General features: G+C 62.9%; 50 protein-coding genes, 1 tRNA gene and 1 pseudogene. 41 read left to right on the top strand and 11 right to left on the bottom strand.

Going from position 1 to position 57,671, the window contains the following annotated elements; all coding sequences use genetic code 11:
• Positions 1-123: 123 nt before the first annotated feature.
• Together XALGPE39_RS12405 and XALGPE39_RS12400 are read right to left on the bottom strand one after the other, a co-directional pair.
• Positions 124-1,818, bottom strand: a complete 1,695-nt coding sequence (locus XALGPE39_RS12405) for a proline--tRNA ligase (protein WP_045728439.1) — start codon at positions 1,816-1,818, stop codon at positions 124-126.
• Between the two features lie 99 nt (positions 1,819-1,917).
• Entirely contained in the window at positions 1,918-2,310 is a 393-nt protein-coding gene (locus XALGPE39_RS12400; RefSeq protein WP_045729193.1) for a DUF4124 domain-containing protein, read from the bottom strand.
• Positions 2,311-2,389: 79 nt separating this feature from the next.
• Here XALGPE39_RS12400 and XALGPE39_RS12395 point away from each other — a divergent pair, with 79 nt between their 5' ends.
• The 3 genes from XALGPE39_RS12395 to rimI are packed head-to-tail and all read left to right on the top strand — an operon-like array spanning position 2,390 to position 4,124.
• Positions 2,390-3,166, top strand: a complete 777-nt coding sequence (locus tag XALGPE39_RS12395) for a phosphatidylcholine/phosphatidylserine synthase (protein WP_045728438.1) — start codon at positions 2,390-2,392, stop codon at positions 3,164-3,166.
• 5 nt (positions 3,167-3,171) lie between these two features.
• Positions 3,172-3,639, top strand: coding sequence for an alanine acetyltransferase (locus XALGPE39_RS12390; RefSeq protein ID WP_200893924.1), 468 nt, complete (start codon positions 3,172-3,174; stop codon positions 3,637-3,639).
• Positions 3,636-4,124, top strand: a complete 489-nt coding sequence (rimI, locus tag XALGPE39_RS12385) for a ribosomal protein S18-alanine N-acetyltransferase (protein WP_045728436.1) — start codon at positions 3,636-3,638, stop codon at positions 4,122-4,124. The genes XALGPE39_RS12390 and rimI overlap by 4 nt, the downstream gene beginning before the upstream one ends.
• Positions 4,125-4,258: 134 nt before the next feature.
• On the opposite strand, the gene XALGPE39_RS15990 is transcribed toward rimI, so the two are convergent.
• The 5 genes from XALGPE39_RS15990 to XALGPE39_RS12365 form a co-directional block, all read right to left on the bottom strand.
• Entirely contained in the window at positions 4,259-4,396 is a 138-nt protein-coding gene (locus XALGPE39_RS15990) for a hypothetical protein (RefSeq protein ID WP_161795343.1), read from the bottom strand.
• A gap of 226 nt (positions 4,397-4,622) precedes the next feature.
• Positions 4,623-5,060, bottom strand: coding sequence for an isoprenylcysteine carboxylmethyltransferase family protein (locus XALGPE39_RS12380; RefSeq protein ID WP_235429808.1), 438 nt, complete (start codon positions 5,058-5,060; stop codon positions 4,623-4,625).
• Positions 5,061-5,077: 17 nt separating this feature from the next.
• Entirely contained in the window at positions 5,078-7,990 is a 2,913-nt protein-coding gene (locus XALGPE39_RS12375; RefSeq protein WP_045728435.1) for a valine--tRNA ligase, read from the bottom strand.
• Positions 7,991-8,096: 106 nt separating this feature from the next.
• On the bottom strand, positions 8,097-8,522 hold the full coding sequence (locus XALGPE39_RS12370; RefSeq protein WP_045729191.1) for a DNA polymerase III subunit chi: 426 nt from the start codon (positions 8,520-8,522) through the stop codon (positions 8,097-8,099).
• 151 nt (positions 8,523-8,673) lie between these two features.
• Complete coding sequence (locus tag XALGPE39_RS12365) at positions 8,674-10,167, bottom strand: leucyl aminopeptidase (protein WP_045728434.1); 1,494 nt, start codon at positions 10,165-10,167, stop codon at positions 8,674-8,676.
• Positions 10,168-10,274: 107 nt separating this feature from the next.
• Between XALGPE39_RS12365 and lptF the strand changes: the two genes are divergently transcribed.
• Positions 10,275-11,360 carry an LPS export ABC transporter permease LptF gene (lptF, locus tag XALGPE39_RS12360; protein ID WP_045728433.1) on the top strand — a complete coding sequence of 362 codons (1,086 nt, stop codon included), beginning with the start codon at positions 10,275-10,277 and terminating at the stop codon, positions 11,358-11,360.
• Positions 11,357-12,463 (top strand): LPS export ABC transporter permease LptG, encoded by a 1,107-nt coding sequence (gene lptG / locus XALGPE39_RS12355; protein WP_045728432.1) that lies wholly within the window; start codon positions 11,357-11,359, stop codon positions 12,461-12,463. Before lptF ends, lptG begins: the two co-directional genes overlap by 4 nt.
• Before the next feature lie 101 nt (positions 12,464-12,564).
• Here the strand turns inward: lptG and XALGPE39_RS12350 are convergent, their stop codons facing one another.
• Positions 12,565-13,041 (bottom strand): RDD family protein, encoded by a 477-nt coding sequence (locus XALGPE39_RS12350; RefSeq protein ID WP_045728431.1) that lies wholly within the window; start codon positions 13,039-13,041, stop codon positions 12,565-12,567.
• A 175-nt stretch (positions 13,042-13,216) separates the two neighbouring features.
• Here XALGPE39_RS12350 and xerD point away from each other — a divergent pair, with 175 nt between their 5' ends.
• The 18 genes from xerD to XALGPE39_RS12260 all read left to right on the top strand — a co-directional run bounded on the left by xerD (position 13,217) and on the right by XALGPE39_RS12260 (position 39,816).
• On the top strand, positions 13,217-14,191 hold the full coding sequence (gene xerD, locus XALGPE39_RS12345; protein ID WP_045728430.1) for a site-specific tyrosine recombinase XerD: 975 nt from the start codon (positions 13,217-13,219) through the stop codon (positions 14,189-14,191).
• Between the two features lie 101 nt (positions 14,192-14,292).
• On the top strand, positions 14,293-15,090 hold the full coding sequence (locus tag XALGPE39_RS12340) for a DsbC family protein (protein WP_045728429.1): 798 nt from the start codon (positions 14,293-14,295) through the stop codon (positions 15,088-15,090).
• A 197-nt stretch (positions 15,091-15,287) separates the two neighbouring features.
• The gene (gene purL / locus XALGPE39_RS12335; RefSeq protein ID WP_045728428.1) at positions 15,288-19,232 is read left to right on the top strand and encodes a phosphoribosylformylglycinamidine synthase; all 3,945 of its coding nucleotides are present in this window, start codon (positions 15,288-15,290) and stop codon (positions 19,230-19,232) included.
• 722 nt (positions 19,233-19,954) lie between these two features.
• On the top strand, positions 19,955-24,598 hold the full coding sequence (locus XALGPE39_RS15295; protein WP_082061904.1) for an ESPR-type extended signal peptide-containing protein: 4,644 nt from the start codon (positions 19,955-19,957) through the stop codon (positions 24,596-24,598).
• 157 nt (positions 24,599-24,755) lie between these two features.
• A complete protein-coding gene (locus XALGPE39_RS12325) occupies positions 24,756-26,645 on the top strand; it encodes a S8 family peptidase (RefSeq protein ID WP_045729189.1) in 1,890 nt (629 codons plus the stop codon).
• A 269-nt stretch (positions 26,646-26,914) separates the two neighbouring features.
• Positions 26,915-28,645 (top strand): type II secretion system ATPase GspE, encoded by a 1,731-nt coding sequence (gspE, locus tag XALGPE39_RS12320; RefSeq protein WP_045728427.1) that lies wholly within the window; start codon positions 26,915-26,917, stop codon positions 28,643-28,645.
• Positions 28,646-28,778: 133 nt separating this feature from the next.
• Positions 28,779-29,993 (top strand): type II secretion system F family protein, encoded by a 1,215-nt coding sequence (locus XALGPE39_RS12315; RefSeq protein ID WP_045728426.1) that lies wholly within the window; start codon positions 28,779-28,781, stop codon positions 29,991-29,993.
• Positions 29,994-30,293: 300 nt separating this feature from the next.
• Positions 30,294-30,728 carry a type II secretion system major pseudopilin GspG gene (gspG, locus tag XALGPE39_RS12310; protein ID WP_045728425.1) on the top strand — a complete coding sequence of 145 codons (435 nt, stop codon included), beginning with the start codon at positions 30,294-30,296 and terminating at the stop codon, positions 30,726-30,728.
• A gap of 78 nt (positions 30,729-30,806) precedes the next feature.
• The gene (locus tag XALGPE39_RS12305) at positions 30,807-31,256 is read left to right on the top strand and encodes a GspH/FimT family pseudopilin (protein WP_082061965.1); all 450 of its coding nucleotides are present in this window, start codon (positions 30,807-30,809) and stop codon (positions 31,254-31,256) included.
• Positions 31,253-31,669, top strand: coding sequence for a prepilin-type N-terminal cleavage/methylation domain-containing protein (locus XALGPE39_RS12300; protein WP_045728423.1), 417 nt, complete (start codon positions 31,253-31,255; stop codon positions 31,667-31,669). The genes XALGPE39_RS12305 and XALGPE39_RS12300 overlap by 4 nt, the downstream gene beginning before the upstream one ends.
• Positions 31,669-32,316 (top strand): type II secretion system protein J, encoded by a 648-nt coding sequence (locus XALGPE39_RS12295; RefSeq protein ID WP_161795355.1) that lies wholly within the window; start codon positions 31,669-31,671, stop codon positions 32,314-32,316. Before XALGPE39_RS12300 ends, XALGPE39_RS12295 begins: the two co-directional genes overlap by 1 nt.
• Before the next feature lie 8 nt (positions 32,317-32,324).
• Positions 32,325-33,170, top strand: a complete 846-nt coding sequence (locus XALGPE39_RS12290; RefSeq protein ID WP_045729188.1) for a type II secretion system protein GspK — start codon at positions 32,325-32,327, stop codon at positions 33,168-33,170.
• Positions 33,167-34,294, top strand: a complete 1,128-nt coding sequence (locus tag XALGPE39_RS12285; RefSeq protein WP_045728421.1) for a PilN domain-containing protein — start codon at positions 33,167-33,169, stop codon at positions 34,292-34,294. The genes XALGPE39_RS12290 and XALGPE39_RS12285 overlap by 4 nt, the downstream gene beginning before the upstream one ends.
• The gene (gene gspM / locus XALGPE39_RS12280; RefSeq protein ID WP_082061964.1) at positions 34,275-35,072 is read left to right on the top strand and encodes a type II secretion system protein GspM; all 798 of its coding nucleotides are present in this window, start codon (positions 34,275-34,277) and stop codon (positions 35,070-35,072) included. The genes XALGPE39_RS12285 and gspM overlap by 20 nt, the downstream gene beginning before the upstream one ends.
• The gene (gene xpsN / locus XALGPE39_RS12275; RefSeq protein WP_045728420.1) at positions 35,062-35,808 is read left to right on the top strand and encodes a type II secretion system protein XpsN; all 747 of its coding nucleotides are present in this window, start codon (positions 35,062-35,064) and stop codon (positions 35,806-35,808) included. The genes gspM and xpsN overlap by 11 nt, the downstream gene beginning before the upstream one ends.
• Positions 35,809-35,819: 11 nt before the next feature.
• Entirely contained in the window at positions 35,820-38,129 is a 2,310-nt protein-coding gene (gspD, locus tag XALGPE39_RS12270; RefSeq protein WP_045728419.1) for a type II secretion system secretin GspD, read from the top strand.
• 6 nt (positions 38,130-38,135) lie between these two features.
• On the top strand, positions 38,136-38,969 hold the full coding sequence (locus tag XALGPE39_RS12265) for a glycosyltransferase (RefSeq protein WP_045728418.1): 834 nt from the start codon (positions 38,136-38,138) through the stop codon (positions 38,967-38,969).
• Position 38,970: 1 nt separating this feature from the next.
• Positions 38,971-39,816 (top strand): glycosyltransferase family 2 protein, encoded by an 846-nt coding sequence (locus XALGPE39_RS12260; RefSeq protein WP_045728417.1) that lies wholly within the window; start codon positions 38,971-38,973, stop codon positions 39,814-39,816.
• Positions 39,817-40,038: 222 nt separating this feature from the next.
• Here the strand turns inward: XALGPE39_RS12260 and XALGPE39_RS12255 are convergent, their stop codons facing one another.
• Positions 40,039-41,325: an AGE family epimerase/isomerase gene (locus tag XALGPE39_RS12255; RefSeq protein ID WP_045728416.1), complete on the bottom strand. Its 1,287-nt coding sequence runs from the start codon at positions 41,323-41,325 to the stop codon at positions 40,039-40,041.
• Between the two features lie 87 nt (positions 41,326-41,412).
• Entirely contained in the window at positions 41,413-42,741 is a 1,329-nt protein-coding gene (locus XALGPE39_RS12250) for a sugar MFS transporter (RefSeq protein ID WP_045728415.1), read from the bottom strand.
• 450 nt (positions 42,742-43,191) lie between these two features.
• Here XALGPE39_RS12250 and XALGPE39_RS15790 point away from each other — a divergent pair, with 450 nt between their 5' ends.
• The 18 genes from XALGPE39_RS15790 (at position 43,192) to XALGPE39_RS12165 (ending at position 56,243) form a co-directional block, all read left to right on the top strand.
• Positions 43,192-43,554, top strand: a complete 363-nt coding sequence (locus XALGPE39_RS15790) for a hypothetical protein (RefSeq protein ID WP_235429807.1) — start codon at positions 43,192-43,194, stop codon at positions 43,552-43,554.
• Positions 43,555-43,795: 241 nt separating this feature from the next.
• A tRNA-Ile gene (locus XALGPE39_RS12235) sits at positions 43,796-43,872 on the top strand.
• Between the two features lie 74 nt (positions 43,873-43,946).
• On the top strand, positions 43,947-45,041 hold the full coding sequence (locus tag XALGPE39_RS12230) for a site-specific integrase (protein WP_012917118.1): 1,095 nt from the start codon (positions 43,947-43,949) through the stop codon (positions 45,039-45,041).
• A gap of 238 nt (positions 45,042-45,279) precedes the next feature.
• Entirely contained in the window at positions 45,280-45,519 is a 240-nt protein-coding gene (locus XALGPE39_RS12225) for a hypothetical protein (RefSeq protein WP_012917117.1), read from the top strand.
• The gene (locus XALGPE39_RS12220; RefSeq protein ID WP_033474930.1) at positions 45,516-46,367 is read left to right on the top strand and encodes a helix-turn-helix domain-containing protein; all 852 of its coding nucleotides are present in this window, start codon (positions 45,516-45,518) and stop codon (positions 46,365-46,367) included. Before XALGPE39_RS12225 ends, XALGPE39_RS12220 begins: the two co-directional genes overlap by 4 nt.
• Positions 46,368-46,628: 261 nt before the next feature.
• Positions 46,629-46,784 carry a hypothetical protein gene (locus tag XALGPE39_RS16090; protein WP_017173577.1) on the top strand — a complete coding sequence of 52 codons (156 nt, stop codon included), beginning with the start codon at positions 46,629-46,631 and terminating at the stop codon, positions 46,782-46,784.
• A 215-nt stretch (positions 46,785-46,999) separates the two neighbouring features.
• Positions 47,000-47,719 (top strand): P-type DNA transfer protein VirB5, encoded by a 720-nt coding sequence (gene virB5, locus XALGPE39_RS12215; RefSeq protein ID WP_025998375.1) that lies wholly within the window; start codon positions 47,000-47,002, stop codon positions 47,717-47,719.
• 13 nt (positions 47,720-47,732) lie between these two features.
• On the top strand, positions 47,733-48,212 hold the full coding sequence (locus tag XALGPE39_RS12210) for a hypothetical protein (protein WP_017173575.1): 480 nt from the start codon (positions 47,733-47,735) through the stop codon (positions 48,210-48,212).
• The gene (locus XALGPE39_RS12205) at positions 48,209-48,469 is read left to right on the top strand and encodes an EexN family lipoprotein (RefSeq protein WP_017173574.1); all 261 of its coding nucleotides are present in this window, start codon (positions 48,209-48,211) and stop codon (positions 48,467-48,469) included. The genes XALGPE39_RS12210 and XALGPE39_RS12205 overlap by 4 nt, the downstream gene beginning before the upstream one ends.
• 1 nt (position 48,470) lies before the next feature.
• Entirely contained in the window at positions 48,471-49,556 is a 1,086-nt protein-coding gene (locus XALGPE39_RS12200) for a type IV secretion system protein (protein ID WP_017173573.1), read from the top strand.
• Between the two features lie 6 nt (positions 49,557-49,562).
• Positions 49,563-49,865, top strand: a complete 303-nt coding sequence (locus XALGPE39_RS12195; protein WP_017173572.1) for a hypothetical protein — start codon at positions 49,563-49,565, stop codon at positions 49,863-49,865.
• On the top strand, positions 49,862-50,020 hold the full coding sequence (locus XALGPE39_RS16085; RefSeq protein ID WP_017173571.1) for a hypothetical protein: 159 nt from the start codon (positions 49,862-49,864) through the stop codon (positions 50,018-50,020). Before XALGPE39_RS12195 ends, XALGPE39_RS16085 begins: the two co-directional genes overlap by 4 nt.
• A gap of 649 nt (positions 50,021-50,669) precedes the next feature.
• Positions 50,670-51,296, top strand: a complete 627-nt coding sequence (gene mobC / locus XALGPE39_RS12190; RefSeq protein WP_017173570.1) for a plasmid mobilization relaxosome protein MobC — start codon at positions 50,670-50,672, stop codon at positions 51,294-51,296.
• Between the two features lie 112 nt (positions 51,297-51,408).
• A complete protein-coding gene (locus XALGPE39_RS12185; protein WP_017173569.1) occupies positions 51,409-53,073 on the top strand; it encodes an Eco57I restriction-modification methylase domain-containing protein in 1,665 nt (554 codons plus the stop codon).
• Positions 53,074-53,814, top strand: a complete 741-nt coding sequence (locus tag XALGPE39_RS12180) for a type-2 restriction endonuclease (protein WP_017173568.1) — start codon at positions 53,074-53,076, stop codon at positions 53,812-53,814. It begins immediately after the preceding gene.
• Positions 53,815-53,842: 28 nt separating this feature from the next.
• A complete protein-coding gene (locus XALGPE39_RS12175) occupies positions 53,843-54,640 on the top strand; it encodes an abortive infection family protein (protein WP_045728413.1) in 798 nt (265 codons plus the stop codon).
• Between the two features lie 391 nt (positions 54,641-55,031).
• The gene (locus tag XALGPE39_RS16650) at positions 55,032-55,229 is read left to right on the top strand and encodes an Arm DNA-binding domain-containing protein (RefSeq protein ID WP_343123022.1); all 198 of its coding nucleotides are present in this window, start codon (positions 55,032-55,034) and stop codon (positions 55,227-55,229) included.
• 9 nt (positions 55,230-55,238) lie between these two features.
• Positions 55,239-56,243 (top strand): site-specific integrase, encoded by a 1,005-nt coding sequence (locus tag XALGPE39_RS12165; RefSeq protein WP_343123021.1) that lies wholly within the window; start codon positions 55,239-55,241, stop codon positions 56,241-56,243.
• Between the two features lie 26 nt (positions 56,244-56,269).
• On the opposite strand, the pseudogene XALGPE39_RS12160 reads toward XALGPE39_RS12165, so the two are convergent.
• Positions 56,270-57,416, bottom strand: a pseudogene (locus XALGPE39_RS12160) (IS3 family transposase).
• Between the last annotated feature and the right edge of the window lie 255 nt (positions 57,417-57,671).

The raw sequence follows: 57,671 nt of genomic DNA, 5'->3' as shown, positions 1-57,671 counted from the left end.
CTTATCGGTGAGTCCGGCTTGGCTGCGATACAGTGGTTTGATCGTGGTGATGTGAAGGCTGGGGAAGGAAAAAAGGCCGGGATATATTCCCGGCCCCTTTGGTTCATCCCAGCAGGTTTTGGTTCATCCCCGCAGCTTTGCCAGCAAGGCGGTATGGTCCAGGTTTTCCGGCTCTCCGCCGCTGCGTGCGCGATATTCGAAGGTGCCAGCGGCCAATCCGCGTTCTGAGACCACGACCCGGTGCGGAATCCCGATCAGTTCGATATCAGCGAACATCGTTCCGGCGCGCAGGCCACGGTCGTCCAGTATCGCCTCCAGTCCGGCTTGCTGCAGCTCGGCTAACAGAGCGTTGCCGGCGGCATCGATGGCGGGATCTTGTTTGGGGTTGATCACGCAGATCGCCACTGCCCACGGCGCCATTGGCTGCGGCCAGCGGATTCCCGCCGCGTCGTGGTTCTGCTCGATGGCTGCGGCGACGATGCGGGAAATGCCGATGCCATAACAGCCCATCGCCATTGCCACGGTTTTGCCGTTCTCGTCCAGCACGGTGGCGTCCAGTGCCTGTGCATACTGCCTGCCGAGCTGGAAGACGTGGCCCACCTCGATGCCGCGTGCCAAGCGGATTTCGCCACCATCTTGGGCGCGTTCGCCTTCCACCACGTTGCGCACGTCGGCAACGGTGTCCGGTTCCGGCAGGTCGCGGCCCCAGTTCACCCCCGTCAGGTGGAAGCCGACGGCGTTGGCACCGACCACGAAATCGGCCATGGCCGCCACGTCGCGGTCAGCGACCACACGGATCGGCTGCTGCGGATGCACAGGGCCGAGGAAGCCCGGCTCGCTGCCCAGGTGCGCGCGAATCTCGGCCTCGTTGGCCATGCGATAGCCTGCCAGGCCGGGGACCTTGCCCAGTTTGATCTCGTTGATCGCATGGTCGCCGCGCACCAGCGCCAGCACGAATACATCGCCGGCCATCACCGCCACCGATTTGACCGTGCGCTGCAATGGAATGCCGAGCAACTGCGCGACCTCTTCGCAGGTTTTTTGCGTGGGCGTGGCGACCTTATGCAGTGTCTCGCTGGCGGCCGCGCGTGGCGGCGGCGTGGCGGCGATGGCGGCCTCCACATTGGCCGCGTAGTCCGAGCCGGTGGAGAACGCCAGCGAATCCTCGCCAGAATCGGCCAGGACGTGGAATTCCTGCGAGGCGTCGCCGCCGATGTCGCCGGAATCGGCCTGCACCGCGCGGAATTGCAAACCCAGGCGGGTAAAAATGCGGTGGTAGGCCGCTTTCATGTTCTCGTATTCGCGCGCCAGATCTTCCTCGCTCAAGTGGAACGAATAGGCGTCCTTCATCAGGAATTCGCGCGCGCGCATGACTCCGAAGCGTGGCCGGATCTCATCGCGGAATTTGCTCTGGATCTGGTAGAAGTTGACCGGTAGCTGTTTGTAGCTGTTCAGTTCATGACGGGCGAAATCGGCTGCGGCTTCCTCAGCGGTAGGGCTATAGCAATAATCCTGTTCCTTGCGATCGCGTATCCGCAGCATCAGGTCGCCGAATTTTTTCCAGCGTCCGGTCGCGTCCCACAGCTCGCGCGGCTGGATGGTCGGGAACACCACCTCCAGGGCGCCGGCGCGGTTCATTTCCTCGCGCACCACCATCTCCACCTTGCGCAACACACGCAGGCCCAGTGGCGACCACGTGTACAGGCCGGAGGCGAGCTTGCGGATCATGCCGGCACGTAGCATCAGCCTGTGGCTGACCAGTTCGGCGTCGGCGGGGGTTTCCTTGGTGGTATGCAGGTGAAACTGGGAAAGGCGCATCGAGGGGGCTTCGCTAGCGGCGGGCGCCCATTTTGCCAGTCATTGCGCGCGCTGCGGGTGGGGCGAGCGGCCCACGCCGCGCTGCCGTGGCGGGCGGCTTTACTTGGCCGCTGGGGTCGGCGTGCAGTAGGCCTTGATCGCAGCCTCGGCCAAAGCCTTCTGCGTGGCCCGCTGGGATTCGTCCAGTACCCCGTCCGGCTTGCCATCGCCCTTGCTATCGGTGGTGATCTTGCCGGGTTTGTTGAGGATGTCCAGGTTCTTGCGCGCGATCAGGCAGTTAGGGTTCTCGGCTGGGCTGGCGGCCTGGGGATCGACCGAGGTATCGCCGTGGGCGTCGATCCGTCGCTCTTGGTACTTGACGCCAGGAGGTGGCGTCTCCGCATAGTGGGTGACGCCTTGCGCGTCCTTCCACTGATATAACGTGGTGGCGCCGAGCATGCCACTGGCGGCGAGCAGGGGCAGGCAGCAAAAAAACCGGGACAGGGCGCGCATTGTGGTCTCCAGGGCGCGGCGGCGAAGTGCCGATTGCAGCATTCGCCGACTCGCCTGGCAAGTCGATTAAACTGCACGAATGAATCACCCCCGACAGCCTCCTCGTTCGCGCGCCATTTATTTGTTGCCGAACCTGTTCACCACCGCCGGCCTGTTTTCCGGTTTTTACGCCATTATTGCCGCGGCCAATGGCGACTTCGTGCCTGCCAGCGTGGCGGTATTCGTGGCCGCGGTGATGGACGGCCTGGACGGGCGGGTGGCGCGGTTGACCGGCACCAGCAGTGAATTCGGCGTGCAGTACGATTCGTTGGCCGATCTGGTCAGCTTCGGTATGGCCCCGGCGCTGGTGATGTACCACTGGTCGCTGTCGGCGCTGAAGTTCGACGGCGGCATGATGGGGCGACTCGGCTGGTCGGCGGCGTTCTTGTATGCCGCTTGCGCGGCATTGCGATTGGCTCGTTTCAATACCCAGGCCGGTACCGTAGATAAGCGCTGGTTCGTGGGTCTGGCCAGTCCGGCTGCGGCGGGGTTGATGATGGCGTTCGTGTGGTCTTTCGCAGACGGTGCGTTGGGCTGGGATGGCGGTCAACTGCGCTACGTGGCGTTGGGGCTGACCGTGATTGGTGCCCTGCTGATGGTCAGCCGCATCCGCTTCTGGAGTTTCAAGGGCGTTGGCGAGAAGAGCCGGCGTACCGATCGGGTGCCGTTTCTGATGCTGGTATTGGCACCGGTACTGATTGCGGTGTTGGTGATCGACTTGGCGCGCGCGTTGCTGGCAATCGCTGTGCTGTATGCGCTGTCTGGGCCTTGTATGTGGTTGTGGCGGCGTTGCCGTAAGGTGCCGGACGCCGTATGAGCGCGCTGTCCGGGCCCGCGCTGTTGTGGTCGGTCGAGCAGGTTGGCTGGCTGCAGGCACTGGGGCATACGCTGTATGTCGGCGCTGATGCCGCGCCCGTCGCGGAGCTATCGCCGTTGGACGAGCCGTCTGCATCGGCGCTGTCTTCTGTGGCGACGCAAGTGCTTTCGCAGTCTCCAGCAGACTCTCTGGTGCCCGCTGTATCCCAGGAGCGTCGCCGTGCGCCCAGCTCCGATGCACTGTCCGAACCGGCCCGTGTAGTGCCGAGCGCTGGTGTCGCCCGTGTCGGCGGGCGACGCATGCCCGACCGTCTGCAGATCGCACTCTTGCGCGCTTCCGGCCTCAATCCCAACGATTCGGCCACTCAGGCCTTGATGGCGACTTGGCCGCTGGATCAACTGCGTGGCAATCCTGCGGCCAAGCGCGCGCTGTGGCCGCAGTTGCGCGTTCTACGCAAGCGGGCACCGCGATGAGCGCGATGGGTTGGCCGTCGTCGTCTGCGGCCAACCTGCGGACGTTGCGCGAGGCCGATCTGGATGCTGTGATGGAGATCGAGCGTCGAGCTTATCCCTTCCCCTGGACCCGTGGCATCTTCCGCGATTGTTTGCAGGCCGGCTATCCGGGCTGGGTCCTGACAGACCAGGGCGATATCGTCGGCTATGGGGTCATCAGTGTCGCCGCTGCCGAGGCGCACATTCTCAACGTCTGCGTGGCACCGGAGCGGCAGTCGCGTGGCTATGGCCGCTTGTTGCTGCGCGCGTTGATCAAATATGGTGCTGACTTGGGCGCGCGCCGCGTGTTCCTCGAAGTGCGTCCGTCGAACTTGAACGCGATTGCGCTGTACCACAGCGAAGGTTTCAATGAGATCGGTCGACGCCCACGCTACTACCCCGCCGCGCAGGGGCGCGAGGATGCTGTGGTGATGGCGATCGAGTTGTTCTTTGAAGGTATGTCCTAATTAAGGGCGAGTAATAGAACGATTGCATCGCCGCCGGATGGGTGCGGGCATTGCGTGGAGTTTTTGTTCAACACCTTGGCATGGCGGTTGCTGCGTGTTGCTCGCATGTGCCTGCCGACGTTTTTTCGTTCCCTCTAAGGCAGCACTTTCAAGCCGGCTGTCGCGAGGATTTTTGCATTTACGTCAATGGCTTCTTTGGCCGGATTACATTTGCACTTCGCTTCGATTGCGAAGGTGTGATGAATTGAAAAAGCCGCGATGGTGCTGTGCATTCGCATGCCTACAGTGGCGTGATTTGCGCAGCGTTCGGCACGTGGGCGCACGGTTGCGTAGTAGTATTGTTGTCTTGTCGCAGTGGCGAGCTGAAATGATTTTTGCAGGTAAGTTGCGCGATGCGAAGCGCATGTCCGGTGTCGGGTCACTGATGACGGCGTCGAACTTTTTTTGACATGTCGCATGTGCTTGCTGCGGTGCTGCGTTACCCGTTCTATTCTGACACTACAACCAGCGGCGCACGCGTTTGCAATACTGCGTATAGGCATCGCCGAAGCGCGCCTGCAATGCGCGCTCTTCTGGCCGGATCTGGAAGTGGGTGACATAGCCCATGTAGGCGGGGACGGCCAGCAGTGCCAGAGCGTGGCGCATGAGTAGCGCCAATCCAAGCAGAATCAGCGCATGGCCGAGGTACATGGGATTACGCGACCACCGGTGCAAGCCTGATTGCACCAAGTGCGTAGCACGTTGCGGGTGCAGCGGATTGATCGTGGTGCCGACACGCTGGAACGCACGCTTGGGAGCGACATTGAAGCTCACCCCCGTCATGATAATCACGATGCCGATAATGCCGGCATCCAAGCGTGAGACATACCCTGCGTCGATCCGAGATAATCCCCAGGCGATGACAGCGCATAGCGCCATCACCAGTGGAGGCGGCAACCGGGTCTCCAGCCAGTTCACAGCCGGGCGCGCTGCTCGCGCAGACCGTCGAGCTGCACGCTCCAATCGATCAAGCGTTGACGCTCCTGCTCGATCACCGTGGCTGGCACTTTGTCGGTGAACTTGCCCAGCTTGGTTTCGCTCTTCTCCTTTTCGGCGGCGACCCGGGCGATTTCCTTGTCCAGGCGTAGGCGTTCGGCCTCTAGGTCGACCAGGCCTTCCAGCGGAACCAGTAGTTTCAGTTCGCCGACGATCGCCGCGGCACAAGCCGGCACTGGTGCGCCATCTTCCAGCCACTGGATCGTGTTGAGTTTGAGCAAAAAGCGCAGTTGCGCGGCAAAACGCTGCACCCGCGCGCGGTCTTGCGGTAGGCCCGCCAGTAGGCGCAGCGGCACTTGCCGCGATGGCGCTACTTGCAGTTCGCTGCGCACCCGGCGCAGCGCCGAGACCATCGCCTGCAGCCATTCGATATCTGCCGCAGCGCCCGCGTAGGCGGACACGTTCATCGTGGCCGCGTCCGGATATGGCTGCAGCGAGATGGTCGCTGCGGTTATGCCCAGGCGTGGCGCCACTTGCAACCAGAGTTCTTCGGTGACGAAGGGGGTCAGTGGATGCAGCAGCCGCAGCAGCGTTTCCAACACATGCAGCAGGGTATGCCGGGTGCTCTCGGCGGCGGATACGTCCTCGCCAGCCAGCGCGGGTTTTGCCAGTTCCAGGAACCAGTCGCAGAACGCGTTCCAGGCGAATTCGTACAGACATTGCGCCAGCAGGTCGAAGCGATAGGCAGCGAAATGCGTCTGTGCTTCGGCTGTCACTGCCTGCAAGCGCAGCAGAATCCACTTCTCGGCATCGGTGATGGGGGCGTGCTTGTCCAGGCTCCGATGCAAGGCGGTGTCCGCAGCGTTCGCCATCTCAGCGCGAGGCAATGCGTTTGTCGCTGTCGCGTCCTCGGCATCTTCGGGCTGCGTATTCATCAGCACGAAGCGGCTGGCATTCCACAGTTTGTTGCAGAAGTTTTTGTAGCCCTCTGCGCGGCCCAGGTCGAATTTGATGTCGCGGCCGTGGCTGGCCAGCGCGGCAATGGTGAAGCGCAGCGCATCGGCACCGTGGGCGATGATGCCGGTGGGGAATTCCTTGCGCGTGGCTTTCTCGATTTTCTCGGCCATGCGCGGCTGCATCAGCCCGGTGGTGCGCTTGGCGACCAGCTCGTCGATGTGGATGCCGTCGATAATGTCCAGCGGATCGAGCACATTGCCCTTGGACTTGGACATTTTCTGTCCATCCTTGTCGCGGATCAGGCCGGTGATGTAGACGTCGCGGAATGGCACGCGGCCGGTAAAGCTGTCGGTGGCCATAATCATGCGTGCCACCCAGAAGAAAATGATGTCGAAGCCGGTGACCAGCACGCTGGATGGCAGGTAGCGGTCGAAGCCGCGCTCGGCCATCGCCTGCGGATTTGGCCAGCCCATGGTCGCGAATGGCCATAGCTGCGAAGAGAACCAGGTTTCCAGTACGTCGTGATCCTGGCGCAGCGTGGGCGCCTGGCCGCCATGCTTGGCGGCGGCCTGCGCTCGCGCCTCGTCTTCGTTGCGTGCGACGTAGCAGTTGCCGGCATCGTCGAACCAGGCGGGAATGCGGTGGCCCCACCACAGTTGGCGGCTGATGCACCAATCCTGGATATTCTCCATCCAGTGGCGATAGGTATTGATCCAGTTCGGTGGTACGAATTGGATCTGCCCGGATTCGACCAATTCCAGGCCGCGCTTGGCCAGTGCGTCCATGCGCACGAACCACTGGTCGGTGAGATAAGGCTCGATCACCTGCCCGGTGCGGTCGCCGCGCGGCACTTGCAGTTTGTGCGGTTTGGTTTCGACCAGAAGCGTTTGTTCTTCCAGATCGGCCAGCACTGCCTTGCGGGCGTCGTAGCGGTCCAGGCTGCGGTATTTGTCCGGGACGCTGTCGTTGAGCGTGGCGGTGGTGGTGAAAATGTTGATCATCGGCAATCCATGCCGTACGCCGACTTGGTAATCGTTGAAGTCGTGCGCCGGCGTCACCTTGACCACGCCGGTGCCGAACGCACGGTCCACGTAGGCATCGCCGATCACCGGCACGCGGCGGCCAGTCAGCGGCAGCGTCACCGTCTTGCCGATCAGGTGCGCGTAACGCTCGTCTTCCGGATGCACCATCACGGCGGTGTCGCCGAGCAGGGTTTCCGGGCGGGTGGTGGCCACGACCAAGTAATCGCGGGTTTCACGCAGGATTTCGTTGCCGTCGGCGTCGCGCTCGATGTGTTCGTAGCTGGCGCCGTCCTCCAGTGCGTAGGCGATTGACCATAGAAAGCCCTCTTCCTCGACGCTTTCCACTTCCAGGTCGGAGATCGCGGTCTTCAGCACCGGGTCCCAGTTGACCAGACGTTGGCCGCGGTAGATCAGCCCCTGTTCGTGCCAGCGCACGAATGCCTCGATCACCGCCGCCGAGGGCTGCGGATCCATGGTGAAGGTGCTGCGCGACCAGTCGGCCGAGGTGCCCAGCCGGCGCATCTGTCGCTCGATGGTGTTGCCGGAGTGCTGCTTCCACTCCCACACCTTGGCGATGAAACCGTCGCGGCCCAGCGAATCGCGGGTTTCGCCGTTGCCTTCCAGCGTGAGATTGCGCGAGACCACCATTTCCGTGGCGATGCCGGCATGGTCGCTGCCGACTTGCCACAGCGTGTCGAAGCCACGCATGCGGTGGTAGCGCACCAACGCGTCCATCAGCGTTTGCTGAAACGCGTGCCCCATATGCAGCGTGCCCGTCACGTTCGGTGGTGGCAGCAGCACCGTGTACGGCGCGCCGCGCCCGGACGGTGCGAAATAGCCGGCCGCTTCCCACTGGGTATACAGGCGCGATTCGAAGGACGTGGGGTCGTAGCTGGAGGCGAGGGTGGTCATGGCAAACCGAGGTGGAGTATTCGAAGTGAAGGGGGAGTCGCGCGAAGCAGCGGGCACAGGCGGGGGGGAACCGTTTCAGCATTTCCAGCCGCCATGCCGGGCGCGGTCACATGTCGTACTTGTTGACTGCGTAACCCTGTGCTTTGTACTGCTTCCAGCGCTCGCGCAGCGGTTCGCGCGCCGATGGGTCGGCCGGCACGACTTCCAGCACGCGTTCGCAGGTGCCTAGATAGGGGGCGTCGCGCAGGTTGATGACCAGGGGTCGCGATGCGGCGTCCACCTCGGGAGGCGCGATCAGTACCTGCGCTTCTTCTTCGTCCGCGTCGGCACCGGCGATCTGGTGCGGGATGTAGGCCTCCTCGTCGAAGGCCCACAGCAGTTCGTCCAGTTCCTCGGCCTGGGCCAGGTCGCGTGCCAGCACCAGCGTCCACAGATTGGCGTCGTTGGCCTTGCGCGCCAGCTCGCACACCAGCCGCAGCGGCGCGTTGAGGAACCGTGGCTTGGCGATCAGGTAGAAGTCGGCGCGCATCAGATGGAGCCGGTGCCCGAAACCCGCAACCCGGAACCCGGCAGGCGGATCCGGGGGCGCTGAGGGGTCTTCCCGCAATCCGGGAAAAATGCGTTGACGGGGAGCCTGGGCTGGAAGAACGGCATGACGACGCCTTGCCTTACCGAGTCCGGGGTCACGGATTCCGCGCGCCGGCGCCGCCGGTCCGGTCCAGCAGCCACTGCGTCAACAGCCCGACCGGACGACCGGTGGCCATGCCGCGCTTGCCTTCGTCGCTGGCGACACCGGCGATGTCCAGATGCGCCCAACGCTGGCCTTCAGTGAACCGCGACAGGAAGCAGCCGGCGGTGATCGCGCCGGCCCAGCGGCCACCGATGTTGTAGACGTCGGCGAAGCTGGAGTCGAGCAGGCTTTGGTATTCGTCCCACAGCGGCAGGCGCCAGGCGCGGTCGAAGACGTGTTCGCCGGCGGCCAGCAGTTCCTCGGCCAGATCGTCGTGCTTGCTCATCAGGCCGGCGGTCTGGTGGCCCAGGGCGGTCATGCAGGCGCCGGTCAGCGTGGCGACGTCGATCAGCGCTTCGGGGTTGAAGCGCTCGGCGTAGGTCAACGCGTCGCACAGGATCAGGCGGCCTTCGGCGTCGGTGTTGCCGACCTCGATGGTTTTGCCGGACATGCTGGTGATTACGTCCGAAGGGCGGTAGGCGTTGCCGTCGATCGCGTTTTCCACCGCCGGCACCACCACCACCAGGTTCAACGGCAGGCGTGCGGTCGCGGTGGCGACGAAGGTGCCGATGACGTTGGCACCACCGCACATGTCGTATTTCATTTCCTCGATGCCGCCCTGGGTTTTCAGGTTGACGCCGCCGGTGTCGAAGGTGATGCCCTTGCCGACCAGCACGTAGGGCTTGGCGCTGCCGCCGCCGTTCCACTTGAGCACCAGCAGCCGTGGGCGGTTGGCCGAGCCGCGCGCCACTGCCAGGAGCGATCCCATGCCCAGTTCCTGCATGCGGGTTTCGTCGAGAATCTCGGCCTCGGCACCGTCCACGCCCTTGGCGAACGCGGCGGCGGTCTCGGCCAGGTAGGCCGGGGTGCACAGGTTGGGGGGCAGGTTGCCGAGCTCGCGGGCAAAGCGCACGCCAGCGGCGATGGCCTGGCCCTGGGCCAGGGCGGTGCTGTCCTCGCCGAACACGGCGACCCGGGCCAGACCGCCGTCCTCGGGTTTCTTCTTGCCCAGCGTGGCGGTGTAGCGGTAGCAGGTGTGGTCGCTGACGATCACCGCCTGGCGGATGTTCCAGGCGCGGTCGCGGCCTTTGACCTCCAGTTCGGGCAGGGTGAGCAGCGCCGACACCGTGACTCCGCTCTTCAGTGTGCGGGCGGCGTCCGCGACCGCCTTCAGGTATTGCGGGACGCCGAATTTGGCGCAATCCCCCAGGCCCACGGCCAGCACGCGCGGTGCGCTCACGCCAGGCAGGTCGTGCAGCAGGGTGGTGGCGCCGGTCTTGCCGCTGAGGTCGCCGCGTTCGGCCAGGGCGTTCAGGCGTCCGCCGCTGGCCGCATCCAGTGCCTTTGCCGCTGGCGACAGTTGCTTGTCGGCGAACACGCCAACGACGATACAGTCGAACGCCGCCGTGGTCGGAGCGTCGTGGTTCAGGGTGAATTCCAGGGCCATTGATCAGATTCCGTTGGCTAAACCGTACAATCGCGGACCATTTACCTCCAGCCGGATGGGCTGGAGACGCCGCGAACGAATCTCAGAGTTTAAATCAACCCACTCCCATGCCGAAGCTTGATCGATACTTGCTGCGCGATTTCGTCCAGAGCTTCTCGGCCACCTTGGTCGTGCTGCTGGTGGTCAGCGTCGGGGGCGTGTTGGTGGACGTGCTGGGCAACATCGCCGATGGCCGCATTCCGGCCAAGTTGTTGTTTTCCCAACTGGGCTTGCAGTTCGTGGTGTACCTGCCGCTGATCCTGCCGCTGGCGCTGATGCTCGGGCTGCTGTTGGCGCTGGCGCGGCTGTATCGCGACTCGGAGATGGCGGTGATCACCGCCATGGGCGTCGGTCCGAGGCGGCTGCTGCGGCCGATCCTGATGCTGGTGGTGCCTGTGGTCACGCTGGTAGGGCTGTGCTCGTTATGGCTGGGGCCGTGGGCCGACCGCACCTCCGACCAATTGGTCAACGAGGCCAACCACAGTTTGCTGATGGCCGGATTGGAGGCTGGACGCTTCACCTCGCTGCCCGATGGCAGCATCGTCTATGTCAGTACCCTGTCCGGCGATGGCACTCAACTGAGCAATGTGTTTGTGCAGCGGCAGAAGGATGGCCGCCTGGACGTGGTCACCGCGCAGCGCGGCGCCATGTTTTTCGAGGGCAAAGCCGAGCGCTATCTGCGTCTGCAGGACGGCTATCGGTTCGAAGGGCCGCTGGCTGGCGATGGGCTGGATTACCGGATGATGCGTTTCGCCAACAACGACGTGGCCTTGAGCGAACGCAGCGCCGCACGCAAGGACGATGATCCCGCATTGCTTAGCACCGCCGCGCTGATTCGCGACCCGCGTCCGCAGGCCAATGCCCAGTTGCATGCGCGTCTGGCGCCGCCGCTGCTGGCACTGGCCTTCGCCCTGCTGACCTTGCCGCTATCGCGTAGTTCGCCGCGGCAGCAGCGTTATGGCCGGATCATGTTGGCGTTCCTGGTCTATCTGGCCGGCACCAATCTGATGTTCATCGGTACCCAGTGGCTGAGTACCGATAAGCTCCCGCGCGTGCTCGGCCTGTGGTGGCTGACCCTGCCGCTATTGACCCTGGCGGTGTGGATGTACCTGCGCGATGGCCGGCTGTCGCGGCCGCGGAGGCAGGCACCATGAAACTGCGCCCTAACCTGCACGATTTGTATGTCGGCCGCGCCGTACTCGGCACGGTACTGTTGACCTGGGCGGTGCTGCTGGGTCTGGATGTCATCATGGCCCTGTCCAATGAATTCAAGGACATCGGCAAGGGGAGCTACAGCCTCGGTCATGCCGTGGCCTATGTCGCCTATACCGTGCCGCGGCGCGCCTACACCCTGTTCCCGACCGGCGCGGTGATTGGCGTGTTGATGGGCTTGGGTCAACTTGCCGCCACCTCGGAACTGACCGCGCTGCGCGCGTTGGGCCTGTCGCGGCGGCGGCTGAGCCTGGCGGCGGCGGCGACCATGGCGGTGCTGATCGTCGCCATGGTGTTCAGTGGCGAAACCCTGGCGCCGTGGGCGCAGAATCAGGCCGACGTGATCAAGGCCAATGCCAAGTTCAATAGCAATATGAGCATGGCCCGGTATTCGGGGCTGTGGGCGCGCGAAGGCGACACCTTTCTCAATGCGCAGAGCGGCGAGGAGCATCTGCAGGACGACGGCGGTTCCTGGCTAGAACTGCGCGACGTGCGCCTGTACACGCTTGACCACAATGGCCGTCTGGCTACGCTGACCCATGCGAACAGTGCCGAGCATCATGCCAACGGCTGGACCCTCAAGCAGGGTTATCGCGATACCTTCGCCGAGCGTTCGGTGCAGCGTGAGACGTTCGATAGTCAGCCATGGCCGTCTCGGCTGGATGCGGCGGCCCTGGCTTCGGGCTTGGCCAAACCACGCAATCTGTCCGCGCACGATCTGCAAGCCAGCATCGAGTACCGCCGTCGCAACGGACTGGACGCGCGCGATTACGAAGACCAGTACTGGAGCCGCTGGTTCTACCCGATCAATGTGCTGGCGCTGTGCTTCGCTGCGATCCCATTCGCGTTCGGTGCGCTGCGTAGTGGTGGCATGGGCAAGCGCTTGTTCCTGGGCATCTTGTTCGCGCTGGTGTTCTGGCTGCTGCAGTTGTTCTTCGGGCGCATGGCGGGCGCGTTGAAGTTCGACTATCGCATCGCCTACGCGCTGCCGCCGCTGGTGATGCTCACGGTTTCCTGGTTGATGTTCCGTAAGCGCAGCAGTTAGCCACGTTAACGGCGATGCTGCGCGACCTGTTCCGCTGGGAGCAGTCGCGTGCTCACAAGGATGCCGAGAGTGATCGCGTTCGAACGCATTTGATGGGTTGTTCAAGGCGTTTTTTTCTGAATCCTTGTCAGTCGGGTACCACTGGCGCGGTCATGCCACGCCAGCCGCTCCCGATCCAGCAGCGCCCACCAGAACCCCAGCCCGCCCAGCAGCAATGACACGGTGCCGACCAGGTAGCGGCGCCACAGTGCGCCCCAGCGTGGCGTGCTGCCGTCGGTTGTCTGCACGCGCAGCCGCCACGGGCGCATGCCCAGGGTCTGGCCGCCGCGGCGCCAACTCAGCGTCGCGTAGAGTCCGGCCACGATCCAGCAGCACAGCCACAGCAGCCACTGCAGTGGACTGAACGGTGCGATGTTCTCGCGTGGCGCATGGCCGTCGAGGGTGTAGAAGAGGGTGAACAGCGCCGCGACGACGAACCACAGCGCCAGCACTGGCAACGCATCGTAGAACAGCGCAAGCAGCCGCCACAGCAGCAGCGCGCGCGCGCGGTGGTTGGACTCGGGAAGCGGGGCGTTCATCGCGACAGCTTAGAGTGTGTCGTGCGCTTTGCGTTGGGTTGCCTTGTGTCGATCTGGTGGCGATCCGGACTTGGATTGCGTCGATGGCACATCAGGTACCCAGGACGTTAGGCTTTTCCNTCCGGGCTCCGGGCTCCGGGCTCCGGGTCGTGCGTTTCCCGTATCCTTCCTCGCCATGCCCGTCCTGCATTCTCCTGCCGAACGTCGCCAGCAGGCGCAACGCCTCGCGCCGTTGCGTGATGCCGATGCTGCCGCGATCCAGCAATTCCTGGAGACCGCCTGGGCCGAGCAAGGTCTGGCGCGGCAGAGCCTGGATAGCTATCGGCGCGACCTGGAAGGCTTTGCGCGCTGGCGCGATGGTATTGGGGATGGTCTGGTCGGTGCCGACCGTCAGGCGCTATTCAATTATCTGGCCTGGCGTACCGAACTGGGCTACTCGCAACGCAGCAACGCGCGCTGGCTGTCGTCGTTGCGGGCGTTTTTCGCTTTGCGTCTGCGTCGCGGCGAGCGCAGCGATGACCCGACTGCATTGCTGGAGCCGCCGCGGCTGCCGCGTTCATTGCCTAAGGCGCTTGCCGAAAGCCAGATCGATGCGTTGCTGGCGGCACCCGACACAACCACGCCGCTGGGGCTACGCGACCGCGCCATGCTGGAGTTGATGTATGCGGCCGGACTGCGCGTCAGCGAACTGGTGCAGTTGCCCGCCAATGCGGTGAATCTGCGTCAAGGCGTGCTGCGTGTCACCGGCAAGGGGAGTAAGGAGCGGCTGGTTCCCTTGGGCGAGGAGTCCCAGCATTGGCTGCAGCGCTATCTGGACACGGCACGGTCGGCCCTGGCCGCCGGCCAGGCGGTGCCGGCCAGCGACGGCACGGTGCCGTTATTCATCGATGCGGCGCGACGCCCGGTCAGCCGGCAGCAATTCTGGGTGCTGATCAAACGCTACGCGACGTTGGCCGGGATCGACCCGGTGCGGATCAGTCCGCATGGCCTGCGTCACAGTTTCGCCACCCACCTGCTCAATCGTGGCGCCGATCTGCGTGCGCTGCAGATGTTGCTCGGGCACAGTTCGTTGTCCACCACACAGATTTATACGCTGGTGGCGCGCGAACACCTGCAAGTCTTGCATCGCAAACATCATCCGCGCGGTTGAGTGTTATCGGTCAGAGGGCGATCCCGCTTGTGTCTATGCAAAATCGTGCGTGATGGGTGGTGTGCGACAATCGGCGCGATCTGCAGCCCTCAGGATAGTTCATGCTCCGTTTTGCCCTCTGTGCGCTGCTCAGCGCCGTGTCCCTTTCCGCCTGCGCCGAGTCCACCGTGCCTGCCGATGCGTCGGCCAAGGTCGCCCCTGCCAGTGGCAATGCGGTTGATCAGCGCGTGCGCGCCGCGTTGATGGAACTGGACCCCAGCTTCAAGCCGGACTACATCGGCGCGGCGCCGTTCCCCGGTTTTCGCGAAGTGGTGGTCAGCGGGCATTTGCTGTATCTGTCCGACGATGGTCGTTATCTGTTTCAGGCCCAGCCCCTGGATATTCAGGAGAAGCAGCTCGCGTCCAGCGAGGGCCTGCTGAATTACCGTCGCAAACTGCTGGAATCGGCGCCGCGCGCCGACCGCATCGTGTTTGCTCCGGCCAATCCGAAGTACACGATCAGCGTCTTCACCGACATTGAGTGCGGCTATTGCCGCAAGCTGCACAGCGAGATCGGCGAGCTCAACAAGCAGGGGATCGCGGTGGAATACCTGGCCTTCCCGCGCATGGGTCTGGGCAGCCAGGATTACAAGGACATGGTGGCGGTGTGGTGCGCGGCGGACAAGAAGAAAGCGCTGACCGAGGCCAAGGCCAACGGCAAGGTGCCGAACGGCTCCGACAACTGCAAGAACCCAGTGACCATGCAATACAACCTGGGCCAGCGTCTGGGGGTCAACGGCACCCCGGCGATCTTCGCCCCGGATGGTACGCAGGTGGGCGGCTACTTGCCGCCAGCGAAACTGCGCCAGGCACTGGACATGCGCGCGGCGGAAGCGGCCAAGGCCGGCGCACGCCGCTAAAGGGCGCAGGCCAGGGGCGCAGGAGCGCCGGCATAGGCCGTGTTGACCGGTGCTGTCAGGCCGCGACCTGCTGCGTTTGGATTCCGGATCGACCCCGCCATGGCGGGGTCGATGCGTTTGCAATGCCGAGTTGCGTCCCGAGTCCCGTCCGTCCCGGCTACAATAGCCAGCCCGTTTCCTCACACGGTTCACCGGACATGATCGTCCTTGAGGGCGCCTCAGCCCTTTCGCCGTTCCGTCGCGCTCGGCTCGAAACCCGTCTGCAATCCATCGTTCCCGGCGTGCGCATCACCGGCGCCTGGCATGTCTATTTTCTCGATTGCGACAGCGACGCTCAGGTCGATCTGAGCGCGGCGTGCCGCATCTTGCAGGCCCAGGAGTCGCCGGTTGCGGCCGAGCCGGGAGCCTGTTCGCGCTATGTGGTCCCGCGCTTGGGAACGCGTTCGCCGTGGTCGAGCAAAGCCACCGAACTGGTGCGCGGTGCTGGCCTGGCGATCCGGCGGGTGGAGCGAGGGACTCGGCTGGACCTGGCGGGTTGGCCTGCGACGCCAACGCAGCAGGCGGCGCTGGCCAAGCTGTTGCACGATCCGATGACCCAATCGTTGCTGGAGGGCGCGGCGCAAGCGCAGGCGTTGTTCCAGGCACCGGCGCGTGGGGAGGTCGAGCGCATCGCGCTGGCACAGTTGGAGGCGGCCAACGTGCGCTTGGGCCTGGCCCTGGCCCAGGACGAGATCGACTACCTGCGTCAGCGCTTCGGCGAGCTTGGTCGCGATCCGGCCGATGTGGAATTGATGATGTTCGCGCAGGCCAATTCCGAGCATTGTCGGCACAAGATCTTCAATGCCACCTGGACCATCGACGGCAAGGAGCAGGAGCACTCGCTGTTCCGGATGATCAAGCACACCCACCAACAGACCCCGCAGCATACGCTCAGCGCGTACAGCGATAATGCGGCCGTGGTGGAAGGGCATCCGGCCGCGCGCTATCGCCCGGACCCGAGCAGTGGCGAGTACCGCAGCGAAGCAGTGACGCCCTCGGCGTTCTGCATCAAGGTCGAGACTCACAACCATCCGACTGCGATCGCGCCCTTCCCGGGCGCGTCCACTGGTGCCGGTGGCGAAATCCGCGACGAGGGGGCCACCGGCCGTGGCGGTAAACCCAAGGCGGGCCTGACGGGTTTCAGCGTCTCGCATTTGCGTATTCCCACCTTGCCGCAGCCATGGGAACGCGCGCGTCCACTGAACCCACGCATGGCGCCGGCGTTGGAGATCATGCTGGAAGCCCCTCTGGGCGGCGCGGCGTTCAACAACGAATTCGGTCGGCCCAACCTGCTCGGCTATTTCCGTAGCTTCGAGCTACCCGAGGCGCAGGATCTGACCCGCGCCTACGACAAGCCGATCATGCTGGCCGGCGGCTTGGGCGCGATCGACCGGATCCAGGTGCAGAAGATTGCGCTGCAACCGGGCGATGCGGTGATCGTGCTCGGCGGCCCGGCGATGCTGATCGGTCTGGGCGGCGGCGCGGCCAGTTCGGTGGCCTCCGGCGACAGCGCCGAGGAGCTGGATTTCGCCAGCGTGCAACGCGACAACCCGGAGATGGAGCGGCGCGTGCAGGAGGTGATCGACCGCTGCGTGGCGTTGGCGGCGGACAACCCGATCCGCTGGTTCCACGACGTCGGTGCCGGTGGCCTGTCCAACGCCATTCCCGAATTGCTGCACGACTCGGGCGTGGGCGGCATCATCGATCTGGGGCGTGTGCCTAGCGATGACCCGTCGCTTTCGCCGATGCAGTTGTGGTGCAACGAATCGCAGGAACGCTATGTGCTCGGTGTGCCGCAGGCGCGCCTGGCCGAGTTCGCCGCGATCTGCGAGCGCGAGCGGTGTCCGTTCGCCGCGGTTGGTGTGGCGACGGCGGAGCAGCGACTGGTGGTGGGCTACGGCACGCTCGACCCTGCGGCCGATGCCGCCGGGATGCGCGACTTGCCCATCGATCTGCCCATGGACGTGCTTTTCGGCAAGCCACCGAAGATGCATCGCGCTACCCATCAGCCGCCGCCGCCGTGCTGGCCGTCACTCGATCCCAGTGCCCTGGATTTGCACGAGGCCGGCTTGCGCGTGTTGGCGCATCCGGCGGTGGCGGCGAAGAGCTTTCTGGTCACCATCGGCGACCGCAGTGTCGGTGGTCTTACCGCACGCGAGCAGATGATCGGGCCATGGCAACTGCCGCTGGCCGATTGCGCGATCACCCTGGCCGGCTTCGACACCCATGCCGGCGAAGCGATGGCGATTGGCGAGCGTACCCCGCTGGCGCTGCTCGACGCGGCGGCCGCCGCGCGCATGGCCGTCGGCGAGGCGATGACCAACTTGTGCGCGGCACCGGTACAGGCGTTGGATCAGATCAAACTCTCGGCGAACTGGATGGCGGCGGCCAACCACGATGGCGAGGACGCACGCTTGTACGCCGCAGTCCAAGCGGTGGGGATGGAGCTTTGCCCGCAGTTGGACCTGAGCATCCCGGTGGGCAAGGATTCGCTGTCGATGCAGGCGCAATGGCAGGCCGGTGCGCCTCACGACGCTGATGCGTCCAATGCCGGCGCAACGCATAAAAGCGTCGCGCCCGTCTCGCTGATCGTTTCCGCCTTTGCTCCCGTCGCCGATGCGCGTGCGCAGTTGACGCCGTTGCTGGCACGCGAGGTCGAGAGCGAGCTGTGGTTGATCGGGTTGGGTGGCGGCAAACAGCGTCTGGGTGGATCGGTCTTGACGCAGGTGTACGCCGAGGGCGAACTGCCTGCGTTTGGTGGGGCAGTCCCCGATCTGGATGATCCGCAGCGCTTACGCGCGTTCTTCCACCTCATTCGCGATGCGCGCGAAGCCGGCATGCTGCTCGCCTATCACGACCGCAGCGACGGCGGCGCGTTCGCTGCCCTGTGCGAAATGGCGTTTGCCTCGCGTCAGGGCCTGGACATCACCCTCGATGCCTGGGGCGAGGACCCGTTCCGCAGCCTGTTCAACGAGGAGCTTGGTGCCGTGGTGCAGGTTGCCGACGAGGACCGTGCCGCGTTCGCCGATCTGGTCGAGCGCCATGCGCTGACCGAATGTGCGCAGCGCATCGCCCGTCCCAGCACCGCCGCCGCCGTGCGCGTGAGTCTGGCCGGCAAGATACTGGTGGAGTGGCGCTGGGAGGCGTTGTTCGATGCCTGGTGGTCTGTCAGCCATGCCATGCAGAAGTTGCGCGACAACCCTGACAGTGCCGATGAAGAACGCGCGTTGGCGCGCGATTTCGCTGCGCCCGGGTTGCAACCGAAATTGACGTTCGACCCGTCCGAGGATGTGGCCGCGTCGTACAGCAAGGGGCACGCGCCGTCGGTCCTCAGTGGCCAGGGGCCGAAGGTGGCGATCCTGCGCGAGCAGGGCGTCAACGGCCAGATCGAAATGGCGCATGCCTTCGAACGTGCGGGTTTCCGTGCGTTCGATGTGCACATGAGCGATCTCATCGCCGGCCGGGTGGACTTGGCCGATTTCGCCGGTCTGGCTGCCTGTGGTGGCTTCAGTTACGGCGACGTCCTCGGCGCGGGGCGCGGTTGGGCGACCTCGATTCTGGAGCGGCCGGCGCTGCGCGATGCGTTCGCCGCGTTTTTCGCGCGCAGCGACAGCTTTGCGCTGGGCGTGTGCAATGGCTGCCAGATGCTCAGTCAGCTCAAGGAGATCATCCCCGGCGCAACGCATTGGCCGCGGTTTTTGCGTAACCGTAGCGAGCAGTTCGAAGCGCGCACCAGCTTGCTGGAAGTGGTCGAATCGCCATCGATTTTCCTGCGTGGTATGGCGGGTTCGCGGATTCCGGTGGCGGTGGCGCATGGCGAAGGCCGTGCCGAATTCGCCAGCGCCGTCGATCAGGCAGCCGCGCGCGTGGCACTGCGTTTCGTCGACGGCAATGGTGCGGTTGCTACGCGTTACCCGTTGAATCCGAACGGTTCGCCCGACGGCATCACCGGCCTGACCAGCGACGATGGCCGGGTGACGATCCTGATGCCGCATCCCGAGCGCACGCCGCGCTCGCTCAATCTGAGTTGGCACCCCGCCGATTGGCCGGATGCTTCGCCGTGGCTGCCGATGTTCCGCAACGCGCGGGTGTGGGTGGCTTAAGCTGACCCGCCGGACGTGTCCGCTGCCATGCGGATGCGTTCGCCTGCTCCGGGGCGATTCCGCCTTGCTTGCGTGACCGGGGGAGTGGCATCGCGCGGATACCGTGTTGTTGTCTGTCGTGCGTTGCACGACGGCGCGTGTCCATGCGCTTGCGTGCGGGGTGTCCGCGTGCGCTTGCTCCAGTGCGTGTCGGGGTTGAGACGGCACGGCTCGCGCTGCGCTCTTGCCTGTGTCGGTCAGGGGCTGTGCCGTGGGGGAGATTGCGCAATCGGCGCCGGCAGCGATTGCTGGGGCGCGCCAGCGGATTGCATCGCACACAGATTGTGTTGATGCGTCAAGGCATTGACTTCAAAGCGAAATCGCGCCTATGCCGACATCGCGGGCTGCCAAGCGCGTGTCGATAAATTGGCGGAAGTGGCTTGTTTTTATTGAATTTCACTGAGGGATCACGCTCCCTCTCTTGTGATTGTGGTTTATATCACAAAAATTACTTTTAAATGTCAGAAACTTGACTTGTTCCGCGCTCGCGGTTAACACTCTAGTCAGTTCCGCATTCTGCTTCTGTTCAGGATTCCACTCAATGCAGTGACGGGCGCGAGTCTCTCGTGTCCTGCATCCAGGGAGCATGCGGCGCTAAAAACCGACGGGGGGTCGGCCGGTCGGAACGACGGGCGGAGGTGGCTTTTCGAGAAAAAACCAGCCGAATTTAGGAGCAGCCGTCGATGAATCGGATTTACCGTAAGGTCTGGAACAAAGCATTGGGGATGTGGGTCGTGGCGTCGGAACTGGCCAGTGGCCACGCGGGCGCGGCACGGGTCTGCGACGGGCGTGGTGGACACGTTCAGGGTCTAGTCCTGTCGGCGGCGATCGCCATGGCGTTGGGTGGCGCTGCATCGGTGCTCCCCGTCGCCGCACAGGCGCAGTCGCTGCAAACCGCCAGCGCTGCCAGCGCGCAGGGAAGTGGCAGCGTGGCGCTGAGCGCCGCTGCGCCGATCCAGCGCAAAGAAAGCGTTTCTGTCGCCAGCGCCGGCAACCAGCCCCAGAGCGCCCACGTTGCCGCAGCGAACGATGCGGCCATCGATGCGGTCAAGCACGCGAAGATCAAGCGCAAGACGGTGAGGCAGATCGCCGAAACCACCGCCAAGTACTTCCAGTCCAGTGGCAGTGCTGACAGCAATGTCGGCGCCTATGTCGAAGGCGCCAATGCGGTCGCCATCGGCGAAGCCGCCAATGCCATCGGCGACGGCAGCAGTGCGTTGGGAGCCGGTGCCACGACGTTGGGGAATAACGCGACCGCCGTCGGCAGCAATACCAGTGCCATCGGTGTGTCGACCACGGCCATTGGCGGCATTGCCACGGTGTACGAATACGACGATCAAGGCGTCATCATCGGCAGTCATCAGCAAGCCACTGAGGCCATGGGGTTTGCATCCACCGCTGTCGGTGGCGGTGCGCAGGCGTTGGATCCGCTGTCCACTGCGGTCGGCACCGGCACTTCGGCCAGTGGCGTGCAGAGCACAGCATTGGGCTATCACGCGCAAACCTCTCAAGATGGTTCCACTGCGGTCGGTGGCTTGTCCCAGGTAACTGGCTATGTGGGGACGGCAATGGGGTACGGCACACGTGCTTTGGGCGATTACGCCACTGCGGTGGGCTTCGGCGCGCGCGCGACGGCGACCAGTACCGTGGCGATGGGGATGAATGCCTTGGCCAGTGGCACCGATAGCGTGGCGTTGGGTGGGGTGAGCACTGCTGCGGCCAGTGCCGGTAACAGTGTGTCGATCGCGGCCGCGACTGGTGTCGGTGGAGTGGCGCTGGGTGCTGGCGCGGAGAGTCAGGCCAACTATGCAATTGCAATGGGTTACAACGCCAATGTGTTTCCCAACCTGCCGGGCAACGTCGATGCGATCGCGATCGGCCACAGTGCCGGATCGTTCGCGCCTGGCGCCGTGGCGCTGGGCGCTTATGCGCTTGTCAGTGGCGATGGCGCGATTGCGCTAGGCGATCATTCCACTGCTTGGAACGACAACAGCGTCGCGCTCGGCGTGCGCGCGGTGACCTCGACGTACCACGTCAACGGCACTGCGCTTGGTGCCGATTCCCAGGCCAATGGCGTGGATTCCACCGCGATTGGCTATGGTGCGCGGGTCAGTACATGGCTCGACGATGCGCGCAATCATGCGCCCAGCAGTGCGGTCGCGCTGGGTGCGTATTCTTACGCCAGCCGCGACAAAAGCGTGTCGGTCGGCGATGTCGCTAACGGCCTGACCCGACAGATCACCAGCGTGGCTGCCGGCACCGAGGCGACCGATGCGGTGAACTTGAATCAACTCGACGCGGTCCGCCAAGTCGCCGATGGCACGGCGCGTCTATTCGCCGGTGAGGGTGATGGCACTGCGTTGGTGCAGGGCGTGCAAGCGACCGCCGCCGGCGCCGATGCGTTTGCCGACGGCGACTATGCCACCGCGATGGGGTCCAGCAGCTCCGCCATTGGCATTGGCGCCTCTGCGTTGGGCAGTGGTGCCGTCGCCAATGGTGCCAACGCCAGTGCGGTGGGCACCGACGCCACCGCCGTCGGCACTTCTGCCACGGCGATTGGCAGCATCGCCACGGTGTACCAATACGACGATCAAGGCAACATCATCGGCAGTCATCAGCAAACCACTCAGGCCGTCGGGACCGCATCCACTGCTGTTGGTAGCGGTGCGCAGGCGCTGAATCCGCTGTCGACCGCCGTCGGCACCGGTACCTCCGCGAGCGGTCTGCAGAGTACTGCGGTGGGCTATCAGGCGCAGATCTCCAAAGACGGCGGCACTGCGATCGGTGGTCGCTCGCAAGTGACGGGCTATCTGGGGACGGCCATGGGGTACGGCACGCTTGCTGCGGGCGACTACGCCGCTGCGGTGGGCAACGGTGCGCGGGCGACGGCGACCAGCACCGTGGCAATGGGCTTGAATGCGCTGGCCAGTGGGACCGATAGCGTGGCGGTGGGGGGGACGAGTACCGCTGCGGCCAGTGCTGGCAACAGCGTGTCGATTGCCGCCGCGACTGGCGTTGGGGGTGTCGCGCTAGGTGCCGGTGCAGAGAGTCTGGCCAACTACGCGATTGCGCTGGGCTACAACGCCCATGTGTTTGCCAACCGACCTGGCAATATCGACGCGGTGGCGATTGGTCACAGCGCCGCATCGTTCGCGCCTCACAGCGTGGCGCTGGGCGGCTACTCACTTGCCAGTGGTAATGGCAGCATGGCGCTGGGCGATAATGCCACTGCCTGGAATGACAACAGCATCGCGCTCGGCGCGCGTGCGGTGACCTCCTCGTTCCTTACCAACGGGACGGCGATTGGTACGGATGCCGGCGCTTATGGCATCGATGCCACTGCCATTGGTGACGGCGCGCAGGTCGGCACGTGGCTCGACGATGCGCGCAATCGCGCGCCTAAAAATGCGGTTGCTCTGGGAGCGCATTCTTATGCCACCCGCGATAACAGCGTGTCCATTGGCGATGTCGGTAAGGGCCTGACGCGGCAGATCACCAGTGTGGCCGCTGGCACCGATGCGAACGATGCGGTGAATGTGGCGCAGTTGAATGTGGTCAAACAAGCCGCTGCCGCGACCGCGCAGCAGTTCAAGAGCACTAGCGGCAGCGATCCGACGACTGCTGTCGGTAGCGTGGTAACGGGCAATAAGGCGATCGCTGCCGGTGAGGCGGCCAATGCGCGTGGCGATGGGGCGTCGGCGTTGGGCGGCGGCGCGCTTGCCAGCGCACGTTACGCAACCGCATCCGGCTACAACGCCACCGCTGCCGGGGAGTCCAGCACCGCACTTGGCGGTGCGCTGTACCACACCGATGCGTCCGGTAATCAGGTGCTCGATGGTGTCACCACCGCCAGCGCCGCCGGTGCGACTGCGTTGGGTGCCGCGGCGACCGCCAGTGGCGTGCGCAGTTCGGCCATCGGCGTCGCTAGCCAGGCGACGGGGCTCGGTGCCACCGCATTCGGTGCTGCCAGTTCCGCGACGGGTGCAAGCAGTGCCGCCATCGGTCTGCAAGCCAATGCGATCGGCGAAAACGCGCTGGCGATGGGATACAACAGCGTTGTTCGTAAAAATAGTCGTGATGGTGTGGCGCTCGGCGCAAATACTGCTGTATCGGCAGACAGTGCAGTCGCACTCGGCGCAGGTTCGCGTGTGTACCAGGCCGACACCGTATCGCTGGGCAGTGGCGATGGCCGTGGCGGCCCCACCACGCGTCGTATCGTCAATTTGACCGCCGGCAATATCGCGCTGGGTAGTACCGAGGCGGTCAATGGCAGCCAGATGTACCAGTCGCTGAGCAGCATGGCAGCGTTCCTTGGCGGCGGTGCCGGCCTCGGTGCGCAGGGGCTGTTCGTCGCGCCGACCTACGTGATCCAGGGGGCGGTCTACCACAATGTCGGCGATGCGCTGACGGCATTGGATAGCAAGGTCAGCGATCTGGCTGGCGGCAGTACTGGTACTGCCAGTGCCGTGCGCAGTGTCCGGGTGTCTGCTGCGGGCCCGGTCGCTGCGTCGCAGGCGGCCGTGGGGGCTTCGGCCGTCATGGCAGTTCGGACAGCGGCGCTCGCCGCGACGCCAGTCTCCGCTAGCGCGCATACCGAACAGTTGGGCGAGGCGGTGGCGGTCGATACGACCGGGACGGCAATCGGCGGTAACGCGTATGCGCGCGGCCCCGGCGACACCGCGATTGGCAGCAACGCGACGGTCAATGCGGATGGCAGTACCGCAGTCGGTGCTAGCAGTCAGATCGCGGCGGTGGCGACCAATGCGGTGGCAATGGGGGCCGGTACAAGCGTGACCGCCGCCTCGGGGACTGCGCTGGGTCAGGGTGCCACGGTCAGTGCGCAGGGCGCGGTAGCGCTAGGGCAGGGCTCGATTGCCGACCGCGCGCAGACGGTATCGGTGGGCAGCGCTGGTAACGAGCGTCAACTCGTCAATGTCGCTGCGGGCACTCAGGCCACCGATGCGGTCAACAAGGCTCAGCTCGATAACGGCATGGCCAGCGCCAAGTCGTATACCGATGCGCGTTTCGGCACGATGGCCGATAGCTTTGACATGTTGCGTGGCGACGTCGATGCGCGTCTGCGCGATCAGGATCGTCGTATCGATCGTCAGGGCGCGATGAGCGCGGCCATGCTCAACATGGCCACCAGTGCAGCCGGTATCCGCACCCAAAACCGTGTCGGCGCTGGCGTGGGTTTCCAGAACGGTCAATCTGCGTTGTCGGTGGGATACCAACGCGCGTTCAGTGATCGCGCCACGATGACCATCGGTGGTGCGTTCAGTCGCAACGATAGTTCCGTCGGAATTGGTGCAGGTTTCGGTTGGTGATCCAGCGCGGACGGTGGCATGGCCGCCGTCCGCGACGCAGTGGCTCGAAAGTACAGACCACGGAACCTTGGCTGGGCCGGCCAACGGATTCGCAACAAGGCAGTGTCACGGCCGCAATTTGTCGCCTGATCTACGCAACTTTGAAGAGGATTCTATTGTGATCGACAAGCAACATCTTCGTATGAATCTCATCGCTGTGGCGATGCTGACAATGTCGCTGACGGCTTCGGCTGCGTTGGCGGCCTCTGCCGTATCGACGTTGCCGGTCAAGCAGCCGAGCAAGCCTGCGCCTGCCGATGCGTTGACCTCCAACCGCATTCTGGTGCGCTACAAGGCCGGTACTGCCGCCGTCTTTGATCGGTCTTCCAAGCTGTCGGCGGTGCAGGCAGCGGTGACGCGGGCCAGTCTCGGTGGCCGCAATGGCATCGCAAGCATGGCCGCTTCGAGCGTGCATGCAGAGTACGTGCGCACACTGGGTGTCGGTGCCGATTTGATTCGCCTGTCTGGCAGATTGAGCAAGTCCGATGTGGAGAAGGTGGTTGCGGAAATCGCCGCCGACCCGTCGGTGCAATACGCCGAAGTCGATGCCATGTTCCAGATCGTGGATATGCCCCGCACGCAGGCGCAGACGCAGTTCGTGCCCAACGATCCGCTGTATGCTCAAAATCAGTGGGACTTGAACGACCCGACCGGCGGCATCAATGCGCCTGCCGCCTGGACGCTGTCCAAAGGCGATGGCGTGGTGGTCGCGGTGCTGGATACCGGCATTCTGCCGAACCACCCCGACGTGGCGGTGAACCTGCTGCCGGGCTACGACTTCATCACCGATGCGTCGGTTTCGCGGCGTCCGACCGACGCACGCGTCCCCGGTGCGTTGGATTACGGCGACTGGATCGAAAACGACAACGATTGCTATCTCGGCTCCTCGGCCCAGGCCAGCTCTTGGCACGGCAGCCACGTCGCCGGCACCATCGCCGAGGCCACCAATAATGGCATCGGCCTGGCGGGCATCGCACCGAACGCCACCGTGCTGCCTGTGCGGGTAGTGGGCAGGTGCGGTGGGCACCTGTCCGATATCTCCGACGCCATCACCTGGGCCTCGGGCGGCACCGTTGATGGTGTACCTGCCAATGCCAATCCGGCCGAAGTCATCAACATGAGCCTGGGGGCCAATATCGCTTGCGATCAAGTTACCCAGGCTGCGATTAACGGCGCGGTGGCGCGCGGCACCGCGGTGGTGGTGGCGGCAGGCAACAGCGGGGCGGATGCTGGCAATGCCAATCCTGCGGGTTGCGCCAATGTGATTGCGGTCGGCGCCACTCGACTCAACGGCGGTATAACCTTCTACAGCAACTACGGTGTGGCCGTGGATCTCTCCGCTCCAGGCGGTGAAGGCCCCGAAGATGGCAAGCCGGGCGGCTACATCTGGCAGAACGGCTATACCGGCAAGACCACGCCAACCTCCGGTGACTACACCTACGTGGGTATGGCTGGCACCTCGATGGCCTCACCGCACGTGGCTGCGACCGCAGCGTTGGTGCAGAGCGCAGTGATCGCTGCCGGCAGGGCGCCGTTGAGTCCTGCCGACCTGGAGAAATTGCTCAAGCAGACCGCACGTCCGTTTCCGCAATCTATTCCGTCCAGCACTCCGATCGGCACCGGGATTGTCGATGCCAAGGCGGCATTGGACAAAGCGTTGCAAAAACCCTGCGATCCAGCGACTCAGAAATGCACGCCCTCGGCGATTGCACTGGTTCGGAATGTGCCGCTCACCGGCTTGGCCGGCGCGGGTGGGAACGAGGTGCTGTACAGCTTCGATGCGCAGGCTGGCTCGGTACTGAGCTTCATCACCTATGGCGGTAGCGGTAATCTCTCGTTGTACGTGAGCCTCGGCAGGGAGCCGAGTCCCAGCAACGCCGACGCGAAATCGACCCGTCCCGGCAACAACGAGACCGTGCGTTTCACCGCGCCGAAGGCGGGCACCTACTACGTCAAGTTGGTTGGAGAAACCAATTACAACGGGGTCAGCTTGATCGCCCGTCAATAAATCCATCCGCCGCACGCGGCGTCGGTGTTCCAGGGAAACCCGGTTTTGGCCGGGTTTCCTGCGTTTACGGCCCGTGCCGTGGGGATCTGGAGCCTGGTGCGTCTAGGTGCAAGCAAGCATGATCTACGCTTGGCGTGTCGAAGCGATGACGTTCGCTGCGCCGATCTAGCCCTGCGCATTTGGCAGTAGACAGAGGCGGTCATTGGTACGTAGTTCGGCGTTGGCTCATGCTGAACTGCTAAAGTGGACTGTCATCTGGGAGAGATTGCGTGAACGCGCTCGTGAAGGACATTGCTGTCGACGGCGATACGCCCGAAGCCCGCATCATTGCGGCCTTGCTGGCCAAAGGCCGGCTCAAGGAAGGCGACTTGGCACGTGCGCGCCAGTTGCAGCGCGAAGCCGGCGGCGACCTGCTGTCGCTGTTGGCACGTCTGGGCCTGGTGTCCGAACGCGATCATGCCGAGGTCAGTGCTGAGGTGTTGGGCCTGCCGTTGCTCGATGCCAAGCAACTGCCGGTCACCGCGCCGGAGACCCAATCCGAGGCGCAACTGTTGTCGCTGCGCTTCCTCAAACAGTTCCACGTTTGTCCGCTGGGCGAGCGCGATGGTGCGCTGGAGTTGTGGATGGCCGATCCGCACGCGGCCTACGCCGCCGACGCGGTGGGCCTGGCCACTGGGATGCGGGTATTGCCGCGGGTGGGGCTGCGTTCGGAGATCGACGATCTGATCGAACGCTGGTTCGGTCAGGGCCGCAGCGCCATGGGCGCGATCGTGGAGACTGCCGACGGCGACAGCGTCGTCACCGATGACATCGAGCACTTGCGCGATCTGGCTTCCGAAGCGCCGGTGATCCGGCTGGTGAACCTGGTGATTCAGCGCGCGGTGGAGTTGCGCGCTTCGGACATCCACATCGAGCCGTTCGAGAGCCGGTTGAAGGTGCGTTACCGTGTGGATGGCGTGCTGATCGACGGCGAAAGCCCGCCGGCCAATCTGACTGCGGCGGTGATCAGCCGGGTCAAGATCATGGCCAAGCTCAACATCGCCGAACGCCGTTTGCCGCAGGATGGCCGCATCATGCTGCGCGTGCAGGGCAAGGAACTGGACCTGCGCGTAAGCACCGTACCGACCGCACACGGCGAAAGCGTGGTGATGCGTCTGCTTGATCGCGAGACGGTGGTGTTCGACTTCCACCGGCTCGGTTTCACCGATGCCTTCCTGCCGCAGTTCCGCAAAGTGCTGGAGCAGCCACACGGCATCCTGTTGGTCACCGGCCCGACCGGCTCGGGCAAGACCACCACGTTGTACACCGCGTTGAGCCAGCTCAACACCGCCGACGTCAAGATCATCACCGTCGAAGATCCGGTCGAGTACCAGATCGAGGGCATCAACCAGATCCAGGCCAAGCCGCAGATCGGGCTGGATTTTTCGCACGCTCTGCGCAGCATCGTGCGGCAAGATCCGGACATCATCATGATCGGCGAAATGCGCGACCTGGAGACCGCGCGCATCGCCATCCAGTCCGCGCTCACGGGCCATTTGGTGCTGTCCACGCTGCACACCAACAACGCCGCCGGTGGTATCACCCGCTTGCTGGACATGGGGGTGGAGGATTACCTGCTCACTTCCACGATCAATGGCATCCTCGCCCAGCGTCTGGTGCGGCGTCTGGAGCCGACCCATGCCGAACGCTATGCGGCCTCGCAGGAGGAGATCGAGCGATTCGAACTGCGCCGTTTGCAGCCGGAAGGCGAGATCTTCCTGTACCGCCCACGCCCCTCGGCGATTGCGCCGACCGGTTACGTCGGGCGGACCACGATCATGGAGTTCCTGGTGATGAACGATGCGCTGCGTCGTGCGGTGATGCGCCACGCCGGCATGGGCGAGATCGAGCAACTGGCGCGCGAGGCCGGTATGCGCACCATGTACGAGGACGGGCTGGCCAAGGCCCTCAGCGGTCAGACCACGATCGAGGAAGTGTTGCGCGTGACGGAGGAATCCTGATGCGCGCGCTGCGTCGGGTCAGTGCCCAAACGCGTGCGCCCGGCGCGTTCCGGTTCCGGTCGTGCCAGCGTGCGGCGATGGTTCATGGTGGCCTGTCCGCGTCCGCAGTCGCGACGACTGAGTTTGGTTCCTGATGCCTCTGTACCGCTATAAGGCCCTCGACTCCCACGGCGAGATCCTGGAAGGGCAGATGGACGCCGCCAGCGAAGCGGAGGTGGCACTGCGTCTGCAGGAGCAGGGGCATATGCCGATACAGGCCAAGCTTGCCAGCGAAGGCGGCGGCACTTCGCTGCGCGGCCTATTTTGCACCAAGCCGTTCGACGGCGCTGCACTTGTGCAGTTCACCCAGCAATTAGCGACCCTGCTGGGTGCCGGCCAGCCGTTGGACCGCGCATTGTCGATCCTGCTGGAATTGCCCGAGGACGAACGTTCCAGGCGCATCGTCGGCGACATCCGCGACGCCGTGCGTGGCGGCGCGCCGCTGTCCACCGCGCTGGAACGGCAACATGGCCTGTTCTCGCGCCTGTACATCAACATGGTGCGAGCGGGCGAGGCAGGCGGCAGTTTGCACGATACCCTGCAACGTCTGGCCGAATACCTGGAGCGCAGCCGCGAATTGCGCGGTCGGGTGATCAATGCGCTGATCTACCCGGCGATTCTGGTCAGCGTGGTCGGCTGCGCCCTGTTGTTCCTGCTTGGTTATGTGGTGCCGCAGTTCGCGCAGATGTACGAAAGCCTGGACGTGGCCTTGCCATGGTTCACCCAGGCGGTGCTGACGGTGGGCCTGTTCGTGCGCGATTGGTGGATCGTGCTGTTGGTGGTGCCCGCGCTGACCGTGTTGGTCGTTGATCGCAAACGTCGCGATCCGGCGTTCCGTGCCAGCTTCGATGCCTGGTTACTCGGGCAACGTTTCGTCGGTACGCTGATCGCACGCCTGGAAACGGCGCGCCTGACCCGGACCCTGGGGACTTTGCTGCGCAATGGCGTGCCGCTGCTGGCGGCATTGGGCATCTCGCGCAACGTGCTATCGAACTTGGCGTTGATTGCCGACGTCAGCACTGCGGCCGATGACGTCAAGAACGGGCACGGCTTGTCGGCGTCGTTGTCCAAGGGCAAGCGCTTCCCGCGGCTGGCGTTGCAGATGATTCAGGTGGGTGAGGAGTCCGGTGCCCTCGACATCATGTTGCTGAAGACCGCCGATACCTTCGAGCAGGAGACCGCGCAGGCGATTGATCGCCTGCTCGCGGCCATGGTCCCGGCGATCACCCTGGTGTTGGCCTCGGTGGTCGGTTTGGTGATCATTTCCGTTCTCGTGCCGCTGTACGACCTGACCAATGCAATCGGGTGATGCCTCACCCGATTGCCACGACCGATATGACATTCTCCGCGCTAGTCAGGTTTGCTGCGGCATCGTGATCGCGGAGTGTGACGCTGGCCTATTTCCTAGGGGAACCTTCGGCAGCCGTCTCTGTCACACTTCACGCGGGAGTTTGCATTCAGATTTCCGCGTTTTGTGCGCAGACGGCCGCAGTGTCGTGCGCTCCCCGCTGGCCGCATCCGTGAAGCGCAATCGCGCGATTCGTGCACGGTCGCTGTCATTTTCAACGAGTTTGGCTACATAGGTTTTCCACCGCAAGGACCCGAGGCAATGCGAAATCTCCGCTCCATCACCCGTTCCCCCTCCGCCGCGCGACAGTCCGGTATGAGTCTGCTGGAAATCATCATCGTCATTGTGCTGATCGGCGCGGTGCTGACCCTGGTGGGCAGCCGCGTCCTGGGTGGTGCTGATCGCGGCAAGGCCAATCTGGCCAAGTCACAGATCCAGACCCTGGCCGGCAAAATCGACAACTACCAGTTGGATACCGGCAAGTTGCCGTCCAAGCTCGACGATCTGGTCACCGCGCCCGGTGGTGTCAATGGCTGGCTCGGTCCGTATGCCAAGCCTGCGGAACTCAACGATCCTTGGGGCCACCCAATCGAATACAAGGTGCCCGGCGACGGTCGTCCGTTCGATCTGATGAGCCTGGGCAAGGACGGTCAACCCGGTGGCAGCAGTTACGACGCAGATATCAAGTACGAGTGATCCGACGCCGTGATTCAGGCCATTGCCGGCGGTCTGCGCTCGGGCGCGTGCGAACGCGTCGCGGTTTCGCGTGCGCGCATGCGCGGCGTGTCGCTGCTGGAGATGCTGCTGGTGATCGGTCTGATTGCGATCACTGCGGCCCTGGCCGCGTCGGTCTTGACCGGTGGTATCGATGGAATGCGCTTGCGCTCGGCAGCTAAGGAGATTGCTTCGCAGCTGCGTTATACGCGTGCGCAGGCCATCGCCACGGGTCAGCCGCAGCGATTTTTGATCGATCCGCAGATGCATACCTGGCAGGCGCCCAATGGCCGTCACGGCGAGATCCCGCCGTCGCTGACCGTGCGTTTCAGCGGTGCGCGCCAGGTGCAACAGAGCCAGGGTCAAGGTGCCATCGCGTTCTTTGAAGATGGCGCTGCAACGGGCGGGCGTATCGAATTGCAGGCGCGGCAGTCACTCTGGCGGATCGATGTGACCTGGCTCACCGGCGCGGTCAAAGTGGGGCGGCCACCGCAGCAGGATCCGTCATGAGACGGCAGCGCGGCTACACCCTGATCGAGGTCATCGTGGCGTTTGCGCTGTTGGCCTTGGCGCTGACCTTGTTGCTCGGATCGCTATCTGGCGCGGCGCGTCAGGTGCAGCGAGCCGACCAGCTCAGTCGCGCCACGTTGTATGCGCAGTCGCTGTTGGCCGTGCAGGGCGTGGAACAGCCACTGCAACCCGGTCGCACCCAGGGCGACTTCGAACAAGGCCGCTTTCACTGGACGATGGATGTCATGCCCTATGTCGATCCGCGGCAGCCGCCGGATGGGGCGGTGGTGTCCGGTGCGCCGACGCTGTTGCAACTCAATCTGCAGGTCCGCTGGGGCGATACGCCAGCGCAGGCACTGCAGTGGCAGACCCTGCGTCTGGTCAATTCGCAGGTCGCCAGGGTCCCGCCATGATGTCTGCACCGCGTCGCGCCGCTGCCACTGGCTTCACCCTGATCGAAGTGCTGCTTGCCACGGTGTTGCTGGTCGGCGGTCTTACCCTTGCGTTCGCCACTCTGCGCTCGGCGACCGTCATTAGCGGCCGTGGCGAGGTGATCGCTGCGCGCAGCGAGCAGATACGTGCGGTGGAAGGCTTCCTGCGTCAGCGCCTGAGCGGTGCCCAGTCGATGGTCATGGAGACTGATCCGCAGACGTTGCAGCAGGTGCGGTTCGTTGGTGAGCCGCAGCGGATGCAGTTCGTGGCCGATCTGCCGAGTTATCTTGGCCGGGGCGGTCCCTATATGCACGACCTGCAGGTGAGTGGCGAGGGTGACCATCGGCAATTAGCCATCGCGCTGGTGCAGGTGCAGGCCGGTAAGCAGTTGCCGGAATCCTCCCCGCGTCCGCCCGAAACCTTAGCCGATGATTTGCGCGAGGTGCGCTTTCGTTATCGCGGCATCGATCCCGAGCGCGGCACCATCGGATCCTGGCAGGAGCGCTGGACGCGTACCGACACGCTCCCGTTGTTGGTTTCGATCGAATTGCGTGGCGGCGACGGCACCGTGTGGCCGCCGTTGGTGGTCGCGCTGCGCCAGACTGGCGGCATGGGGGGGCGCCAATGAAGCCGGTATTGGAGCGGAGCCAAGGGGCGGCGCTGGTGTTGGTGCTGTGGTTGATCGCGTTGCTCACTGCGCTGATCGGCGCTTTCGTACTTACCGCGCGCACCGAAGGTCTGGAAGGCAAGGTGCTCGGCGACGGTGCGCAAGCGCAGGAGCGCGCACGCGCCGGTCTGGAGTACGCGCTGACTCGGCTCAACAGCACCGCGACGCAGCCAGGCTGGCGCGTCGATGGACGCCGTTATCGCTGGCAGTATGCCGACGCCACCGTGGATCTGCGGCTGAGCGACGAGAGCGGCAAAGTCGATCTGAACAAGGCCGACCTGTCGTTGCTCGCCGCATTGATCCGCGCGGTTGGCGAAGACCCGCAACGCGCGCAACGCATCGCTGGCGCGATCGTGGACTGGCGCGATCCGGATAGTCTCAGTCAGCCTGGCGGCGGTGCCGAGGATTCGGACTATGCCGCCGCAGGCCTGCCTTATGGTGCGAAGGATGCGCCGTTCGAGAGTCTGGACGAACTGCAACTGGTGCTGGGCATGGACTCGGCGCTGTACGCCAAGCTCTTGCCCAACGTCACCCTGTATGGCGGAATTCTGCGCCCGGCTCCGGAGTTCGCGCCGGCCCCGGTGCTCACTGCGATGGGCCTGGATGCGCAACAGGTGCTCGCACAGCGCGAGCGTACCGATCAGACACCAGGCGTTGGGATGTCCGGGCGCGGCACCTACAGCATCGAAAGTCGAGCGCGTTTGGGCAACGGGCGTGAGGCGGTCCTGCGCGCAATCGTGCGATTGGGCTCGTCGCCGCTACCTGGCTCCGCCTACACTGTACTGCGATGGCAAGAAGGATCGACAGTTCGATGAAGGTGTGGCGCGACACGATGGAAAAATTTGGCCTGCGCTTCGCCCCCGGTGCTGGTGGCTTGCTGGCTTGGTGGCAGCGCTCGCTGATGGCGTGGTTGCCGCCGCGCTGGCAACTGCAATTGGGCTGGTCGCAGGCGCGTCTGTTGCTATGGTGCCAGGACGACCAACTGATGTTGGCGCGGCAGGTCGATGCCGAGTTGGGACAGACGCTGGCCCTGCCGTGGCCGTTGCTGCCGGACGAACTGGATACGGTGCTGGGGCCGCGGTTGGCCGCACTGCCTCGGGTATGGCTGCTGCCGGCGGCGTCGGCGTTGCAACGCCGGCTGCGGCTGCCGGTCGCGGCCGCCCAGCATCTGCACGAGGTGGTCAAGTTCGAGATCGATCGACAGACCCCGTTCCAGCCCGACCAGGTGATCTACGACGTGCGCGCCAATGGTCGCCGCGACGATGCCCTGCTCGATGCCGAACTGGTCGTGGCTCCACGCTGGGTGTTGGAAGAGCTGCAGGTCGCTGCCGGCGCGTTGCGCCCGACCCTGGCCGGCATCGATGTGGCCGACGCCGTCGGCGTGCCGCTGGGCGTCAATCTGCTGCCGTTGGAACAGCGCTATCGTCGTGCCGATCCGATGCGGCGCTGGAACGCGATTTTGGCTCTCGCTGCGCTGTTGGCGTTGTGTGCGGCCGGCTGGCAGCTGCTCGATAACCGCCGCGATGCGCTGCAACAGCTAAGTACGCAGGTGGAGAGCAGCGCGCAGCGCGCCCATGCGGTCGCTGCGCAGCGCCAGCAATTGGTCGATCTGGTCGAAGGCGCGGCGTTTTTCGATCAACTGCGCGCCGAGCGTCCGACGGTGGTGGAAGTCTGGAACGAATTGAGCAAGCGCCTTCCCGAGGGGACGTATCTGGAAAAATTCTCGATCGAAGGCGATCAGTTGCAATTGATTGGTCTCAGCAGCCAAGCGTCCTCGTTGGTTGGTCGGCTGGAAGGCTCGCCGTTGTGGCAAGCGCCCTCCCTGACCGGCGTGCTGCAGTCCGATCCGGGCAGCCACCGTGATCGCTTCACCCTCACCGCCACACTGGCCGGGATCAAGCACAAGGAGGCCGCCGATGATGCCGGTGCAGGTCGATAAGCGTGATCGTTGGCTGGCGCTGGGCCTGCTGCTGGCAGTGCTGGCGATCAGTTATCTGGTACTGGTGCATCCGTCGTGGACCGTGCCGATGCATGAGGTCGAGGTGCAGATCCAGGACCTGCGCCAGCGCGAGTTGCGCGTGCGCATGCAACTGCAACAGGCACCGCAAGTGACGCAACGGCTCCATCAGGCAGAGCGCGAACTGGCGACGCGGCCAGGCTTCTTGCACGAGGCCTCGGCCGAATTGGCCTCGGCCGGCCTGGTGCAGCGCCTGGAAAGCGCAGTGGCCACGGCGAGTCCGGGGAACCGTAGCTGCGCGATCAGCAACCGCTCTCCGCTTGCCGCCGACAAGCACCGTGACCGTTTCACCCGCGTCGCGGTGCAGGTGCGGCTGCGCTGCGGCACTCAGGAACTGGCGGCGGTCCTGCACGCATTGGAAAGCGGAACGCCTGCATTGTTTATCGATAATCTCAACGTGATGGCCCAGCGCTATCAACTCTCGCCGACCGAAAGCGGTAACGGCCTGGATGTGGCGTTCGAATTGGCTGGCTACCTGCGGCCCAGCGCCATGTCGGCAGCGACGGATGCCCCGGCGGCAGACGCCACAGTGCGGGCGACCGCTGCGCCGGTGATGGATGCCGGTACCCCGGCAGGCGCTGGACCGAGCGAACCTACGCCGGTGCCAGCACCCGCAATGCCATCACATGGATCACCGGCTGCGGCCCCGACACCAAGCTCGCATTCATCGCACCAGTCGGGGGACCGTCATGCGGGTTGAAGCAATGGGATTGCGCACCGTGTTGCTGGGCACCCTGGTGCTGTGGGGGCTGCTGATCTGGGCATTGGGCCTGGCCGGTCTCGGCGAGCGGATCGCGCCGCTGCCCGACGACCCGGCGATGGTCCCGCGCTTGCCGTCCTTGCCCAAGGCGGCGCCGGAACGGCTTCAAGATTTATCCCACTACGGTGATATTGCCGCGCACCCGGTCTTCGCCGAGGACCGCCGACCGCATCCCTTCTTCCTCACTGCCGACAACGGTCAGACGGCCGCGTCGACGGTGCGCTTGACCGGGGTGCTGCTCACGGATGACTTCAAAATGGCCACGTTGACCACCGATCATGGCGAATCGCTGCGCTTGCAGGAAGGTCACGATCCTGTACAGGGCTGGCGGCTGTTGTCGCTGGAGCCGCGTCGGGCTGTGGTCAGTGGCGGTGGTGGCACCCAGACCCTGGAGTTGAAGGTGTTCGACGGCAAGGGCGGGCAGCCGCCGACCGTGCTTGGTCAGGCTGCCCGCGCAGCTGGTTCGTCTCCTTCCGGAGTCAATGTGCAGCCCAACAACATCACCGTGCCGCGTCCGCCGTCCCCACCCACCCCAACCCCTACCCCCACCCCGGCGCAAGCTGCGTCTTCGGCTCCATCGGCGGAGCAGTTGCAGTCGATCCGTGAACGGATCGAAGCCCGCCGCCGGCAATTGCAACAACAGAGCCAGAACACCCCCTCCGGCCAGAACCCTTGAAGAGTGATCGCATGACGCCGCGCTTGTTTTCCTTGTTTCTCGCGATCGGCCTGGTGGCCGGCTGCGCAACCACTCCCTCGCCCGACGTCCGCCGTGGCGCCGCGATCAATGCCAATGTCGGTCAGGCTGGCAATACCCAGTCTGCTGCATTTGGGGGCAAGGCCGATCCCGAGGCGCCTCCCGCGCGGGCGACGCCGGTGATCCATCACGGAAGCGGCAGCATGATCAACTCTGCGGCTGCCTCCGCGCCAGCGCCGTCGCTGGCCAATGCCAGAAGCGGTAGCGCCACGTTCAACTTCGAGGGCGAATCGGTACAGGCGGTGGTCAAGGCGATTCTCGGCGACATGCTTGGGCAGAACTATGTGATCGCGCCGGGCGTGCAGGGGACGGTGACGCTGGCCACTCCCAAGCCGGTCTCGCCTGCACAGGCGTTGAATCTGTTGGAGATGGTGCTGGGCTGGAACAACGCGCGCATGGTCTACAACGGCGGTCGCTACAACATCGTTCCCGCCGATCAGGCGTTGGCCGGTACGGTGGCGCCGAGCAGCGCCTCGCCTGCCAGTGCGCGCGGCTTCGAGGTGCGAGTGGTGCCGCTGAAGTTCATCTCCGCCAGTGAGATGAAGAAGGTGTTGGAACCCTACGCGCGTCCGAATGCGATCGTTGGGATCGACAACGCGCGCAACGTCATCACCCTGGGCGGTACCCGCGCCGAGTTGGAAAATTACCTGCGGACGGTGCAGATTTTCGATGTGGACTGGCTGGCGGGGATGTCGGTAGGTGTATTTCCGATCCAGTTCGGAAAAGCCGATAAGGTCGCTGCTGACCTGGAGAAGGTCTTCGGCGAGAACAGCAAGACGCCCAGTGCCGGCATGTTCCGTTTCATGCCGCTGGAGAACGTCAACGCGGTACTGGTGATCACCCCGCAGGCGCGCTATCTGGACCAGATCCAAGAATGGCTGGATCGTATCGACAGCGCCGGCGGTGGTGCACGGCTGTTCTCTTACGAGCTCAAATACATCAAGGCCAGGGATTTGGCCGAGCGTCTGTCCGAGGTGTTTGGTGGGAGCGGCAGCAATCGCGGTGATCCCAATGCTTCCTTGATGCCCGGCATGCAGATGTATCAGTTGAACGACGGTGGCGGTATTGGGGGTGGCGATCCCAGCATGGGCGGCGCTAACAGCAGCTTCGGCGGTGGGAGTCTGGGTGGCAGCGGGAGCGATATCAATTCCCTGGGCGGTGGCATGTCCGGCGGTGGTGGCGGCGCGTTTGGGAGTGGTGGCCTGCAACTGTCGCCGCGCACCGCCGGCAATGGCAGCGTGACTCTGGAAGTGCAGGGCGACAAGGTCGGCGTCGCGGCGGTGGAGGAAACCAACACCCTGCTGGTGCGCTCCACACCGCAGGCATGGCGTTCCATTCGCGATGTGGTCGAGAAGCTCGACGTCATGCCGATGCAGGTGCACATCGAGGCGCAGGTGGCTGAGGTCAGTTTGACCGGCGATTTGCAGTATGGCGTCGATTGGTTCTTCAAAAATTCGGTCAACGCGTCCACCGATGGCAGCGTGGCGAATGGAACGGGGATTGGCCGTGGTGCGGGTCTGCCTAGCGCCGCCGGTCGCAAGATTTGGGGTGACATCGCCGGCAAAGTCGGCAGTGACGGCCTTGGCTGGACTTTCCTCGGCACAAATGCTGCAGCCGTGATTACCGCGCTGGACAAAGTTACCAACCTCAAACTGCTGCAGACGCCGTCGGTATTCGTGCGGAACAATGCCGAAGCCACGCTCAATGTGGGCACGCGCATCCCGATCAACTCCACCTCGATCAATACCGGGGTCGGCATCAATTCCAGTTATTCGTCGGTGCAGTACATCGATACGGGTGTGATCCTCAAGGTGCGTCCGCGGGTCACCAAGGACGGCATGGTGTTCCTGGATATCGTGCAGGAGGTCAGTACGCCGGGCGCGCGACCGGCGGCGTGTACCGCCAGCTCGAGCAACGTGGTCAGCGGTTCGGCTTGTAACGTGGACATCAATACGCGGCGGGTCAAGACCGAAGCGGCGGTGCAAAGTGGGGATACCATCATGCTCGCCGGCCTGATCAACGACTCCACCGGCGATGGCAGCCTCGGCGTGCCGTTCCTCAGCAAGGTGCCGGTGGTCGGTGCGCTGTTCGGACAGAAAACCCAGCAGAAAAGCCGCAACGAAGTAATTGTGCTGTTGACCCCGACGATCGTGCGCGACCCGCAGGAAGCGCGCAATCTCACCGACGAATACGGGACAAAATTCAAGGCCATGCAGCCGCTGCCGGTGCCCGGTAAAAAGTAAGCGCAGGTGAGCCTGCCCATCGTGTTGTTGCCGGTCGGTGTCGACGATGTCGCACTGGATGCCTGCCTGGGTGCGCTGGAAGCCAATACGCCAGCGGGTACCCGTGTATGGCTGGCCGACGATGCGCAGGCTGGTCCGCGTGGTGTCCGGGTGATCGAGGCGTGGCTGGCGCGCACGCGTCTGCAGGCCGACTACACCCGGCGTCCTTGCATGCTCGGCGAGGTGGCGCATCTGGACCAGATGTTGCGTGCCTGTGCCGACGCCGACGTGGCGGTGTTGGCGGCCGATGCGCAGCCGCTGCCGGGTTGGCTGCAGCACTTGAGCGCGTGCCTGGCGCGTGATGCTGCCATTGCCAGTGGCACGCCGTGGAGCAATGCCGGCGAGGTGTGTGCGTGGCCGCGCCTTGGCGAGATCAATCCGTTGCCCGAGGATCCCGAGCGTCTGGCTCGCGCTTGCGCGGCGCTGCCGCCGCTGCATCCGGAGTTGCCTGCGGCGGTGTGCCATGCGGTCGTATTACGTGGTGCGGCGCGCCAGCGCGTCGGCGGATTGGACGCCAGTAGCTATGGTTCCTGGTATGCGGCGTTGATCGATCTGTCCCTGCGCATGGCCGGACTCGGCTGGCGCAATGTGCTGTGCGAGACGGCGCACGTTGCGCGTCGTGCCGAAGGGTGCGCCGCCGATGGCGACATGGATGCATTGGCGACGCGTTGGCCGGCCTGGCATGCGCGCTTGGCCGGATTTCTGATGCACGATCCCTTGCGTGCCTGTCGCGATGCACTGCGGCGTGGGTACGACACCCTCTCGCCGCTGGATCCGCAAGGGATGCTGTTCGATGTCTAGCATGCGCGAACACCCCATCGCTGTGGTGGTGGTGACTTACGAGAGCGGCAGCACCATCGATGCGTGCTTGCAGCGACTGCGCGCGGCCGCCGAAGTGGGGCAGATCCGGATTGTCGACAATGCTTCGCGCGACGATACCCTGGAGGTGGTACAGCGGCATGCACTGGAGGATCCGCGGGTCCGTTTCATCGCCAATCCGGATAACCCAGGCTTTGCCACGGCATGCAATCAGGGTGCTGAAGCCAGTGATGCGCCGTGGCTGGCGTTCGTCAATCCTGACCTGCTGGTCGAGCCAGAGACGTTAGCGTTGCTGCGCTCGCAGGCGGTCGCGCTCGGCGAGGCCTTACTCGGAGTGGAACAAGTCGACACGCAGGGCAAGGCGGATGCGGCGGTACGCCGTCGCGATCCGGATTTTGCGGCGATGCTGCGGCATCCGTTGTCCGGCGCACGGCTGGCGTTGCAGGCCGATCCGACGCAGCAAGTGCAGCGCGTGCCGGCGCTGTCAGGCGCGCTGCTGCTGCTGCCGCGCGCACTGTTCGTGCGCATCGGCGGATGGGATGCAGGCTATCGCTTGCATGCCGAGGATCTGGATCTATGCCGGCGTGCACGCGAGGCCGGCGCGACGGTGGCGGTGGTCAACACCTTGCGCGTGTTGCATGTGCGTGGTGTTTCCAGTCGCAAGCGCCCCTGGTTCGTCGAATGGCACAAGCATCGCGGCTTGTGGCGCTACTTCCGCAAGTTCGAGGCACCGAGGCGCGCTTGGCCGCTATGCGTGGCGGTGTGGCTGGCGATCTGGCTGCATGCCTGGGTGACCTTCGCCCGGCTGTGCTGGCGTCGTCGCGGCTGATGCAGCGGGGAGTGTTGCAGTAGGCACTGATCGCGGCGCAGGCTGCAACTGCAGATTGGACGCCAGCGTCGGCGAACGGCATTTGCGCAGCGGCGACAGCACTCGGTGTGTCGATGCAACAGAGCGCCGCCGCGTCATGGCACGGCGCTGTGTCACTTCATCTGGACGCCGCCAGCAGATGCTCCGGTATGACCAGGAGCGCTCCTGCGGCGGCGTTGCGACTTACGCGAAGGCGCGGCTGCTGCGCATCACCGCCAGCACATCGTGGCAGGCACCCATGGTGTGGTAGTCGGTCTTGCCGGCGGGGCTCTTCTCGTCGCTATAACTGCGGTTGTCGTGGCTGAGGATGCGGAACCAGGCACCATAGCGATGGTCGACCAGATGCGTCCAGGAGTAGGCCCACAGTTTTTCGTAGGTGGCGCGATAAGCCGTATCGCCGGTGGCGGCCAATAGCCGCGCGGCGGCAGCGATGGCTTCAGCCTGCACCCAGAAATACTTGTCGTCATCGCAGAAGTAGGTCGGGGCCTTCGCTACGTCGGGCACGCCGACCAGCGGCGCGTCCGCGCTGCCAGAAGCGAAACCGTAGACGATGCCGCCGTGTTGTGCGTCCCAACCGTGCGTCAACGCGGTATCGAACAGATGCCGTGCGGTCGGCAGCAGCCACGCTGGTGCGCTGTTGGACGAGGCTTGCAGGTGGCCGTGCAGCAGCACCAGCAGCTTCGACCACTCCACCTGGTGGCCGGGCTGGAAGCCCCATGGCCGGAACAGGTGCTTGGGATTGTCGCGGTTGTAGTCCCAGTCCACTTGCCAGTGAGCGTCGTAGTGCTCCCACACCAAGCCGCCGGCCAGTGCTGCCTGACGGCGGGTGATGTTGTCGGCGAGCAGCAGCGCGCGCTGCAGGTAGCGCGTGTCGGCGCTGGCCTCGTAGGCGGCGATCAGTGCCTCGCACAGGTGCATGTTGGCGTTCTGGCCGCGATAGCTGGAAAAGACCCATTCCGGCGTGGCTTCGTCGCGATATAGGCCGGCGGCGGCATCCCAGTAGCGCGTTTCCAGCAATTGCCAGGTTTCTTCCATCCATGCGTCGGTGTCCAGGCCGGCTTTTTTCGCGGTGGCGTAGGCCAGCAGCACGAACGCGGCACCGTAAGCGTGCTGGGTGCGGTCTTCGGCGACGCCGTCGCGCAGGGTCCACACGTAGCCGCCGCTGGAAGCGTCGCGGTGGCTGTCGCGCAGGTAACGCAGGCCATGGCGTGCAGCGTCCAGGTACTCGGCGGCCAGCGGCGAATCGGCGAACTCGTTGGCCGCCATCGCGTAGTTGAAGACGAAGCGGGTGCTGCTGACCAGGTGGCGATGGCCGGCGTCGTACACGCTGCCGTCGTCGCGGAAGTAGTGGAAGAAACCACCGTTCGGATCGATTGCACGCGGGTGGTAGAAAGCCATGGTGTCGGCGATGTGCGCGCGCAGCACAGTGACGTCGGCGAAGTTGGGCAGAGGCGTGGAGGGAAGATTCATGGGGTCCGCTGGCAAACAGGATCGGGGAGGGGAAAGCCACAGGCTGCAAGACGGTGGCGGTCGCGCCGCCGTCGTGGGTGAGGTGTATTAGTGCATCACGTGGGTCACGGGCGTGGCACTGGGAACGGTCGCCGACAAGTCGGCCGATAGCTGCGAGCCGCGCATGCCGTACCAGAGGATGTAGGCGTAGCACAGCAGTGGGATCACGAAGGCATGCTGGATGCCGACCGCGTCGGCCAGCGCACCTTGCGCCAGCGGCACAATGGCGCCGCCGACGATGCTCATGATCAGCAGACTGGACGCCTTGCTGGTCAACAGCCCCAGGCGCTCGATCGCCACGGTGAAGATGGTCGGGAACATGATCGAGTTGAACAGGCCGATCGCGATCACGCTCCACATCGCCACATGGCCAGTGCTGAGCATGCTGGTGAGCAGCAGCAGCGAGGCGATGCCGGCGAAGACCGAGAGCAGCTTACGCGCCGGGATCACTTGCAGCAGTGCCGCGCCAGCAAAGCGCCCGACCATCGCTCCGCCCCAATAGAACGACAGATAGCGGCTGGCGACGGCTTCGGTGAGGCCGCCAGTGGTCGGGCCGGAGATGTAGTTGATCAGGAAACTGCCGATCGACACTTCCGCGCCGACGTACATGAAGATTGCAAGCACGCCCCAGGTCAAATGCCAGTGCTTGAGCACGGTGACGTATTCCCGCACTGTCTGTGCGGCACTGTGCTGCGTGCCGGTGCTGGCGTCATTGCTTTCCTCGCGTAGCGACGGAAGGCGCATCACCAGCACGAACACCGCCAGCAACACCAAGCCACCGGCGAGCATCAGGTAGGGAAACTGCACCGAACTTGCCTGTTCGATGTGGTAGGCCGACAACTGTGCCGGTGTCATCGCTGCGAGCTTATCGGCGCCGAGTACCGTGCCGGCCAGGATCAACGGGCCGATCAACCACGGGAACACGGTAGTGCCCAGTGAGTTCAGCGCTTGCGCGAAGTTCAGCCGGCTCGGCGCTTTTTCCGCTGCGCCAAGCAAACTGATGTATGGATTGGCCGCGACCTGCAACAGGGTGATACCGCTGGCGAGCACGAACAATGCGGTCAGGAACAGCGGGTACGACGGCAGTCGCGCGGCAGGGAAGAACATCAACGCGCCGATCGCCGCCACCATCAGGCCAACGACGATGCTGGCCTTGTAACCGACCCGCGACACCATCGCACCGGCCGGCAGCGACATCAGAAAATACGCGCCGAAGAAGGTGAACTGGATCAGCATCGACTGCGTGTAGTTCATCTGGAACACGGCTTTCAAATGCGGGATCAATACGTCGTTGAGACTAGTCAGACCGCCCCACGTGAAAAAGATCATGCTGACCACCGCGATCGCGGCGGTGTTGGAAAGCGGGCGAGAATTCATACAGCGACTCCGGGAACTGGCAAGAAGACGGCCCGGCGACGGGCACGCAGATACAGCCGGGCAGGCACGGCTGTCAGTGCAGGTAGGGCCAGCGCGTCCGACGCCAAGCGCGTGGCCTGCAGATCAGGCGCGACGGCGGTGTTGGACTGGGTGGCGTGGTGGTCGGGGGGAGACAGCGCCACGACGGTTGGACTGATTCAAAAGGTCGCACATCCTGCGCTGTCATGACCCATCGCGCATTTTGCAGTGCAGCAAAATCCCGGCTACCGCTGGTGCGGTCGGCGTTTCGGCGGTGTCGCCTCCCCGTGCGCATGCTCTGGGAGCTGGTGTTGCCTGCCCTTTTTGCGCCGCCGAATGCCTTGGCGTAAGTTCGGCGCGAGCCAACGTGTCGTTGCGCCATTATGTGATTTATATCCCATTATTCAGGGGCTTGCGTACGTAATGCCTTGCATGGGTGTCGTCCATTTTCTGTGCATGCGCGCCATGATCCGGGCCTGCGTTGCCGATGGGATGGTGGCGGATCATGTGGCCGCGATCAGCATGTGCGCAGACTTGCTTGAGAGCTTTTCCACGCCCAATGAGTTGATTGCGATGAGCGATGTTGCGCACCTCTGGGACGAAGTGATGCAACACGCTTTTGCCACTGCCACTGCCACTGCTCAGCACCGCGATCCGTTCGCGGTGTTGTGCGTGCATTGCCTGGCGACGCGCACGTCTCGTCGCGCCTTGCGGCGCTCGATTGGTCGAGGCACAGCTTGCATATGGGCGCACGCATCCGGCGGTGTGCACGGTCACTTTGTTGTTGGTGTTTGAAGCGCGTGCAGACAGCGCCTAGTCGCGGACGTTAAACTCACGCCTGCTTCGGTGCCCTCGTTTGCTTGCATGCCAGAGGCGCCAGGTCGGCGGCCCACACATCGCCCGCACGTTCCGGACGTTTCCGGGCCTATAGCTCAACGGTTAGAGCAGAGGACTCATAATCCACTGATCGAGGCCGGATCGGCGAGGCTGAATTGAGTGGGACGGTTACCCTTCCGTCTCATCAAAAAAGCAAAAAGGGCCTATAGCTCAATTGGTTAGAGCAGCGGACTCATAATCCGTTGGTTGCAGGTTCAAGTCCTGCTGGGCCCACCACCTTTGCTTGCGCTCGCGCGTCGGTACAGTTTCGGTACAGTGGTGTTACATGCGCACTGTTCTGGAGTAACCGAATGGCGACCATCGTCAAGACACCCTCAGGCACATGGAAGGCGCTCATCCGCAAGACGGGATGGCCGGCCACAGCCAAGACCTTCCGCACCAAACGCGACGCCGAGGATTGGGCGCGGCGCACCGAAGACGAAATGGTGCGCGGCATTTATATCCAGCGTGCGCCGTCCGAACGCATGACCATCGAGGACGCACTCAAGCGCTATCTTTCCGAAGTTTCCCCAACCAAGCGCCAGGCATCGGCCGACAGCGACGCGAGACACGCGAAGCCATTGATGCAGAATCTGGGCAGGTATTCGTTGGCCGCACTGACGCCGGAACTGATCGCCAAGTACCGCGACGACCGGCTCGCTGGCCTGGATCGCAAAGACGCCAAGGGCAAGCCCGCCCCCAAGCCCCGTTCGCCCAACACGGTCCGTCTCGATCTCGCATTGCTCGGCCACCTGTTCAACGTAGCGATCAAGGAATGGGGCATCGGCCTGACCTACAACCCCGTGCAAAGCATTCGTCGTCCAGCGCCTAGCCCAGGACGGGATCGACGGCTCACTCGAGAGGAAGAAATCCGCTTGATGGTCGCGGTCGATGCTCACTCGAACCCGATGCTCGGCTGGATCGTGCGCATCGCGCTCGAAACAGGAATGCGTTCTTCGGAGATTACGGGCTTGCGCCGAAGCCAGGTCGATCTTGACCGGCGCGTGGCACGCCTCCAGGAAACGAAGAACACGATGTCGCGTACCGTTCCTCTGACGGTCGAGGCAACCCGGCTGTTTCGAGAGGCGCTGAACAACCCGGTGCGCCCAATTGATACCGACCTGATCTTTTTCGGTGAGCCCGGACGTGACAACAAGCGCCGGGCTTATCAGTTCAATCCGATCTGGATGCGCATCAAGAAGGATGCCGGCTTGCCGGACTTCCGCTTTCACGATCTGCGTCACGAAGCCGTAAGCCGCTTTGTGGAAGCAGGCTTGTCCGACCAGGAGGTCGCGGCCATCAGCGGCCACAAGTCGATGCAGATGCTCAAGCGATACACTCACCTGCGCGCGGAGGACTTGGTGGGCAAGCTCGATCAGGTCGCGAAAAAGACAGGAAATCCATGAATTATTTCAATGGATTTTCTTATTTTTATAGTCTATACAATTATTTGATTTGAAAGGATATTTTTCTATCCGCGAAATGTTCGACGCCAAGATGCCATATTTTGGTAATCGAGGATGACGCATTTTGGTATGGCGAAATAGCTAGATTTGGCTTTAAAAATCAATTTCTTAGATTTGACCAATAGCCATATCAGTCAAAAAATACGCACATCGACTCATTATTTCGGTGGATGTATTGATGACAACGGAAGAATATCTACTTCAGCGGTATGGCCCACTCATGAGTCTTGGCGACGTGGCGGGGTTGCTCGGTCGCTCGCCAGACGGTATCCGGGTTGCGCTGTACTCGAATAATGATGTCGCCCGCAAGCTCAAGCCCACAATGCTGCGGGTTGGCCGGCGCGTGTACTTCCGCACCCTTCAAGTGAAGGACGCGCTCGCACTCGATAGCAGTGCGCAAGGAGCGCTGGCGCGATGAGCATCAAAGCGATGAACTGGGCGTGGGAGCAGCGGCTGCCACCCAATTCAAAGCTGATCCTGATGGCCTTGGCTGATTCGGCCGATGAGGTCGGGAAGTGCTGGCCGCGCGTGCGGCTCATCGCCGAAAAGTGCTGTGCGTCTGAGCGAACGGTGCAGCGCGTTTTGAAAGAGCTGGAAGAACGTGGCTTCCTGCATATCGAGCGCAGATTTCGAGGCGATGGAGGGCAATCCTCGAATGCTTACTACCTGTGCCTCGAATCTCCCCCCGTCAATTTGTCACCCCCGTCTCCCACCCCCTCCGACAGATTGGCACTGGGGGGCGACACCGCCGTTACTCCCCCGGTGACACAGCAGACGTCCCAGGACGACAGAACTGTGTCACCCCATGAACCACCAACGAGAACCATTAAAGAATCGTCACTACAACTACTGGCGAAGGTTGTCCACACGCCGCCCCCTTCGCCTGTACCAGGCGAGGTGGAGAAAGGCGCCTGCGGCGCATTGGTGTGGCCTCCACGCCTGAATGAGCGGGAGCGCGGTGCCATCGCACCTATGGTGAGTGGCCTCGATGTCAACGATGCACAGATGCTCCTGGACGAACTTACAGGAGTGATGGCAACGCAGAGCATCAAGACCAGCCCGGAACGCTGGTTTCGCGCGATTTCGGATCGCTTTCGTCAAGGACGTTTCACACCATCGGCCGGCCTTGCCGCGAAGGAAAAGAGATTGCGCATTCAGAGCACACCAGCTGAGAAACCAGTTCAGACAGCTTCTCCCGAGGTCATTCGTCACCACCTGGAGCACATCCAGACCATGCTTGGCAGAAAGGGGGCCACCGTCAAATGACTTCTCGACCGCAGAGCCGCTGCCCGATTGCGATCTTGCGCTATGGAGACCTGGATGCTTACTGCGACAGCTTGGAGCGAACGGGGTTCGTGCGCGTGATCCTAAAAGCGAATCGGTGGCACGGATACGCATTGAGCGTGGAGAATGCCGGAGATCTCCGCCGCGTTGTTGATGGCCACGGACGTCAACTTTGGTTCAGAACCGTGGATCAAGTCTTGGAGGAGCTTGCGAATATTCCGTATTTGAGCGGAGAATTCAGTATTGATCGAACCGATTGGTAAATCGGCCGGGTTGTACCCGGTCACTGTATCCCCCAAGGGGGACGCTTGTTTGCCCCAAGAGCGCTTCGGCGTACTGGGCTGCCGGCCTGAAAAGAAGGGCCTGATGATCGGGGAAGGCATCGAGATGCCGATCTGACCCGCCGAAAGTGGCGTGACCGTGGGAACCGGAAAAGACGGCCCTGACGACGCGGAAAGACCGTTGTGATTAGCCCGAAGCCCGTGCAACGTGGGCAGGGTGCCGCCCCAAGTAATGCGGGGCTGACTGCCGGGAACAGTAGCTCGAAAGAGCCGGTGGACAGGTCGGAAAGACGGCCAGCGTCCCCTCCTTCTCACCGAAAAGGAGTGGCAAACATGCAATCTCTCAAACCCCTGGTCGTAGTCACCGTCGCTTGCTCAGTTTTCCTAAGCAATTCCACATACGCGCAGATTCCGGTCACCGATGGCGCTTCCATTGCGCAGCAGGTCGCCGCCCAGGTCGAAACTATCGCCAAGTGGAAGATGCAGTACGACCAGATGACCAGCCAAATCAACCAGATGAAGCAGCAATACGAGTCGCTGACCGGTTCGCGTGGCCTGGGCAACATCCTGAACAACCCGGCGTTGCGCGAGTACCTGCCGAGCGACTGGCAGAGCGTCTATGACGCCGTGAAGTCGGGCGGCTATTCCGGCCTGAGCGGCCGGGCACTGTCGATCTATGAGGGCAACAAGGCTTTCGATGCCTGCGCGCATTTCAAGGTCGCAGACCAGCGGACGGCGTGCGAAGCCCAGGCCGTCAAGAGTGCCCAGGACAAGGCTTTTGCCCTGGATGCCTACGACAAGGCGAAGTCGCGGCTAACTCAAATCGACCAGCTCATGGCGAAGATCAACGATACGCCCGACCCCAAGGCGATTGTCGAGCTGCAAGCCCGTATCGCAGCCGAACAGGCCATGATTCAGAACGAGCAAACCAAGCTCCAGATGTATCAGATGGTCGCGGCAGCCGAAGATCGTTTGCAGGAACAACGGCGACGCGAATTGAATGCCAAGGCGGCTGCACGGCGCGGCTGGATTCAGCCCCAGGCCACAAACTAAGGGAGATGCGACCATGATTTCCTATTTTCATATTCCCCTGGTGGCGCTCTGCTTTTTCATCCTGCTGGCAATGTGGCGCTTCTGGTCGTGCATCGACCGGATGGGTTTCATGCGCGATGTCAGCCGACGTGCGCCCTCGATGCTGCACGGTGATCTTGTCGCCGGTATCCTGGCATTCATGCCGTTCCTACTCGCCCTGGTCGATTGGACAGGTATCACGCTGCCGCGCCAGGACAGCCACATATCGTCCTATGCTGCGGTGTTCCTCTCCCTTGGTTGCTTGCTCGGTTGCATGTTCATGCTGCGCCGGTCCGGCGAACGCTTCGCGGGCGATTGGGCCGGTACGCGAGAAAGCGCCCTGCGCACGGTCGCGGCGCTGCGCATTATCGACGCGGCCGAGCTGGCCCACGCTCTGGACGTGGCGCAGCAACACGAAGCCCGCCAAGGCTCCGGCCGTGTCATCGACGCGGAAACGCGCGAGGTGCGCAAATGAAAAAGCTCGCCCTCTCCCTAGTTGTCGCGGCCGTCCTGGCCGGCTGCGGCGAGAACACGCCAATTCAAACCGTCGATTGGTACAAGGCCCATGACGCGGAACGAAAGGACATGATCGCCAAGTGCAAGAGCAACCCCGGCGAACTGGCGGCCTCTCCCAACTGCATCAACGCGCAGCAGGCGCAGAACGAAAAAGACCTGTCGCGGCGTGGCTACTTAAAGCTGCCGCCGGTCGATCTCAATAAGAAGGGGGAATGACATGGACCCGATGATTTTTCAGTTCATAGGCCAGTACCTCGATGCGGCGCTGAATCCGTTCATCACCGGAACCGTTGGTGAGGTCATTTCGACCTTCACCCTGTTTTTCATCGGCGGGGCCACCATCCACCTGACGCTGATGGGCTACGCCATCGGTTGGGGGTATGTCGAACTGCCCTTCTCCACGTTCATGAAAACGTGCGTCAAGTACCTGTTCATCGGTGCCCTGGCGCTGAACGCTGCAACCTACTCGGATTGGGTCGTCGGTAGCATCCAGTCGCTGGAAACCGGCTTTACATCGGCCTTTGCCGGGACGGGTGCCGGGTCAAATCCCACCTCGGTTTACTCGGTCGTGGATGCGGCGCTCGGCAAGGGATGGGGTATCGCTGCCGACCTTTGGGAAAAGGCCGGCAATCGAGGCATAACCGAGATGGGCACGATGTTCGGGGAATACATCAATGCCACCATCATCGCCGTTGCAACGGGCCTGATTGGCGTGCCGGCCGGCGGCATGATCGTTGTGGCGAAAGCCGCCCTGACGATCATGCTCGGCATCGGCCCGGTGTTCGTTGCGCTGCTGCTATGGCCTGCCACGTCGAAGTTCTTCGATAGCTGGTTCGGGCAGGTGATGACCTACATCCTGCGCATCGCCCTGGTGGCGGCCGTCATGGGGTTGGCCTTCAAAGGCTTCGACGCGGTGATAAACAGCGTCGATCTGGACAGCGATCAAAACACGCTGTTCACGTCCCTGGTGCTGATTACCTTCACGTTGGTTATGTTCTGGCTCCTGGCCGAAGCAAACAACGTCGCCGGCCAGCTCGCGGGTGGCATCAGCAGCGCAGCCGTGACACTGCGCTGCATGGCTCAAGGCGCTATGGCTCCGGCCAGTACGGCGGGAAGAATCATCAATCCGACCTCACTCCGCCTTGACCCGCGCACCGGGCACCAAACCACATCCAGCCGCCTTGAGCACCTTGCGATGGGTCGCAGTGTCTTTGCCAAGAATCCAGCCTATCGGGATGGCCTGAAGGAACGGTTGCAACAAGCCTGGAGCAAGCCCGATGGCGGAACTATGAAAAAGGGATAACAAGACATGTTCAGCCAGCTAGAGCATGAAGCACTGATGCGCCTCATGACGCACGCAACGGGCTACGTTCCCGACAGCCGCCGCATTGCTCAATGGCTGCAAGAGTGGGAACAGTCGAGCAATCCTCGGGGTATCAAGGCGAAGGTGCCAGGCCTCGCCTTCGATCATGCCAGGGACGTGAGGGAAGTTGCCCAAGCAGCGAAGCGGACAGGGGCTAAGCCCACCACGCTCGGCCGCCTGGAATACCGCTACAACATGGAAAGCATCGCGCGGGCCTACCCCCTGCCGGTGATGGAGTACGAACGATGAAGTACAAGCCGCACGACGAAGCAATGGCTGAGGCGTACCGCAAGCGGCCGGGTGAGGCGTTCGCTATGTTCCGGGCGCTGCTGCTTGATGGCGGCCAGCTCAGAGAATGGCGCATCTTCTGGCGTCACGTCCGGCTTGCGCTGCGTCAGCGGTAAGTCTCTCGATCCGCACCACGGCCCCGCCTCGGCGGGGCTTTCTTTTTGGGTGACGGCGGATCTTCCTCGATCGCGCGAGCCTGTCACCATCGCCGGGCATTGGTGACGCCCGCAGCTCGGCCAGGTCATCGCCGTGTCACCATCCCTGCATTGGTAGTAATAGTCGTAGTAATACTATTACTACGACTACAAGGCTCTGGCAGTGACCAAGAGCAGCGCTAGAGGTCTGAATCCTAATCTCGAAAATTTCGTCATGACGAAATTCTTAGCGCCTATGCCGACTGATGCCGAGTTGGTGTTCCTCACTCCGAAGGCTGCGGCGGCGAAGCCGCCTTTCTCCACCACGCCCGCAGGGCTAAGTGGGCGGCGTGCTGATTGCAAGTGGATAGCTCGTACTGCAAACAGCGGCACCACGCCCGAAGACAACTGCCAGTTGAAAGTAACCCTCGCCCAGCAAGGACTGGCTGCCCGATGCACAGCGAACCCATGCTTCCATCTTTTTGGATGTCCTTGGCCATGACCCTGAATTTCTTCGTCATGACGAAAAAACGAGGGGGGAGTGTGGGCTAGTGCAGGATAGGCTGACGCCGGCAAAGTGTATTACACTACGTCTGCACAACACATCTACTCCCCCTCCCTGGAGACGCCTATGCCGCGCAATCCCGAGATTGGGGCAACCAGAGGTAGCTACATCTACCCCCTACGGTTGCCTGATGATCTGCGCGAGCAGTGGACCACCTATTGCGAGCGCAACAAGAAGAAGGCTCCGGCCATCCTGCGAGCACTTATGCGCTATCTGATCCGGGACGATATGCCGCCCGAAGTTCGCCGATGGATCGCAGAGCAAGCAGAGGGCAGACCTGACGATGGGCCAAAAGAGCGGCTTGAGGTTCGCTTCACACCGACGGAATTTCAGAGCATCACCGCACGGGCCGAGGCCGAAGGCTGCTCACCTCAACGCTGGGTCGTCAGCTGCGTGCGTGCGAGCCTGACGCACGAGCCACAGTTCACGATGGAAACGACCAAGGCGCTATGGGAGTCTTCCAGCCAGCTCCGGGCCATCGGTCGGAACTTGAATCAGATCGCCAAGCGCCTGAATGAAGGTGGACAGGCTACGGTCAAGGCTGAGCAAATAGAGAGGCTGGCAACGTACATCTACCGGCATACGGACAAGGTGGCAGCCGTCCAGGATGCAAGCCTGAGTCGATGGCTAATTACGGATAGTCCCGACGTTTCTTCTGGAAGGGACAACTCACAGAGGGAGGCGACGGCATGATCGCCAGCACGCCAAAACGCACCTCAATTACACGCTAGTGGATTCCACACTCATGGCATATACGCCAACGGTCACAAGTCATCCTACCAAGCCAACCAGTTGCCCCATTCAGATGGCTACGGATGCATTGGCTACAGATGGCGGCCTCGAAGCTCGGGGAGCCATCTTTACACGTTCCGAGGTGGTTGATTTCATCCTGGACTTGGCTGGCTATACGGAAGATCAGCCTCTCCACGAAAAGCGACTTCTGGAACCATCATTTGGCGGGGGAGATTTTCTGCTGCCAATCATTGAGCGGCTGCTAAGCGCATGGCGGCAGGCAAGGCCAGATGGCTCTGCACTCGATGAATTGACCGATGCCATCCGGGCGGTGGAACTGCACCACAGTACCTACCTCAGCACCCATGCTGCCGTTGTCGCGTTGCTCAGGCGCGAGGGCATTGCGGCGAATACTGCGTCAACCTTAGCTAGCTGCTGGTTGTTGCAAGGCGATTTCCTGCTCGCGCCGCTGGAAGGTGAGTTCGACTTTGTGGTGGGCAATCCACCCTATGTTCGTCAGGAGCTGATCCCAGCTCCACTTCTCGCCGCATACCGTAGTCGCTACCAAACGATGTATGACCGGGCTGACCTCTACATTCCCTTTATTGAGCGGTCACTTTCGGTCTTGTCGGATGGTGGCAGCCTGGGCTTCATCTGCGCAGATCGCTGGATGAAGAACCGCTATGGCGGGCCACTGCGCAGCCTTGTGGCAGAGCGGTTCCACTTGAAAGTCTATGTCGATATGGTGGATACGCCGGCTTTTCACTCGGATGTGATCGCCTATCCGGCCATCACCGTCATCAGCCGCGAAGCGCCAGGGGCAACACGCATCGCTCACCGTCCGGCCATTGACCGGGCAACGCTGACCGCACTAGCCGGTTTGCTGCATGCGCCGATGCTGCCGAAAGACGCCGTGCCAGTGCGGGAACTCGCTCGTGTGACCAATGGGGCAGAGCCGTGGCTGCTTGAATCAGCCGACCAGATGGCGCTTATTCGCCGTTTAGAGAGCGCTTTCCCCTTGCTGGAAGAAGCAGGGTGCAAGGTTGGGATCGGTGTTGCAACTGGTGCTGATAAAGCGTTCATCGGGGACTTCGAGACGCTCGATGTAGAAACAGACCGGAAGTTGCCGCTGGTGACAACCAAGGACATCATGACTGGCGAGGTGCAGTGGCGCTGTCAAGGCGTCGTCAACCCCTTCGCGGAGCTGGGTGGGCTGGTCGATCTTGAAGAATATCCACGCCTGCGGCGCTACCTTGAGGCTCGACGCGAGGTGATCGCTGGGCGGCACTGCGCGCAGAAAGCGCCAGCCAACTGGTATCGCACGATTGACCGCATTACTCCTGCGCTGGCCGCGAGGCCGAAGCTCCTGATCCCAGATATCAAGGGAGAGGCGCATATAGTTTTTGAAGGCGGTGAGCTGTATCCCCACCACAACCTCTACTACGTCACTTCCGATGATTGGGATTTACGGGCCTTGCAGGCGGTACTGCTGTCCGCGGTTACTCGCCTATTCGTGGCGACGTACTCAACAAAAATGCGAGGCGGATTTCTGCGTTTCCAAGCGCAGTACCTACGCCGTATTCGTATCCCGCACTGGGCAGATGTGCCTGAGCAGCTTCGCCGTGAATTGGCGGAAGCTGCCATCGGGAGGGATGTGCAAGCCTGCAACCGGGCTGTGTTCAAGCTCTATGGCTTGAGCCACGAAGAACGATCTGCCCTTGGGGGCAATGGAGAATAAATGGCGCTCGATCTCGTCAACTACGAACAGAAAGCCCGCGAGGCCGTGAAGGCGTTTTGGGGTAACCGCGAAGCGGCAAGGCAAAAACAGATTGAGTCGGGCAAGGCCGACCAAGGAGAACGCGCTGGCGTCACTGGTGGTAAGAACATGGATGGATTCTTGGCCTTGGTGCTCGATGTCATCAAGGCCAACGGACTGGCCCATGCCGAGATTCACCAGAACCGGGCGATGCTGACCCTGCCCGGATACTTCCGTCCCACGAAGCTGTGGGATCTGTTGGTGATCTACAAGGGCGAGCTGATCGCAGCCATCGAGCTGAAAAGCCATGTCGGCCCATCGTTCAGCAATAACTTCAATAACCGAACCGAGGAAGCCATCGGGACGGCCCATGATCTCTGGACGGCCTATCGGGAAGAGGCATTCGGCAAGCAGCCACGTCCGTTCGTTGGTTGGCTGATGATGGTCGAGGATGCGCCGGAGTCCCGCAGGCCCGTGCGTGACTCGTCATCACACTTCCCGGTGTTCGAGGAATTCAAGGGAGCTTCGTATCTCACGCGGTATGACTTGCTGTGTCAGCGGCTGGTTCAGGAACAGCTTTACACCACCGCTGCTGTCATCGCTGCGGAGCGCAGCGCGGTGAACACTGGCAACTTCACAGAGCTGTCTTCGATGACCAGCCTTAAGACGTTCGTTGCAGCCCTGGCTGGTCACGTTGCGGCAGAGGCCGCACGGTTGGGTTAATGGCGTTAGCGGTGACATAGGGGAACGTATGTCCGATCTGAGTGCTAGTGAGCGTCGAAAGTTGGAAAAGCTGCTTGGGATGGGCGGCGGCTATGTCCTGAACTTCTCTGACCGCACCTTCGGTGACTTCTTCGATGATTACAGGGTTGAGATTGACGCCGAAAGGTACAAGGCACGGGGCACATCTAAGGCCAATCGGATGCGCACCTTTTGGGATGTGGACGCCAATCATGCCGTGGGGCGGGTCATCGGCGGGCTGATCGAGTATGCGACCGATGAGCAGTGCTTCGGCGACAGCAACCCGCTGCTGATCGACGACTGCCGAAAAGTTGCCCAGCGTCTTCTCAGCGACCAGCCGGTAGCCGAACTGGATGCGCTGATCGCCATCGCTGACGAGCGGGACTTCGAGGTGGTGGCAGAGCACGTCCGTGAAGCCATCGAGAAGAACCAGCCCGAGGGCGGGCTGGATCGACTGCATACCTTCGTTAACAAGTTCATCCGGGTGACATGCGAGCCGCATGGCATCACGATTACTCGTGAAAAGCCGTTGCACAGCGTCTTCGGCGAGTACGTGAAGGCGCTCCGGGAAGGCAGTCACCTTGAGTCGGCCATGACCGAACGCATCTTGAAGTCCAGTATCTCGGTCCTGGAAGCCTTCAATGACGTGCGCAACAACAAGAGCCTTGCACACGACAACCCGATCCTGAACTACGAGGAAAGCCTGCTGATCTTCAATCACGTTGCGGCGTCCGTCCGCTTCATCAAGGCGCTGGAGATGAAGATCAAGACTCAGGCCAAAGCAGCAGAGCAGCAGGCCTCATCGTAGTACCCGTGGGACGAGAACATTCCGTTCTGAGCGGTACTCCAGCGGTACAGGGCTTAGTTTTGCCCTCCTTCGCCAAGCTGCGCTAAACTACTGTCGCAGCTTACTTTTTTGTTCCGTAGCTTACGCTCCCCTATGCTTGATTTCCCTAGGCATAGCACGTAGGCGACGAACTCATAATCCTTTGGTTCCAGGTTCGAATCCTGGTGGGCCCACCACTTAGCGATCCAGTGACATCCGACGCAGTCCGATTTGGTGTGGAAATACCGAGAATTTAAGGGTTTTTCAGTCCGAGCAGGTCTGGGAGCGTCCGGTTGCATCCCGTCTTGAAGTGAGTAACGATGTGAGTAAGGGGGGGCTTGATGGTCTCGTTACTCACACTCCCGCTACTCACATGCTCACAGATACCAAGATTCGTGGATTGAAGCCAAAGGACCGCGTCTACCGCGTGGCAGATAGCAACGGGTTATGCATTGAGGTGCGTTCAACCGGCGCGAAGCTGTGGCGCTATCGATATCGCTACAGCGGCAAGGCGAGCATGGCTCCGATGGGCGAGTACCCAGCGGTATCAATGGCTGAGGCGCGCGCCTAGCGCGATCGGTTGCGCAAGCTGCTGCAGGGCGGTGCAAATCCAACAACGGTTGCGCGGATCGAGCGCGCTGCGAAGGTGGAGCGAGCCGAAAGCACGTTCGGGGCGGTTGCAGCAGAGCTTCTGGAGAAGCGCTCCCGGGAGGGGCTCAGTGCTGGCTCCGTGAAGCGTGAGCGCCGTTTGATAGAAAAGGACTTGGCGGGGATCGTTAGCCTTCCCATAACGGCCATAACTGCGCCAGTTTTGCTGAATGAGTTGCGCAAGTTGGAGAGGCGCGGGGTAGTGGAGATGGCGCACCGTGCGCGCGGGCATGCGGGTTTGGTGTTCCGCTATGCCATTGCGACGGGTCGCGCCAAGTCGAATCCTGCTGCCGATTTGGTCGGCGCGCTGCAATCACCGAAAACCAAGCACTTCGCCAGTGTGACCGAGCTGGCCAAGATCGGTGAATTGCTACGGGCAATCCATGGCTACCGAGGAACGATGGTCGTTTCCGCTGCTGTTAGGCTCGCGCCATTGGTGTTCGTGCGCCCCGGCGAACTGCGGCAAGCCCGCTGGGCGGATATCGATATGGATGCAGCGGAATGGCGTTACACGGCCAGTAAGACCAATACTCCACACATTGTCCCGCTCGCATCGCAAGCGTTGGAGATTCTGCGAGAGCTGCAACCGTTCACGGGGCGTGCTGAGTACGTGTTTCCAAGTGTTCGCAATCCCCGTGGCGCGATGAGCGAAAACACGATCAACGCAGCTCTACGTACGATGGGTTTCGACTCGGCAACGATAAGCGGTCACGGCTTCCGTGCGATGGCACGCACCGTGTTGGATGAGGTATTGGGCTTCCGTCCCGACTTCATCGAACACCAGTTGGCGCATGCAGTGCGTGATCTGAATGGACGCGCCTACAACCGCACTGCGCATCTAACCGAGCGGCAGAAGATGATGCAGTCATGGGCGAACTACCTTGACACACTGAAAGATGGCGCCGCTTGCAAGATCGCGACTTTTGGCAGAGAGTAACAAGCAGTCAGACTATAAAAGGGGTTCTACCCCGAAATCACGGACGGTTGTGAAAGGGTGGAAAACTTCAAATCCTGCCTGGCGGTCCTTCGCCGCATCCTTGGGTTGTGGCGTCGCTCTATGTATTCGAACACATCCGCTCTTGCGGTATCGAGTGTTGGATAGGTCATGCGATAAATCCGTTCGCGCTTGAGCAGGCCGAAGAAGCCCTCGCAAGCGGCGTTATCGCCGCAGTGACCCACCGCGCTCATCGAGCACACCAGCGCGTTGGCCAGCACATATTTCTGATAGTCATCGCTTCGAAATTGACTACCTCTATCCGAATGCAAAATCACCGGTTCGTCGCCCTGTCGCTGCCATACAGCCGTCTGTACGGCCCGGATCACCATCTGCCGATCTTGCCGATGGTGCATCGACCAACCCACCACCCGACGGTCGAACAGGTCCAAGACGATGCATAAATAGAGCTTGCCTTCCGCGGTTTTAATCTCGGTGATGTCCGTGACCCATTTGGTTTCCAGCTCCAGTGCAGTGAAGTCCCGTTCCAGCCGGTTGCGTACGCCTGGCGGTGTCAGTGCCGGCCGTGCTCGCATCCCCCGACGCTTCGGGCGCGGCCAACCCTGTAAGCCATCAGCGGCCATCACCCGAGCCACGCGGTTCAGGCCGACCCGCTCACCTTCATCGGCCAGGTCTTCCTGCATCCGGCCGGCACCCAACGTGCCTCGGCTGTCTTCGTGCAGCTCACGCATACGCCCCAGCAAACGTGCATTGTCGAGCTGACCGGCGCTAGGCAGGCGCCGGCTCCAGTCGTAATAAACGCTGACCGATACCCGCAGGCAACGGCATATCAGGCGGATCGGGAACTCATCGCGGTCACGTTCGATCACCTGGTACCACAGGATGATCCATTGGCAAAGAACGTCGCCGCTTCGCGCAAAAAATCTCGTTCCTTCTTCACCCGCGCCTCAAACGCGACAGCTCTTCATACCGTGGCGTGCCTGTGCCGGCAAAGGCGCTGTTGCCCTGGCTCGCGGCCTCGCGTTTCCAGCGCGTCAGCAGGTTGTCCCGGATCCCCAGCTCACGAGCCACCTGGGCACAACTGACGCTAGGTTGGCTCCCTTGTTCAAGCGCACCACGCTTGAACTCCACACTGAACTTTCTTCGCGTCGACATGAACACTCCTATCGGCCTTCATCGGCCTTCATCGGCCTTCTCGTAAGTGTCCGTGAAATCGGGGGTGAACCCGTTTCGTTCCTTACGCAATTGACAGATGCTGCCTGGACAATCATTCTGCAAATAGGTGACATTTGTGTCATCTGAATTAACACGCACAAGGAGGTGTTTGCTTGATGAGTACTGATACGCCCAGGGTTCCGTAGACACTCAAGACCCTCGTTGCGCGTAGCGCCGTTCAAACTCTACAGGAGA

It is taken from the genome of Xanthomonas sp. GPE 39, assembly GCF_000963005.1.
GTDB lineage: Bacteria > Pseudomonadota > Gammaproteobacteria > Xanthomonadales > Xanthomonadaceae > Xanthomonas_A.
The sequence above is the reverse complement of the archived record's forward strand: the minus strand, read 5'-3'. Positions and strand labels throughout refer to the sequence as shown.

Bases quoted from the DNA above. Each gene is read 5' to 3' on its own strand.
- XALGPE39_RS12405 (WP_045728439.1), bottom strand. From the start codon at position 1,818: ATGCGCCTTTCCCAGTTTCACCTGCATACCACCAAGGAAACCCCCGCC.
- XALGPE39_RS12400 (WP_045729193.1), bottom strand. From the start codon at position 2,310: ATGCGCGCCCTGTCCCGGTTTTTTTGCTGCCTGCCCCTGCTCGCCGCC.
- XALGPE39_RS12395 (WP_045728438.1), top strand. From the start codon at position 2,390: ATGAATCACCCCCGACAGCCTCCTCGTTCGCGCGCCATTTATTTGTTG.
- rimI (WP_045728436.1), top strand. From the start codon at position 3,636: ATGAGCGCGATGGGTTGGCCGTCGTCGTCTGCGGCCAACCTGCGGACG.
- XALGPE39_RS15990 (WP_161795343.1), bottom strand. From the start codon at position 4,396: ATGCACAGCACCATCGCGGCTTTTTCAATTCATCACACCTTCGCAATC.
- XALGPE39_RS12375 (WP_045728435.1), bottom strand. From the start codon at position 7,990: ATGACCACCCTCGCCTCCAGCTACGACCCCACGTCCTTCGAATCGCGC.
- XALGPE39_RS12365 (WP_045728434.1), bottom strand. From the start codon at position 10,167: ATGGCCCTGGAATTCACCCTGAACCACGACGCTCCGACCACGGCGGCG.
- lptF (WP_045728433.1), top strand. From the start codon at position 10,275: ATGCCGAAGCTTGATCGATACTTGCTGCGCGATTTCGTCCAGAGCTTC.
- lptG (WP_045728432.1), top strand. From the start codon at position 11,357: ATGAAACTGCGCCCTAACCTGCACGATTTGTATGTCGGCCGCGCCGTA.
- XALGPE39_RS12350 (WP_045728431.1), bottom strand. From the start codon at position 13,041: ATGAACGCCCCGCTTCCCGAGTCCAACCACCGCGCGCGCGCGCTGCTG.
- xerD (WP_045728430.1), top strand. From the start codon at position 13,217: ATGCCCGTCCTGCATTCTCCTGCCGAACGTCGCCAGCAGGCGCAACGC.
- XALGPE39_RS12340 (WP_045728429.1), top strand. From the start codon at position 14,293: ATGCTCCGTTTTGCCCTCTGTGCGCTGCTCAGCGCCGTGTCCCTTTCC.
- purL (WP_045728428.1), top strand. From the start codon at position 15,288: ATGATCGTCCTTGAGGGCGCCTCAGCCCTTTCGCCGTTCCGTCGCGCT.
- XALGPE39_RS15295 (WP_082061904.1), top strand. From the start codon at position 19,955: ATGAATCGGATTTACCGTAAGGTCTGGAACAAAGCATTGGGGATGTGG.
- XALGPE39_RS12315 (WP_045728426.1), top strand. From the start codon at position 28,779: ATGCCTCTGTACCGCTATAAGGCCCTCGACTCCCACGGCGAGATCCTG.
- gspG (WP_045728425.1), top strand. From the start codon at position 30,294: ATGCGAAATCTCCGCTCCATCACCCGTTCCCCCTCCGCCGCGCGACAG.
- XALGPE39_RS12305 (WP_082061965.1), top strand. From the start codon at position 30,807: ATGCGCGGCGTGTCGCTGCTGGAGATGCTGCTGGTGATCGGTCTGATT.
- XALGPE39_RS12300 (WP_045728423.1), top strand. From the start codon at position 31,253: ATGAGACGGCAGCGCGGCTACACCCTGATCGAGGTCATCGTGGCGTTT.
- XALGPE39_RS12295 (WP_161795355.1), top strand. From the start codon at position 31,669: ATGTCTGCACCGCGTCGCGCCGCTGCCACTGGCTTCACCCTGATCGAA.
- XALGPE39_RS12285 (WP_045728421.1), top strand. From the start codon at position 33,167: ATGAAGGTGTGGCGCGACACGATGGAAAAATTTGGCCTGCGCTTCGCC.
- gspM (WP_082061964.1), top strand. From the start codon at position 34,275: ATGCCGGTGCAGGTCGATAAGCGTGATCGTTGGCTGGCGCTGGGCCTG.
- xpsN (WP_045728420.1), top strand. From the start codon at position 35,062: ATGCGGGTTGAAGCAATGGGATTGCGCACCGTGTTGCTGGGCACCCTG.
- gspD (WP_045728419.1), top strand. From the start codon at position 35,820: ATGACGCCGCGCTTGTTTTCCTTGTTTCTCGCGATCGGCCTGGTGGCC.
- XALGPE39_RS12260 (WP_045728417.1), top strand. From the start codon at position 38,971: ATGCGCGAACACCCCATCGCTGTGGTGGTGGTGACTTACGAGAGCGGC.
- XALGPE39_RS12255 (WP_045728416.1), bottom strand. From the start codon at position 41,325: ATGAATCTTCCCTCCACGCCTCTGCCCAACTTCGCCGACGTCACTGTG.
- XALGPE39_RS12250 (WP_045728415.1), bottom strand. From the start codon at position 42,741: ATGAATTCTCGCCCGCTTTCCAACACCGCCGCGATCGCGGTGGTCAGC.
- XALGPE39_RS15790 (WP_235429807.1), top strand. From the start codon at position 43,192: ATGGGTGTCGTCCATTTTCTGTGCATGCGCGCCATGATCCGGGCCTGC.
- XALGPE39_RS12230 (WP_012917118.1), top strand. From the start codon at position 43,947: ATGGCGACCATCGTCAAGACACCCTCAGGCACATGGAAGGCGCTCATC.
- XALGPE39_RS12225 (WP_012917117.1), top strand. From the start codon at position 45,280: ATGACAACGGAAGAATATCTACTTCAGCGGTATGGCCCACTCATGAGT.
- XALGPE39_RS12220 (WP_033474930.1), top strand. From the start codon at position 45,516: ATGAGCATCAAAGCGATGAACTGGGCGTGGGAGCAGCGGCTGCCACCC.
- virB5 (WP_025998375.1), top strand. From the start codon at position 47,000: ATGCAATCTCTCAAACCCCTGGTCGTAGTCACCGTCGCTTGCTCAGTT.
- XALGPE39_RS12210 (WP_017173575.1), top strand. From the start codon at position 47,733: ATGATTTCCTATTTTCATATTCCCCTGGTGGCGCTCTGCTTTTTCATC.
- XALGPE39_RS12205 (WP_017173574.1), top strand. From the start codon at position 48,209: ATGAAAAAGCTCGCCCTCTCCCTAGTTGTCGCGGCCGTCCTGGCCGGC.
- XALGPE39_RS12200 (WP_017173573.1), top strand. From the start codon at position 48,471: ATGGACCCGATGATTTTTCAGTTCATAGGCCAGTACCTCGATGCGGCG.
- XALGPE39_RS12195 (WP_017173572.1), top strand. From the start codon at position 49,563: ATGTTCAGCCAGCTAGAGCATGAAGCACTGATGCGCCTCATGACGCAC.
- XALGPE39_RS16085 (WP_017173571.1), top strand. From the start codon at position 49,862: ATGAAGTACAAGCCGCACGACGAAGCAATGGCTGAGGCGTACCGCAAG.
- mobC (WP_017173570.1), top strand. From the start codon at position 50,670: ATGCCGCGCAATCCCGAGATTGGGGCAACCAGAGGTAGCTACATCTAC.
- XALGPE39_RS12185 (WP_017173569.1), top strand. From the start codon at position 51,409: ATGGCTACGGATGCATTGGCTACAGATGGCGGCCTCGAAGCTCGGGGA.
- XALGPE39_RS12180 (WP_017173568.1), top strand. From the start codon at position 53,074: ATGGCGCTCGATCTCGTCAACTACGAACAGAAAGCCCGCGAGGCCGTG.
- XALGPE39_RS12175 (WP_045728413.1), top strand. From the start codon at position 53,843: ATGTCCGATCTGAGTGCTAGTGAGCGTCGAAAGTTGGAAAAGCTGCTT.
- XALGPE39_RS16650 (WP_343123022.1), top strand. From the start codon at position 55,032: ATGCTCACAGATACCAAGATTCGTGGATTGAAGCCAAAGGACCGCGTC.